The organism is Arthrobacter sp. NPDC097144 (assembly GCF_044762205.1).
In the GTDB taxonomy this organism is placed as follows: domain Bacteria; phylum Actinomycetota; class Actinomycetes; order Actinomycetales; family Micrococcaceae; genus Arthrobacter_B.
The window spans coordinates 236,970-280,448 of record NZ_JBIWDW010000006.1 but is presented as its reverse complement, the minus strand read 5'-3'; the positions used below and the strand labels follow the sequence as shown (position 1 = coordinate 280,448).

42 protein-coding genes, 1 tRNA gene and 1 rRNA gene (1 of these 44 cut by a window edge) are annotated in these 43,479 nt (G+C 65.4%); 30 read left to right on the top strand and 14 right to left on the bottom strand.

Features of this window, described 5'->3' with window-relative positions:
- The 11 genes from rrf to ACIQXM_RS15265 all read left to right on the top strand — a co-directional run.
- Positions 1 to 87, top strand: a 5S ribosomal RNA gene (gene rrf, locus ACIQXM_RS15315); the annotation flags it as partial.
- Between the two features lie 405 nt (positions 88 to 492).
- On the top strand, positions 493 to 2,364 hold the full coding sequence (locus tag ACIQXM_RS15310) for a hypothetical protein (RefSeq protein WP_400932981.1): 1,872 nt from the start codon (positions 493 to 495) through the stop codon (positions 2,362 to 2,364).
- 4 nt (positions 2,365 to 2,368) lie between these two features.
- A complete protein-coding gene (locus ACIQXM_RS15305) occupies positions 2,369 to 3,367 on the top strand; it encodes an HAD-IIA family hydrolase (protein WP_400932979.1) in 999 nt (332 codons plus the stop codon).
- 42 nt (positions 3,368 to 3,409) lie between these two features.
- Positions 3,410 to 3,616 (top strand): hypothetical protein, encoded by a 207-nt coding sequence (locus tag ACIQXM_RS15300; protein ID WP_400932978.1) that lies wholly within the window; start codon positions 3,410 to 3,412, stop codon positions 3,614 to 3,616.
- 3 nt (positions 3,617 to 3,619) lie between these two features.
- Positions 3,620 to 4,498, top strand: a complete 879-nt coding sequence (locus tag ACIQXM_RS15295) for a TlyA family RNA methyltransferase (protein ID WP_400932976.1) — start codon at positions 3,620 to 3,622, stop codon at positions 4,496 to 4,498.
- A 47-nt stretch (positions 4,499 to 4,545) separates the two neighbouring features.
- The gene (locus ACIQXM_RS15290) at positions 4,546 to 5,520 is read left to right on the top strand and encodes an NAD kinase (protein ID WP_400932974.1); all 975 of its coding nucleotides are present in this window, start codon (positions 4,546 to 4,548) and stop codon (positions 5,518 to 5,520) included.
- Positions 5,513 to 7,258, top strand: a complete 1,746-nt coding sequence (recN, locus tag ACIQXM_RS15285; protein ID WP_400932973.1) for a DNA repair protein RecN — start codon at positions 5,513 to 5,515, stop codon at positions 7,256 to 7,258. The genes ACIQXM_RS15290 and recN overlap by 8 nt, the downstream gene beginning before the upstream one ends.
- A gap of 30 nt (positions 7,259 to 7,288) precedes the next feature.
- Positions 7,289 to 8,983 (top strand): CTP synthase, encoded by a 1,695-nt coding sequence (locus ACIQXM_RS15280; RefSeq protein WP_400932998.1) that lies wholly within the window; start codon positions 7,289 to 7,291, stop codon positions 8,981 to 8,983.
- 6 nt (positions 8,984 to 8,989) lie between these two features.
- A complete protein-coding gene (locus tag ACIQXM_RS15275; RefSeq protein WP_400932971.1) occupies positions 8,990 to 9,658 on the top strand; it encodes an NUDIX domain-containing protein in 669 nt (222 codons plus the stop codon).
- 122 nt (positions 9,659 to 9,780) lie between these two features.
- Complete coding sequence (xerD, locus tag ACIQXM_RS15270) at positions 9,781 to 10,956, top strand: site-specific tyrosine recombinase XerD (protein ID WP_400932969.1); 1,176 nt, start codon at positions 9,781 to 9,783, stop codon at positions 10,954 to 10,956.
- 104 nt (positions 10,957 to 11,060) lie between these two features.
- Positions 11,061 to 11,471, top strand: coding sequence for an 8-oxo-dGTP diphosphatase (locus tag ACIQXM_RS15265; protein ID WP_400932967.1), 411 nt, complete (start codon positions 11,061 to 11,063; stop codon positions 11,469 to 11,471).
- A 51-nt stretch (positions 11,472 to 11,522) separates the two neighbouring features.
- Here ACIQXM_RS15265 and ACIQXM_RS15260 read toward each other — a convergent pair whose 3' ends face one another.
- From ACIQXM_RS15260 to ACIQXM_RS15240, 5 genes are all read right to left on the bottom strand, one after another.
- Entirely contained in the window at positions 11,523 to 11,984 is a 462-nt protein-coding gene (locus ACIQXM_RS15260; protein WP_400932966.1) for a hypothetical protein, read from the bottom strand.
- Between the two features lie 119 nt (positions 11,985 to 12,103).
- A complete protein-coding gene (locus ACIQXM_RS15255) occupies positions 12,104 to 13,237 on the bottom strand; it encodes a bifunctional 2-methylcitrate synthase/citrate synthase (protein WP_400932964.1) in 1,134 nt (377 codons plus the stop codon).
- A 56-nt stretch (positions 13,238 to 13,293) separates the two neighbouring features.
- Entirely contained in the window at positions 13,294 to 14,199 is a 906-nt protein-coding gene (gene prpB, locus ACIQXM_RS15250) for a methylisocitrate lyase (protein ID WP_400932962.1), read from the bottom strand.
- A gap of 1 nt (position 14,200) precedes the next feature.
- On the bottom strand, positions 14,201 to 15,718 hold the full coding sequence (locus ACIQXM_RS15245) for an MmgE/PrpD family protein (protein WP_400932960.1): 1,518 nt from the start codon (positions 15,716 to 15,718) through the stop codon (positions 14,201 to 14,203).
- The gene (locus tag ACIQXM_RS15240; RefSeq protein ID WP_400932959.1) at positions 15,715 to 16,428 is read right to left on the bottom strand and encodes a GntR family transcriptional regulator; all 714 of its coding nucleotides are present in this window, start codon (positions 16,426 to 16,428) and stop codon (positions 15,715 to 15,717) included. Before ACIQXM_RS15240 ends, ACIQXM_RS15245 begins: the two co-directional genes overlap by 4 nt.
- A gap of 203 nt (positions 16,429 to 16,631) precedes the next feature.
- Between ACIQXM_RS15240 and ACIQXM_RS15235 the strand changes: the two genes are divergently transcribed.
- The gene (locus tag ACIQXM_RS15235) at positions 16,632 to 18,611 is read left to right on the top strand and encodes an acetate--CoA ligase (protein ID WP_400932958.1); all 1,980 of its coding nucleotides are present in this window, start codon (positions 16,632 to 16,634) and stop codon (positions 18,609 to 18,611) included.
- Positions 18,612 to 18,634: 23 nt separating this feature from the next.
- On the opposite strand, the gene ACIQXM_RS15230 is transcribed toward ACIQXM_RS15235, so the two are convergent.
- The 3 genes from ACIQXM_RS15230 to ACIQXM_RS15220 are packed head-to-tail and all read right to left on the bottom strand — an operon-like array spanning position 18,635 to position 21,711.
- Entirely contained in the window at positions 18,635 to 19,210 is a 576-nt protein-coding gene (locus ACIQXM_RS15230; protein WP_400932956.1) for a GNAT family N-acetyltransferase, read from the bottom strand.
- Between the two features lie 49 nt (positions 19,211 to 19,259).
- Complete coding sequence (locus ACIQXM_RS15225; RefSeq protein ID WP_400932954.1) at positions 19,260 to 20,018, bottom strand: response regulator; 759 nt, start codon at positions 20,016 to 20,018, stop codon at positions 19,260 to 19,262.
- Entirely contained in the window at positions 20,008 to 21,711 is a 1,704-nt protein-coding gene (locus ACIQXM_RS15220; RefSeq protein WP_400932952.1) for an ATP-binding protein, read from the bottom strand. Before ACIQXM_RS15220 ends, ACIQXM_RS15225 begins: the two co-directional genes overlap by 11 nt.
- A gap of 225 nt (positions 21,712 to 21,936) precedes the next feature.
- Here ACIQXM_RS15220 and ACIQXM_RS15215 point away from each other — a divergent pair, with 225 nt between their 5' ends.
- The 10 genes from ACIQXM_RS15215 (at position 21,937) to ACIQXM_RS15170 (ending at position 31,550) form a co-directional block, all read left to right on the top strand.
- The gene (locus tag ACIQXM_RS15215) at positions 21,937 to 23,313 is read left to right on the top strand and encodes a cation:dicarboxylate symporter family transporter (RefSeq protein ID WP_400932950.1); all 1,377 of its coding nucleotides are present in this window, start codon (positions 21,937 to 21,939) and stop codon (positions 23,311 to 23,313) included.
- 189 nt (positions 23,314 to 23,502) lie between these two features.
- Positions 23,503 to 23,958, top strand: a complete 456-nt coding sequence (locus ACIQXM_RS15210) for a hypothetical protein (RefSeq protein WP_400932949.1) — start codon at positions 23,503 to 23,505, stop codon at positions 23,956 to 23,958.
- Positions 23,959 to 24,077: 119 nt separating this feature from the next.
- Positions 24,078 to 24,977, top strand: coding sequence for a ParA family protein (locus ACIQXM_RS15205; RefSeq protein WP_400932947.1), 900 nt, complete (start codon positions 24,078 to 24,080; stop codon positions 24,975 to 24,977).
- A 17-nt stretch (positions 24,978 to 24,994) separates the two neighbouring features.
- Complete coding sequence (locus ACIQXM_RS15200) at positions 24,995 to 25,864, top strand: segregation and condensation protein A (RefSeq protein ID WP_400932996.1); 870 nt, start codon at positions 24,995 to 24,997, stop codon at positions 25,862 to 25,864.
- Entirely contained in the window at positions 25,842 to 26,513 is a 672-nt protein-coding gene (scpB, locus tag ACIQXM_RS15195; RefSeq protein ID WP_400932945.1) for an SMC-Scp complex subunit ScpB, read from the top strand. Before ACIQXM_RS15200 ends, scpB begins: the two co-directional genes overlap by 23 nt.
- 23 nt (positions 26,514 to 26,536) lie before the next feature.
- A complete protein-coding gene (locus tag ACIQXM_RS15190) occupies positions 26,537 to 27,808 on the top strand; it encodes a pseudouridine synthase (protein ID WP_400932943.1) in 1,272 nt (423 codons plus the stop codon).
- A gap of 3 nt (positions 27,809 to 27,811) precedes the next feature.
- Positions 27,812 to 28,921: a prephenate dehydrogenase gene (locus ACIQXM_RS15185; RefSeq protein ID WP_400932942.1), complete on the top strand. Its 1,110-nt coding sequence runs from the start codon at positions 27,812 to 27,814 to the stop codon at positions 28,919 to 28,921.
- On the top strand, positions 28,918 to 29,619 hold the full coding sequence (gene cmk / locus ACIQXM_RS15180) for a (d)CMP kinase (protein ID WP_400932940.1): 702 nt from the start codon (positions 28,918 to 28,920) through the stop codon (positions 29,617 to 29,619). The genes ACIQXM_RS15185 and cmk overlap by 4 nt, the downstream gene beginning before the upstream one ends.
- Positions 29,620 to 29,807: 188 nt before the next feature.
- Positions 29,808 to 31,361: a ribosome biogenesis GTPase Der gene (gene der, locus ACIQXM_RS15175; protein ID WP_400932939.1), complete on the top strand. Its 1,554-nt coding sequence runs from the start codon at positions 29,808 to 29,810 to the stop codon at positions 31,359 to 31,361.
- A gap of 115 nt (positions 31,362 to 31,476) precedes the next feature.
- Positions 31,477 to 31,550, top strand: a tRNA-Pro gene (locus tag ACIQXM_RS15170).
- 79 nt (positions 31,551 to 31,629) lie between these two features.
- On the opposite strand, the gene ACIQXM_RS15165 is transcribed toward ACIQXM_RS15170, so the two are convergent.
- From ACIQXM_RS15165 to ACIQXM_RS15155, 3 genes are all read right to left on the bottom strand, one after another.
- On the bottom strand, positions 31,630 to 32,169 hold the full coding sequence (locus ACIQXM_RS15165; RefSeq protein ID WP_400932937.1) for an alpha/beta fold hydrolase: 540 nt from the start codon (positions 32,167 to 32,169) through the stop codon (positions 31,630 to 31,632).
- A gap of 288 nt (positions 32,170 to 32,457) precedes the next feature.
- Complete coding sequence (locus ACIQXM_RS15160; RefSeq protein WP_400932935.1) at positions 32,458 to 32,871, bottom strand: VOC family protein; 414 nt, start codon at positions 32,869 to 32,871, stop codon at positions 32,458 to 32,460.
- A gap of 10 nt (positions 32,872 to 32,881) precedes the next feature.
- A complete protein-coding gene (locus ACIQXM_RS15155) occupies positions 32,882 to 33,325 on the bottom strand; it encodes a helix-turn-helix transcriptional regulator (protein ID WP_400932933.1) in 444 nt (147 codons plus the stop codon).
- A 570-nt stretch (positions 33,326 to 33,895) separates the two neighbouring features.
- On the opposite strand from ACIQXM_RS15155, the gene rox reads away from it, so the two are divergent.
- Complete coding sequence (rox, locus tag ACIQXM_RS15150) at positions 33,896 to 35,320, top strand: rifampin monooxygenase (protein ID WP_400932931.1); 1,425 nt, start codon at positions 33,896 to 33,898, stop codon at positions 35,318 to 35,320.
- A 3-nt stretch (positions 35,321 to 35,323) separates the two neighbouring features.
- Here the strand turns inward: rox and ACIQXM_RS15145 are convergent, their stop codons facing one another.
- Together ACIQXM_RS15145 and ACIQXM_RS15140 are read right to left on the bottom strand one after the other, a co-directional pair.
- Positions 35,324 to 36,496, bottom strand: a complete 1,173-nt coding sequence (locus ACIQXM_RS15145) for a 12-oxophytodienoate reductase (protein WP_400932930.1) — start codon at positions 36,494 to 36,496, stop codon at positions 35,324 to 35,326.
- A complete protein-coding gene (locus ACIQXM_RS15140; RefSeq protein WP_400932928.1) occupies positions 36,493 to 36,999 on the bottom strand; it encodes a nuclear transport factor 2 family protein in 507 nt (168 codons plus the stop codon). Before ACIQXM_RS15140 ends, ACIQXM_RS15145 begins: the two co-directional genes overlap by 4 nt.
- Before the next feature lie 94 nt (positions 37,000 to 37,093).
- On the opposite strand from ACIQXM_RS15140, the gene ACIQXM_RS15135 reads away from it, so the two are divergent.
- From ACIQXM_RS15135 to ACIQXM_RS15110, 6 genes are all read left to right on the top strand, one after another.
- A complete protein-coding gene (locus ACIQXM_RS15135; RefSeq protein ID WP_400932927.1) occupies positions 37,094 to 37,888 on the top strand; it encodes an SDR family NAD(P)-dependent oxidoreductase in 795 nt (264 codons plus the stop codon).
- Positions 37,889 to 38,057: 169 nt separating this feature from the next.
- A complete protein-coding gene (locus tag ACIQXM_RS15130; RefSeq protein ID WP_400932925.1) occupies positions 38,058 to 38,438 on the top strand; it encodes a VOC family protein in 381 nt (126 codons plus the stop codon).
- A 186-nt stretch (positions 38,439 to 38,624) separates the two neighbouring features.
- Positions 38,625 to 39,089: an FHA domain-containing protein gene (locus ACIQXM_RS15125; RefSeq protein WP_400932923.1), complete on the top strand. Its 465-nt coding sequence runs from the start codon at positions 38,625 to 38,627 to the stop codon at positions 39,087 to 39,089.
- A 69-nt stretch (positions 39,090 to 39,158) separates the two neighbouring features.
- Positions 39,159 to 39,929 carry a MerR family transcriptional regulator gene (locus tag ACIQXM_RS15120; RefSeq protein WP_400932921.1) on the top strand — a complete coding sequence of 257 codons (771 nt, stop codon included), beginning with the start codon at positions 39,159 to 39,161 and terminating at the stop codon, positions 39,927 to 39,929.
- Positions 39,930 to 39,934: 5 nt separating this feature from the next.
- The gene (locus ACIQXM_RS15115; RefSeq protein ID WP_400932919.1) at positions 39,935 to 40,435 is read left to right on the top strand and encodes a bifunctional nuclease family protein; all 501 of its coding nucleotides are present in this window, start codon (positions 39,935 to 39,937) and stop codon (positions 40,433 to 40,435) included.
- Between the two features lie 215 nt (positions 40,436 to 40,650).
- On the top strand, positions 40,651 to 41,238 hold the full coding sequence (locus tag ACIQXM_RS15110) for a MerR family transcriptional regulator (RefSeq protein WP_400932917.1): 588 nt from the start codon (positions 40,651 to 40,653) through the stop codon (positions 41,236 to 41,238).
- A 147-nt stretch (positions 41,239 to 41,385) separates the two neighbouring features.
- On the opposite strand, the gene ACIQXM_RS15105 is transcribed toward ACIQXM_RS15110, so the two are convergent.
- Positions 41,386 to 42,216 (bottom strand): ParA family protein, encoded by an 831-nt coding sequence (locus ACIQXM_RS15105; RefSeq protein WP_400932915.1) that lies wholly within the window; start codon positions 42,214 to 42,216, stop codon positions 41,386 to 41,388.
- Between the two features lie 249 nt (positions 42,217 to 42,465).
- Between ACIQXM_RS15105 and ACIQXM_RS15100 the strand changes: the two genes are divergently transcribed.
- Positions 42,466 to 43,479 carry the 5' end (the start) of a pyruvate carboxylase gene (locus ACIQXM_RS15100; RefSeq protein ID WP_400932913.1) on the top strand. 2,391 nt of this gene lie beyond the right edge of the window, so only the first 1,014 of its 3,405 coding nucleotides appear in the window; its start codon is at positions 42,466 to 42,468; its stop codon lies beyond the right edge, outside the window.

The window sequence follows — 43,479 nt, the reverse complement described above, 5'->3', positions numbered from 1 at the left end:
GGTCCCATTCCGAACCCGGAAGCTAAGACCCACAGCGCCGATGGTACTGCATCCGGGAGGGTGTGGGAGAGTAGGTCACCGCCGGACAATATTTGAGGGAAGAGCCTGTGCCAGTGTTGGTACAGGCTCTTCCTGTTTAACCGGCCCCGCCCTAAAACACCGGCTTTTTCGCCGGAATACTGTGTCCGGGCGCGTGGGGAATCTCTCTCACAGCCGCCGGAAACCGTAAGGTTCCGCCTCCTGGGGAACGGGCAACCGCGACTTGTGATCAACCGGACAGCCGCGGCCGGCAGATAACTGCAGGTGGGCAGTCTCACCTATTCCCGGCCGCCCTTCACGGCACGGGACAACGATCTTCGAAGCCAACTGCACTAGAATCAGACTGTGCCCGTTTTGGGCCCCATAAACTTTGAACCAACTTTATATATCCATAGTGACGAGCGACTGCAGTAAATTCCGTTGGTCGGCTCACGACGAGAGGAACTCACCAGCATGTCAGAGCAAAATAACAGGGATCAGCGCAGCGAAGGAACCAACTCCGCCCGCAACAGCAGCTCGTCGGATAGGCGCGATGACCGCGGTCGTCCTGCAACCAATGACCGGAACGCGCCCAAGCGTTTCGAAGACCGGAAGCCGTCCTTCGGCGGGCGTCCGGCCCGTGATGGTGAGCGTAAGTCCTTCGGCGACCGCGGAGCTTCCTCTGATCGCAAGCCCTATTCCAAGGAGGGCAAGCCGTCGTTCGGTGACCGTCCGGCCCGTGGCGGGGATGACCGTCGTCCGGCACGTGATGGTGAGCGTAAGTCCTTCGGCGACCGTGACCGTAAGCCGTCCTTCGGTGACCGCAAGCCTTCGTTTGGTGGAGACGATCGTCGTCCGCCGCGTGACGGTGAGCGTAAGTCCTTCGGTGACCGTCCGGCCCGTGGCGGGGATGATCGCCGTCCGGCACGCGACAACGACCGTAAGCCGTCTTTCGGTGACCGCAAGCCGTCGTTTGGTGGAGACGATCGTCGTCCGGCACGTGATGGTGAGCGTAAGTCCTTCGGTGACCGTGACCGTAAGCCGTCCTTCGGTGACCGTGACCGTAAGCCGTCCTTCGGTGACCGTGACCGTAAGCCGTCCTTCGGTGACCGCAAGCCTTCGTTTGGTGGAGACGATCGTCGTCCGGCACGCGACGGTGAGCGTAAGTCCTTCGGCGATCGTGACCGTAAGCCGTCCTTCGGTGACCGTCCGGCCCGTGGCGGGGATGACCGTCGTCCGGCACGTGACAATGACCGCAAGCCGTCCTTCGGCAAGGACAACAATCGCCGTCCGGAGCGGAGCGAGGATGCTCCCGTCACTGAGCGCAAGCACAATGCCCGCGACCTGCGCAGCGCCAACCGCCCGGACCGTGAGCGTTCCCCGGAAATCGACGACGACGTCACGGGACAGGAACTGGACAAGGTCACCCGCGCCCAGCTTCGCGTCCTTGAGGAAGTCAACGGAGAGTGGGTCTCCAAGCACCTGGTTATGGCAGGACGCCTGATCGACATTGATCCCGAGCTTGCCTTCCAGCATGCGCTGGCGGCCAGCCGCCGCGGCGGACGCATGGCTGCAGTTCGCGAAGCAGTTGCACTGACTGCCTATGCCTCGGAGAACTTTGCCGAGGCGCTGCGTGAATTCCGCACCTACCGCCGCATCAGCGGCTCCAACGCCTACCTGGCGATGATGGCCGACTGCGAACGCGGTCTCGGCCGTCCGGACCGCGCCCTGGACATCTCGCGCTCGGACGAGGCGAAGGAACTGGATACCGCCGGCCAGGTGGACATGGCGATCGTAGCGTCCGGTGCCCGCATGGACATGGAGCAGTACGACGCCGCCGTGACCGCACTGGAAATCCCGCAGCTGGATAAGAACCGTGCGTTCTCCTTCAGCCCCCGTCTGTTCCGTGCCTACGCCGATGCCCTGGAGCTCGCAGACCGCAACGAAGAAGCCGAGCAGTGGCGCAACCGTGCACTCCTGGCGGAAAAGGCACTGGGTATTGGCGAGTTCGCTGAACCGGACATCTACGACCTCGACGACGAAGAGGAAAAGCCGGAGAAGCCGCGCCGTGCCCGTGAAGACCGTGAGGAGCGAAACGGTGCAGAGCGCTCCGACACCCCGTTCGCGGCTCCGGCCGAAACCGAGCCTGCAGATGCGCTCGGCGACCTGGACCTGACGGACGACGTCGACACGTTGCCTTCCGATGACCAGGAAGGCGTGATCGGCGTCCTCGAAGCAGAGGAAGAGGACGACGACAACACTGTCGAACAGCACGACGATGGCAATGACCACGACGAATTCTCCGCCGACGCGCCCTCGGGTGACGTCGACGAGGACCGCGCGTAGCATCATGCAGTCCACTGCGCTGATTGCCGGATACGATGCCGTCCTCTCGGACTTGGACGGCGTCGTCTACGCGGGTCCGCACGCCATTGAGGGTGCCGTCGAGGCGCTGCAGCGTCTCGACGGCGTGGGTGCGCAGCTCGCCTACGTCACCAACAATGCCTCGCGTTCCTCCGAAACCGTGGCCGCGCATCTGCGTGAGCTCGGGGCACCGGCAACAGCGGAGACCGTGTTTGGTTCAGCGCAGGCCGGGGCGGAGCTGCTGGCAGCTTCCGTTCCGGCCGGTGCAACGGTCCTGGTCACCGGAAGCGCCTGGCTTACCGAGCAGGTGCGCGAACAGGGGCTGGTCCCGGTGCTTTCCGCTGATGACCGCCCCGACGCCGTCATTCAGGGCTTTGATCCCGCACTCGGCTGGAAGGACCTCGCGGAGGCGGCCTTCGCCGTCGGCCGCGGAGCCGTATGGGTCGCAACGAATACAGACATGTCCATTCCGCAGGCCCGGGGGATCGCCCCCGGCAACGGAACCCTCGTGGCCGCCGTCGCTGCAGCCACGGGCAGGACGCCCCTGGTGGCAGGAAAGCCCGAGGCTCCGCTGTTCCGGACGGCGGCACGCCACCTGGACGCGAAGACGCCGCTGGTTGTTGGTGACCGCCTGGACACCGATATCCTTGGCGGCAATAACGCCGGGTTTGCCACCGCAATGGTGCTCACCGGCGTGGACACCCCGCAGACCGCGCTGGCAGCCCGCACGGCGGAGCGGCCCACCTATCTGCTCGAAAACCTCGATGCCCTCTACCAGCCCTATCCGGCGGTGGAGGTACTCGACGGCGTGGCGCGCTGCGGATCCGCAACCGCCCGGGTCACCGGCGGCGTGTTGGAGATTTCCGGGAACCGCGGCGACTTGGACAGCTGGCGTGCCGCCTGTGCCGCGTGGTGGAGCGCCCGCCCGGCCGAGGAAAACGCCACCGCACCCGAGCTCAGCTGGAGTGTCAGCAGCGACGGATAAGCTGGGATCCAAACGTCGGCTCAAGGGATGGATAGACGCCGCATGCAGAACATTAGCGAAGATCTCCGGGTTGCCGCCGGCCCCTGGCCCGACGCCGGGGCGCAGACGGAGGATCCGGCGGTCAACGCTGCCCTGGCGGTACTTGGACAGCTCGGGGACCTGCCTTCAACCGGCCACCACGCCGTCTACTCCGCGCTCCATGACAGCCTGATGGCCGAACTGACCGCCGAACCGCCAGAGGAGCGATAGCACGTGCCAAGACTCGACCAGGAACTGGTTGCCAGGGGACTGGCCCGCTCCCGGACCCATGCGGCCAAGCTGATTGCCGCAGGCCGTGTGTCCCGCGGGGGCTCCGTCCTGGGCAAAGCCTCGGTATCGGTGACCGGTGAGGACGCGCTCTCAGTGCTCGACGACGGCGTGCCGGACTACGTCAGCCGCGCCGGACACAAACTTGCCGGCGCCCTGGATGCTTTTCCGCAGGTGCAGCCGGCCGGACAGCGCTGCCTGGATGCCGGAGCCTCCACCGGAGGTTTCACCGACGTCCTGCTGCGGCGCGGGGCCGCACATGTGGTGGCGGTGGACGTAGGCCACGATCAACTGGTGGATGTCCTGCGCCGGGACCCCCGGGTTGAGGTCCATGAAGGCCTGAACGTCCGCTACCTGGATCCGGAGGCAATCGGAGGACAGGTGGACCTCACCGTTGCTGATCTGTCCTTCATCTCCCTAACCATGGTGGTGGCTGCGCTGGCCAAGGCGACGCGCCCCGGCGGCAGCATGCTGCTCATGGTCAAGCCGCAGTTTGAAGTTGGCCGTGAGAAGCTGGAGAAAGCCGGCGTGGTCCTCGATCCGCAAAAGCACCGGCTGGCTGTGGCCCGCGTGGTTGTATCCGCCCTGGCGGAAAACCTGAACATCGCCGGACTGGCGCCCAGCCCGCTGCCGGGGCAAAACGGAAACGTGGAGTTTTTCCTGTGGCTGCAGGTTCCAAAGCAGGGAGAGCCTGCGCCGGAAAAGCCCGCCGATGCACAGGAAGCCGCACGGCGTTTGGTGGATGAGGCCTTTGACGGGTTTGATGGAGCCGGACGTCATCCGGCGGATCGGGTTGCAGGCGGGGAACGGACCGCAGAAGACTGACGGATTTCCAACCAGCTCCCTCGGGGGCGGAACAGGACACAACGGACATGAGCAGACGGATACTCGTGCTGGCCCACACCGGCCGGCAGGCTGCCATGACTGCGGCCCAGGAAGCCTGCACGCAGCTTCACGCCTCCGGGCTGATCCCGGTCATGCGGCGCAAGGATCTGGAGGACATCCAGGCGGTCTACGGCGTCTTGACAGCCCCAACCGAGATCCTGGATGAAGACGTCTCCCTGGACGGAGTGGACCTGGGCATGGTCCTGGGCGGAGACGGCACCATCCTGCGTGCAGCCGAGCTGGTGCGCGACACCAACGTTCCGCTGCTCGGGGTGAACCTGGGACACGTGGGATTCCTGGCCGAAAGCGAACGCGCCGATCTGGAACAGACGGTCCACTGGGTGGTGGAGCGTGCCTACACCGTGGAAGAACGGATGACCATTGACGTCAAGGTCTGGTTCGAAGACCGGCTCATCGTTCACACCTGGGCGCTGAATGAAGCGGCCGTGGAAAAGGCAGACCGGCAGCGGATGCTCGAAGTGGTTGTGGAGGTGGACGGCCGGCCCATCAGCTCCTTCGGCTGCGACGGTGTTGTCCTGGCTACGCCCACAGGCTCCACGGCCTACTCGTTTTCCGCCGGCGGTCCCGTGGTCTGGCCCGAAGTGGAAGCCCTCCTCATTGCACCGATAAGCGCCCATGCGCTGTTTTCCCGGCCGCTCGTCGTCGCGCCGGATTCACTCCTGGCCGTGGAAATCCTGACCCGGACCAATGCTTCCGGAGTGCTCTGGTGCGACGGGCGCCGCAGCGCCGAGCTCCCGGCAGGTGCGCGGGTGGAAGTGACCCGCTCCAACATCCCCGTGCGGCTGGCCCGCACCCATGCCACGCCGTTCTCCGAGCGGCTGGTCCGCAAGTTCCAGCTGCCCACCCAAGGCTGGCGCGGGCCTGTCGGCAGCCCGGGAGACCTCTCGGACAGCGTGGAACTGACGCGCATGGCCGAGCGCGGAGGGCCGGCACATGATTGAGGAAATCCGGATCCGCGACCTCGGTGTCATCACGGATGCCACCCTGGAGCTTGGCCCTGGATTCACCGTGGTCACCGGTGAGACAGGTGCCGGTAAAACCATGGTCATCACTGCCCTTGGCATGCTCCTGGGCGCCCGGACCGACGCCGGTGCCGTGCGCACGGGCGCCAAGGCTGCACTGGCAGAAGCCGTGGTCCGGCTTCCTCCGGACAACGCCGCAGTGTCCCGTGCTGAAGACGCCGGTGCCGAGCTGGAAACGTACAACGGCATCACCGAGCTGATGCTTGCCCGGACCGTGAACGCAGCGGGGAGAAGCCGTGCCCACGTGGGCGGGCGGTCCGCTCCGGTGGGCGTGCTCGCTGAAGTGGGCCAGCATCTGGTCGCAGTCCACGGCCAGTCGGACCAGCTTCGGCTCAAGAGCACTGCCGCGCAGCGTGAGGCGCTGGACAAATATGCCGGCCCTGCGCTTGCATCCCTGCTCTCCTCCTACCAAACGGATTATTCCCGCTGGCGTGCAGCGGTGACCGAGTTGGCGGGCCTGCGGGACCAGGCGCGTGAACGGCTGCGGGAAGCCGAATACCTCTCGGCATCGCTGGAGGAAATCGATGCGCTGGAACTGCTGCCGGGCGAAGACGAAACACTGAAGACCGAAGCGGTCCGCCTGAACAACTTCGAGGAACTGAGAACCGCTGCGGAAGGCGCCCATCAGGCCCTGATCGCAGGGGACTTTGCAGACGGCACCGATGCCACCTCTCTGGTGGACGGTGCCAAACGCCAGCTTGAGATGGCCGGTGAACATGACCCTGCCCTGGCCGACTCCGCAAAGCGGTTGGCGGAGGTCGGGTATGTCCTGGCCGACATTGCCACCGAGCTGGCCAGCTACAGTGCCTCCCTGGACGGGGAAGGTCCCGAACGGCTGGCTGAAGTCGAATCCCGGCGTGCGGAAATCTCCGCTCTCACCCGGAAGTTCGCCCCGTCCGTGGGTGAAGTCCTGGAATGGGCGGAAACCAGCCGGATCCGGCTGGCCGAGCTGGGGGATGACAGCACCAGAATCGAGGCGCTGGAAGCGGAAATCACCGGCCTCCAGGCGACCCTCACCGACGCCGCGGCGGACCTGACCAAACTGCGGACCGAAGCTGCCGCTGACCTGGCCCAGCGGGTCAGCGACGAGCTCTCGGCCCTGGCCATGGCCAACGCCAACCTGGTCATCGAAGTGACGCCGGTTGAGGAGCTGAGCGTGCACGGTGCGGACAGCATCTCCTTCCTGCTCCAGCCGCATCCCGGTGCCCCGGCGAGGCCGCTGGGCAAGGGAGCATCGGGCGGTGAACTTTCCCGGGTCATGCTCGCGATCGAGGTGGTGCTGGCCGCCGTCGACCCCGTGCCGACCTTCATCTTCGATGAAGTCGACTCCGGCGTGGGCGGCAAGGCCGCGGTGGAAATCGGCCGCCGGCTGGCCATGCTGGCCAAGCATGTGCAGGTGATTGTGGTCACCCACCTTCCCCAGGTGGCGGCGTTTGCCGATCATCACATCCGGGTCATCAAAATGTCCGCGACGGGGGAAGATGGAACAGGGGTCACCGCCAGCGACGTCACCGTTCTCGATGATGCCGAGCGGATCAAGGAACTTGCCAGGATGCTTGCGGGCCAGGAGGACTCAGAGTCCGCCCGGGCACATGCCGTCGAGCTCCTGGCGGCGGCGGGACATCCGCCGCAGAAGCAGTCCAGTGCAGACAAATAACCAGTGCAGACAAACTCAGATCTACAAAAGGTGATAGGCTCGAACTCCGTGGTGCAGCGATCAAATTCCAGGTTTCCCAAGTCGTCTTCTACGACCAAACACATCTTCGTCACCGGTGGCGTGGCGTCCTCACTTGGCAAGGGACTGACAGCGTCAAGTCTCGGCCATCTGTTGAGGTCGCGCGGCATAGCGGTGACCATGCAGAAGCTCGATCCCTACCTCAATGTGGATCCGGGCACAATGAACCCCTTCCAGCACGGCGAAGTCTTCGTGACCGACGACGGCGCCGAGACTGACCTCGACATTGGCCATTACGAGCGGTTCCTGGACGAGAGCCTCGACGGCTCCGCCAACGTAACCACCGGCCAGGTCTACTCCACGGTCATCGCCAAGGAACGCCGCGGCGAATACCTGGGCGACACCGTGCAGGTCATTCCGCACATCACCGACGAGATCAAGCGCCGGATGCGCCTGCCCTCCGAGGCGAAGAAAACCCCCGACGTCATCATTACCGAAATCGGCGGCACGGTTGGCGACATCGAGTCCCAGCCCTTCCTGGAAGCCGCACGCCAGGTGCGCCAGGACATCGGCCGCAACAACGTTTTCTTCCTGCATGTTTCCCTCGTGCCGTACATCGGTCCGTCCCAGGAACTGAAGACCAAGCCGACGCAGCATTCCGTGGCTGCCCTGCGTTCCATCGGCATCCAGCCTGACGCGATCGTCATCCGTTCGGACCGCCCGGTTCCCGACGCCATGCGCGCCAAGATCGGCCGCATGTGCGACGTCGACATTGACGCCGTTGTTGGCTGCCCGGATGCGCCGAGCATCTACGACATCCCCAAGACCCTTCACTCCCAGGGACTGGACGCGTACATCGTCCAGCACCTGGACCTGAAGTTCAAGGACGTCAACTGGACCAAGTGGGACAAGCTCCTCGAGGTTGTCCACAATCCCAAGCACCACGTGAACATTGCCCTCGTGGGCAAGTACGTGGACCTGCCGGATGCCTATCTTTCCGTCACCGAAGCACTGCGTGCCGGCGGTTTCGCGAACAAGACCAAGGTCAACATCCGCTGGGTTCCCTCTGACGAGTGCGCAACACCCGAAGGCGCCGCAGCTGCGCTGGGTGACGTTGACGCCATCTGTGTTCCCGGCGGCTTCGGCATCCGCGGCCTGGAGGGCAAGCTCGGCGCGTTGACGTACGCCCGGGAGAACAAGCTCCCGACCCTGGGCCTGTGCCTCGGCCTGCAGTGCATGGTCATCGAGTACGCCCGGAACGTGGTTGGCATGGAAGGTGCGTCCTCCTCGGAGTTCGAACCCGACACCAAGTTCCCGGTCATCGCCACCATGGCGGAGCAGAAGCATATTGTCTCCGGCGAGGGTGACATGGGCGGAACGATGCGCCTGGGCCTGTGGGACGCCAAGCTTGAAGAGGGCTCGGTTGTTGCCAAGACGTACGGCAAAACAGCAGTGGCCGAACGCCACCGCCACCGCTACGAGGTCAACAACGAGTACCGCGACCAGATTGCCGAGGCAGGCCTGTCCTTCTCCGGCACCACGGTTGACGGCGGACTCGTGGAGTTCGTTGAACTTCCGGCAGACGTGCACCCGTACTACGTCTCCACGCAGGCGCACCCGGAGCTCAGCTCCCGTCCGACGCGCCCGCACCCGCTCTTCGCCGGTTTGGTGAAGGCCGCCCTGGCTCGCCAGAACGGAAAGGGCTAGCACCTGATGAGTGAGACCAGAGGGTTCGCCGACGAACGCAGTCCCCGGCGCCTGTTGGATTCCCATGTGGAATACACCGGGCGGGTTTGGGACGTGGTCAGCGAGACATTCAAGCTGACCGACGACGGCGAACCCCTGGTCCGCGATTACATCCGCCATCCCGGCGCAGTCGCCATCCTGGCGCTGAACGATGCCGGACAGGTGCTGATGATCAATCAGTACCGCCATCCGGTGCGGATGACCCTCTGGGAAATCCCTGCCGGCCTGCTGGACATCGACGGCGAGGACTTCCAGACGGGCGCAGCCCGTGAGCTGGCCGAAGAAGCGGACATCCAGGCCGCTGAATGGAATGTCCTCACCGATCTGTTCCTTTCCCCGGGATCCTCCCGCGAAGCTCTGCGGATTTATTTGGCCCGCGGGATTACCGAGGTTCCGGAAGAGGACCGCCATACGCGGACCGATGAGGAAGCGGAAATCCATTCCATGTGGGTGGATCTGGACGATGCCGTGCAGGCAGCACTGGACGGCCGGCTGCATAGCCCCTCCGCGGTTGCCGGAGTCCTGGCTGCAGCGGCAGCGCGTCCCTCCGGTTTCGCGAACCTGCGCCCGGGCGACGCTCCCTGGCCTGAACACCACACCCAGCATTCCACGTGGCCGCAGGGCCCTGTTCTTTAGGATTTCAGACCGTTATGGCCGCCTCCGATCTACCTGCTGGCGGACATCATGCTGCGCCGGCACCGGCGAGCACTCCTTCCCCGCTCCAGCCGCCGCCCGCTGCCGTGCACAATGACACGGAAGTGTTTGGGTTCCCTCCGCTGAATGCCACCATGCGCCTGGACTCGCCCGCGGAACTCCTCCGGGCTGCCCTGGCACAGGACGCGGCCCAGGCGTCCGCCTCGACCGAGGGTGCAGCAGCCGCGCCCGGCACCGCATCGGCTCCTACGCGGCCAGCGGCGGATAAACCGGCCTCGGCGAAATCATCGAAAACCCCCAAGGCTGTCACCCCCAAAGGCCCCTCAGCTGCGGAAGAACTCCGCAGCACCGCCGTCGGCCGCGAAATCAGCGGCTACCTGCAGCACATGGCCGTGGAACGCGGCCTGGCCGTCAACACTCTGGATGCCTACCGCCGCGACCTGCTGCGGTACGCGCGATTCCTTGCAGCGCGCGGCGTGGAGGACATCGCGCGCATTTCCCGCCATGACGTCACCGCCTTTGGACAATCCATCGCGGATGGGTCCGACGGCGCCTCCGCCCTCAGTGTCCGCTCCGCGGCCCGCACCATTGTCGCCGTCCGCGGCCTGCACAAATTCTGGGCGCTGGAAGGGCTGGCCACCACGGATCCGGCCGCCGACGTGCATCCGCCGCTTCCGGGCAAGCGGCTGCCCAAGGCCATCAGCGTCAACGAAGTCACGCGGATCCTCGAAGCCGTGTCCACCGAAACACCCACCGGGCTCCGTGACCGGGCACTGCTGGAATTCCTGTACTCGACCGGAGCCCGCATCAGCGAAGCCGTGGGCCTGGACATTGACGACCTGTCCCTGGAACGCATTCCGGCCAACGGCCCTGACGTAGTGCGGCTCTTTGGAAAGGGCTCCAAGGAACGGCTGGTGCCGCTGGGCTCCTACGCGGCACGTGCCCTGGACGAGTACCTGGTGCGCGGCCGCCCCGCTGCAGCAGTGAAGGGCAAAGGCACCCCGGCTCTGTTCCTGAACGCCAGGGGCGGACGCCTGAGCCGGCAGAGCGCCTGGACCATCCTGAAGAACGCCGCGGAAAAGGCCGACATCGGACGGGACGTTTCCCCGCACACCCTGCGCCACTCCTTCGCCACCCATCTGCTGGAGGGCGGCGCCGACGTCCGCGTGGTCCAGGAACTGCTCGGCCACGCCTCCGTGACCACCACGCAGGTCTACACCTTGGTCACCGCCGAAACCCTGCGTGAGGTCTACGCCGCCGCACACCCGAGGGCGCTGTGAGCGGCGCTGAGCCGGACCGAATGTCACAGGTGCCGCCTCCCCGAGCCGTGCCCGTAGTTCTGTGTTTCCTGATGCGGGGCATCTCGGATCAGGCCGAGGTTCTGATGGGCCTGAAACAGACCGGCTTCGGCGTCGGACGTATCGTCACCCTCGGCGGGCATGTGGAACCGGGGGAGAGCGCCGCGCAGGCCGCCGTGCGGGAAGTCTTTGAGGAATCCGGGGTGACCTTGGCCGAAGCGGACCTTGAGCACGCAGGCACCATTGAGTTCGTTTTCCCGGCCCGCCCGGAATGGGACATGTCCACGGTCGTTTACCGAGCTCGAAAGTGGACGGGCGAGCCCGTGCCGTCGTCGGAAATCATCCCTGCCTGGTATCGGGTGGGGGAGGTTCCCTATGCCCGGATGTGGCCGGACTCGGCCCACTGGATGCCGGAGGTGCTCGCCGGGCGGTACTTCGACGCCGTCGTCACCCTGGGCCCTGACAACGAAAGCGTTGCCGGCATCGTCTTTTCCTGATGCCTTTCCCGGCTCCTGAGCCGCCGGCTGTTCCTGCCCAGAAACGCTCTGCTAGGTCGGTCCCGCACCAACTGAGCTGAACTCCACGGCCCAACGGGTGTCCGCCTCGGAGGCCACGGTAATCATGAGACCGGTGCCGAGCTCATAGGGTTCAACGCTGCTGAAGATCTTCACCTGCCCGCAATCAACGTCGGCAGGCGCTCCTCCGGCCACCGAGACGGAGACGGTGCCGGTGTCACACAGGAAGCTCGCTGCTATCGGCCCCGAAACAATGGGATCGAATCTCAGGCTGCTCTCGTCACCGGCAGCGACAGATCCTCCGCCCACGCGGGTCTCTGCCAATTCGCCGCCCCCGCGGTGGGACGCGATGTCCTGCTGGAGCTGATAAACCTGGTCAGCCCAAGCGGCTGCGGAATCCGGTGCCGCTGGCCGCTCCTCGGCGCCGGTACTGCAGGAGGCCGTGAAAACCGTTGCAGCAGCAAGGATCATGACACGTGCCGGGATGTGTTTCATGGTTCTTCCTTCCGGGTTGCCACGAAAGATATACGGCCGGACGGGAAAGCGCGAATACACAAGCGGCCGCCGCAGGAATCCCTGCGGCGGGCGCTTGCGGAGTGCGAAGCTGTGGCTGGTTAGCCCACGTGCCGTTCCTCAGGGCCGTCATAGGCGCTGAGCGGACGGATCAGTGAGTTTGCTTCAAGCTGCTCCATGATGTGCGCCGTCCAGCCGGTAATCCGCGCGGCCACGAACAGCGGCGTGAAGGTGGGTGTGTCAAAACCCATCATGTGGTAAACCGGTCCCGCCGGGTAGTCCAGGTTCGGCAGGATGTTCTTGCGCTCACCCATGGCGGATTCCAGTGCGGTGTACAGCTCGCCCAGATCCTCCCGGTTGTAGTGCTTGACCATCTTGTCCATGGACGCCTTCATGGTGGGCACCCGCGAGTCGCCGTTCTTGTACACGCGGTGGCCGAAGCCCATGATCTTCTTTTTGTCCGCCAGCGCGGCGTCCAGCCAGCCCGCCGCGTGGGCGGCAACATCGCCGTCGCCCGCACTGGCGGTGATCTCTTCGAACGTGTGCATAACGGCCTCGTTTGCGCCGCCGTGCAGCGGGCCCTTGAGGGCGCCGATGGCACCGGTGACCGCCGAATGCAGATCCGAGAGGGTGGAGGTAATGACGCGGCCCGTGAACGTGGACGCATTGAAGGAGTGCTCCGCGTACAGGATCATCGACACGTTGAACGCTTCCACCACTTCGGGGGCAGCTTCCTCACCGAAGGTCATCCAGAGGAAGTTCGCCGAGTAGTCCAGGTCGTCACGGGGTTCCACCACGTCCTGGCCGCGGCGGCGGCGCTGGTCATAGGCCACCACTGCAGGCATCGCCGCGAAGAGGCTTACCGACTTCTCCATGTTGGCCTGCACCGAGGAATCCTCGGCCAGCTCATGGGATGCCCCCAGGACGGAGGCGGCCGTGCGGCAGACATCCATCGGATGGCAGGTCACCGGCAGCGCGTCGATAACGGCCTTCAGCTCGGGGGAGAGGGCCCGCTGGGCACGCTCGCCCGACGTGAACTCGGCCAGCTCATCAGCGGTGGGCAGCTCGCCGTTCCACAGCAGGTAAGCCACTTCCTCGAAGCTGCAGTGCGCAGCCAGTTCCTGGACCGGGTAGCCGCGGTACAGCAGCGAGTTGGTTTCCGGGTTGACCTTGGAGATCTTGGTGGTGTCGACAAGGACACCGGCCAGTCCCTTGTGGATTTGCTCATCTGTCATAACGAAAGACTCCTTTGTCGCGGTGGGGGTACTGCTGGCGGATTCCGGTGCCCGTATTAGTGCTTGCCCGGAACCTGGAAGTTGAAGACCGAGGTGTCGAAGCGGTTATAGGCTTCATAATCCACCAGATCGTACAAACGTGCACGCGTGAGCATGTTCGGGACGTCATCCTGCTGGGTGCCCTTGGCCTTGATGGTCTCCAGTGTCCGCTCGGCTGCACCCATGGCGCTGCGCAGCAGGGTCACCGGATAGATCACCATGTTCACGCCCACCGAGGCCAGCTCGTCGTAGCTGAACAGATCGCTCTTGCCGAACTCGGTCATGTTGGCCAGGATCGGCACGTCCACGGCGTCGCGCATGGCAGCGAACTCTTCCAGCGTCTTCATGGCTTCGGGGAAGATGGCGTCCGCTCCGGCATCAACGAGGGCACGGGCACGGTCCTGCGCCGCTTCCAGGCCGTCCACGGCACGGATGTCGGTGCGGGCCATGATCAGGAAGTTTGGATCCCGGCGGGCATCGGCGGCGGCGCGGATCCGTTTGGTGGCGGTGTCCAGGTCCACCACGTTCTTGCCGTCCAGGTGCCCGCAGCGCTTGGGGTTGAACTGGTCCTCGATGTGGCAGCCGGCCAGACCGGCGTTCTCGAGTTCCTGAATGGAACGGGCTACGTTCATCGGCTCACCGAAGCCGGTGTCGGCGTCCACGATGGCCGGCAGGTCCGTCATCCGGGCGATCTGCCCGGCGCGGGTGGCCACCTCGGTCAGGGTGGTTAGGCCGATGTCCGGCAGGCCGAGGTCATTGGCGAGGACCGCGCCGGAGATGTAGACGCCGTCGAAGCCTTTTTCTTCAATCAGGCGGGCCGAGAGCGGGTTGAACGCTCCCGGGAACTGCTGGAGCGTGCCGGAGGCAAGGCCTTCGCGGAAGGCGATGCGCTTGGCTTCGGGGGTTACTGAGGAGTACAGCATGTTAGAAGAGTCCCTTCGGGGCGTTGGCCGGGTCAATGACGCCGTCAGCTGCGGTGATGTTCAGGGCATCCAGTTCGCCGGCGGCCAGTTCGGGCAGGCGCTGGACGGTGGTGAGGAAGCGTTCGATCTCTTCCTCGGAGACCAGGCCGGCGGCCAGGGTGCGGAACTTGTTGATGTACTGCTCGCGGGCAAACGGCTTGGCGCCCAGCGGATGCGCGTCGGCGACGGCGATTTCATCTGTGATCTCGGTGCCGTCGGTCAGGACGATGGTGACCTTGCCGCCGAAGGCCTTTTCGTTGATGTCCAGCGAGTGGTAGCGGCGGGTCCATTCCGGATCCTCCACTGTGGTGACCTTGTTCCACAGCTCCACGGTGTCCGCGCGGCCGGCACGTTCGGGCGCATAGGAATCCACGTGGTGCCAGGAGCCGTCCTGCAGGGCAACGGTAAAGATGTACGGGATGGAATGGTCCAGGGTCTCGCGGGAGGCCGTGGGATCGTACTTCTGCGGATCATTGGCGCCGGAGCCAATGACGTAGTGGGTGTGGTGCGAGGTGGCGATCAGCACGCTGGCCACCTTGGAGGCGTCGGCCGCCTCCGGATGTTCGCGGTGGATCTTGCGGGCCAGGTCAATCCACGCCTGTGCCTGATACTCCGCGGAGTGTTCCTTGGTGTAGGTGTCCAGGATGGCGCGCTTGGCTTCGCCGGCCTCGGGCAGCGGAACCTCGTAGGCGGCGTCGGGACCGTCCAGCATCCAGGCGATGACGCCGTCTTCACCCTCGTAGATGGGGGTGGGGGAGGTCTGTCCGCGCATGGCGCGGTCCACGGCCTCCACGGCCATCTTTCCGGCGAAGGCCGGAGCGTGTGCCTTCCAGGTGGAGATTTCGCCTTTTCGGGACTGGCGGGTGGCGGTGGTGGTGTGCAGCGCCTGGCCCACGGCCTGGAAGATGGTGTTGACGTCCAGGCCCAGCAGGGTTCCGATGCCGGCAGCTGCGGACGGGCCGAGGTGGGCCACGTGGTCGATCTTGTGCTTGTGCAGGCAGATCGCCTTGACCAGGTCAACCTGGATTTCATATCCGGTGGCGATGCCGCGGATCAGGTCCGCGCCGGAGGCTCCGGTGTGCTGCGCGACGGCGAGCAGCGGGGGAATGTTGTCGCCCGGGTGGGAGTACTCGGCGGCCAGGAACGTGTCGTGGTAGTCCAGTTCGCGAACGGCAACGCCGTTGGCCCAGGCAGCCCATTCCGGAGAGGTCTTCTGCTCCACGCCGAACACAGCGGAACCGTTGCCGTGCGCGGAGGGGGAGAATGACAGTGCCTGGGCGCGGGCAGCGACGATGGGCGCGCGGTTCAGGGAGGCAATAGCAACCGAGGCGTTGTCGATGATGCGGTTGATGACCATGTCCGTGACCTCGTCAGTCACGGCAACGGGGTCAGCGGCGACCTCCGCGATCTTATAGGCCAGCTGGTCTTCGCGGGCCAGGTTCTCATCGCTGCGGTGGACCCGCACCTTATGGAGATTCATGGGATGTCCTTTCGGGGACGCGTTGTTTGCTTTGCTGTGGAACGTTCAGTGATGCCGGCCGGCTGCGGATCAGCGGCGGCGAGGAAGTGTTCAAGGCTCTTGTGCAGGTGAACGGACGTGGCAGCCGATGCCAGGGCAGGATCACCGGCAGCGATGGCGTCGGCAATGGTGGCGTGTTCGCCGGCCGTGGCGAGCAGTCTGCGGGGGTTGTCCTTGGCCAGCCGGCGGACGCGGGCCAGGTGCAGGCGCACGTTGGCCAGCGCCTGGGTGAGGTAGGCGTTCGCTGCGGCGGAGTCGATGGCCTCATCCAGGCGGGCCACAAGGGCGTAGTACCCGGAGCGGGACGGATCCGCCTCCGAGTCCTGAACGATGAGGTCGGCCGCATTCTCGAATTCCCGCCGCAGACCGGCGAAGACTTCCGGGACCCCGCGGGTGGCGGCCAGCGCCGCAGCTTTGCACTCCAGCGCCTGGCGCAGCTCAAAAAGGTCGGTCACGGTTTCCGGGGAGATGGAGGTGACGACGACGCCGCGCCCGTTGTGCGCGGCGGCCAGCCCGTCCGCAGTCAGCCGGCTGAGGGCTTCACGCAGCGGGGTGCGGGAGATTCCCAGACGCTGGGACTGTTCCACCTCGCCCAAGACGGTTCCCGGAACAAGCCTGCCGGCCACGATGTCTTCGCGGAGCGCCCGGTAGGCGCGGTCACTGGCCCTCACAGGTGCTCCTTTCCGGCGGCGGACAACCTGCTGGCAGGCGCCCGGTGTGATGTTGCTCATCAGTGTATACACAAACAGGCCTACTGGGCACCAAAAGCCCCCAGGGCGCGTCGTTGCATGACGTCATGTATACAGCGGGTGGTTGTGAGCCGCATGTGCACTGCCCTAGGGTGATGGCTATCACATCGAATCGAGGAGGATTCATGAGCTCTGGCCTGGATGCAGGAAATGAAGCACCCGTGACCGCTGCCGCCCGCCCCCAAGGCACTGCCGGGGCAGCGGACGCCGGATATGCGCAGGCCTATGCCCGCAGCCTCGAAGATCCCGAAGCCTTCTGGCTGGAGGCTGCCTCGTTGGTGGACTGGGACAGCGCCCCGCAGCGTGCCCTCGATGATTCCACCGCTCCGCTCTACCGCTGGTTCCCGGACGCCTCCCTGAACACCAGTTACAACGCCCTGGACCGGCATGTGGCGGCCGGCAGGGGAGAGAGCGCGGCTCTCATTTATGACTCCGCGATGCTGGGGAGCTCCCGCACCTACAGCTACAACCAGCTTTTGGCCGAAGTGGCAACCTTTGCCGGAGTGCTCCGCGGGCTCGGAGTGGAGTCCGGGGACCGGGTCATCATCTACCTGCCCATGATTCCGCAGGCCGTCATTGCCATGCTCGCAGCAGCCCGGCTGGGTGCCGTCCACTCCGTTGTGTTCGGCGGCTTTGCCCCCAAGGAACTGGCTGCGCGAATCGACGACGCCAAGCCCGCCGTCGTCGTCACCGCCAGCGGAGGCATGGAGCCCAAGCGCACCGTGGAGTACCTGCCCAACGTTGCTGCCGCGCTCGCCGCAGCAACACACCGTGTAAACCATGTGGTGGTTGCCGAACGCGGGGGATTCACCCACGGCATCTCCGAGTACGACGGCGCGGACGGCGCCGCCTGGCACGACTGGGATGCGCTCGCCGCAAACGCGCAGCCCGCCGGGCCGGTCTCCGTAGCCGCCACGGATCCGCTGTACATCCTGTACACCTCCGGAACCACCGGCGCGCCCAAGGGGGTGGTGCGCGACAACGGCTCCCACGCCGTCGCGCTGGCCTGGTCCATGCGGAACATTTACGACGTCGGCCCGGGCCAGGTGATGTGGACCGCCTCGGACGTGGGCTGGGTGGTGGGCCACTCCTACATTGTGTATGCGCCGCTGATCGCCGGAGCCACCACCGTCCTGTACGAAGGAAAACCTGTGGGGACGCCGGATGCCGGTGCCTTCTGGCGGGTGGCCGACGAGCACCGGGTGGATGTCCTGTTCACTGCGCCCACGGCGCTGCGGGCGATCCGGAAGGCCGATCCTGACGCGGCCCTGATGGAGAACTATGACCTGTCCGTGCTGCGGACCCTGTTTGTTGCGGGGGAGCGGCTGGACCCGGAGACCTTCGCCTGGGCAGGCCGGGCGCTGGGTGTGCCCGTGGTGGACCACTGGTGGCAGACCGAAACCGGCTGGGCGATCTGTGCCAATCCGATGGGGCTGGAGCAGCTGCCCGTCAAAGCCGGATCCGCCACCGTGCCCGTCCCGGGATTCTCGCTCGCAATTGTGGACGGCTCCGGTGCGGAGGTTCCCGCCGGGCAGGAGGGCAACATTGTCCTGCGGCTGCCGCTGCCGCCGGGCACCCTCACTACACTGTGGGGCAGCGATGACCGCTTCCGGTCCTCGTACCTGGAAATCTTCGAGGGCTGCTACACCACCGGAGACTCCGGTTATGTGGATGAGGACGGCTACGTATTTGTGATGGGCCGCACCGACGACGTCATTAATGTCTCCGGGCACCGCCTCTCCACCGGGGCAATGGAGCAGATTGTGGCATCGCACCCCGCCGTGGCCGAGTGCGCCGTGATCGGAGTGGCGGATTCACTCAAGGGCCAGCGGCCGTGCGGGTATGTGGTGCTCAAGTCAGGCTCCCTGGTGGGTGTTCAGGAGCTGCGCGCGGATCTGGTGAAGCTGGTGCGCGAATCCATCGGTCCGGTGGCCGATTTCAAGGACGTGCAGGTGGTGGAGGCGCTGCCCAAGACGCGCTCCGGCAAGATCCTGCGCAAGACCATGCGCCAGATTGCCGACGGCGATGCCTACACGGTTCCCTCCACCATCGAGGATCCGGGGGTTATTGATGCGCTGCTGCCGCTGCTGCGTCCGGACAGGTGAGGGCCCCGGCGGATGGTGTGCGTCTAGGCGGTCGCGATCCAGTAGCGGCGCTTGCCGTGGCGGATGTCCTCCAGGATGCCGCCGTTCTTCTCGATGGTTGCCCGGGACCCGGCATTGTCTTCATCGCAGGTGACCAGGACCGGGGAGATTCCCAGCTCGCGGGCGACGGGCAGGGCATTCTTCAGTGCCTGGCCGGCATGTCCGCGGCGCCGCGCCGACGGCCGCACGCTGTAGCCGATGTGACCGCCTTCGTTCAGCAGAAAGTCGTTCAGCTCATGCCGGATGCCCAGGAACCCGATGACGGTTTCATCCTCGACGATCCACAGGTGGGTGCAGGAGACATAGCCGGGCTTAAGGGCAGTGCCCGGCAAGGCCTGGGCCTTGAGTTCCGCCACGAGCCGCCGGAATGCCCCCGGATCCCGAAGGTCTTCCAGCAGCCATTCTTCGCCGCCTGCCCCGTCCCGGCGGGCGCCGTCGAACTCGGCGGCACACTCCAGCCAGGAGACGTGGAACTTTTCATCCGGATGCGCAAGGGAAGCCATCCGGCGATCGTAGCGGCCCGTGCCGCGCGGTTCCTGCGCCGCGCCGTCGGAAGTCATCCGCCGTCGCCGGCGTGGTCCAAACAGCAGCACAGGGGAGCAGCAGCGGCTACCGCCGCCAGTGATACTCCAGCTCGGGCCGGCCGCGGGTGCCGTAGCGGGGATTCCGAGCCACTGCCCGCTGCTCGTCCAGATGCTCCAGATAGCGCCGGACAGTAATCCGGGACATCGTCAGCGCGGCGGAGACCTCACTGGCGGACATGGGTGCGGCAGCATTCTTCAGCGTCTCTGACACTGCCTCGAGCGTCTCGGGTGACAGGCCTTTGGGCAGCGCTGCAGCCACACTGGGACGAAGGGCGGCCAGGGCGCGGTCCACCTCCGACTGGGTGGCGGACAGGCCCTGCCCGGCAAGGTTTACATGGTATTCACGGTAGGAGGCCAACTTGGCGCTGAAGGCCGAAAACGTGAACGGCTTGATCAGGTACTGGGCGATGCCCGCGGACATGGCGCTGCGGACGACGGCGAGGTCCCGGACTGCGGTAACGGCAATAACATCAGCGGGAACCCCTGCGCCGCGGATCCGCCGCAGGACATCCAGCCCATGGAGGTCCGGCAGGTTCATGTCCAGCAGGATCAAATCCACCGCCGGCTCGGAGGTTCCACCGCCGTACACGGGCAGCCCGCCGTCCGAGTCCGTGCCGCTTCGCCCGGTGGCGGAGGCATTGAGGAACGTGATGGCCTCCGTGCCGGTGTGCACGACGCCGGCCAGCGCAAATCCCGGGCTGCGGCGCACATACTCCGCGTGCGCCTGCGCCGCTATGCCCTCGTCTTCCACCACGAGGACGCTGATGTCCCGGTCAGCGTTCATGGCCGGCCGCCACTGCGAGGGGGAGCAGGACGGTAAAGCAGGCGCCGCGGCCCGGCTGTCCGCCGGGGTCAAGCCGCAGCGTGCCGTTCAACCGCAGCACTGCTTGGCGGACCAGCGGCAGTCCGATGCCCCGTCCGGTGCCCGAAGCACCACCGGCACCGGAGGGGAGCAGCACCTTGGGGTCCTTGGTGCTGAAGCCCTGGTGGAACACCTGTTCCGTGGAGAGCTCCGGAATGCCCGGGCCGTTGTCCTGCACCGTGATCTCGAAGCCGGCGGTGCCGCCGTCGTCCTCCACGAGGGCAAACCGTGTGCTCACCGTGGGCGCCTCGGCCCCGGACACGGCGTCGAACGCGTTGTCGATCAGGTTTCCCGCTATGGTGACCAGCTCTGACGGATCCAGTCCCAGCGGAGTGCCGGTTTCAGATCCGGCCGCAGAAAGATCGATAAGCAGGCTGATCCCGCGCTCGCGTGCCTGGACCGCTTTGCCGGTCAGCAGGGCGGCGAGTGCCGGTTCGCCCACGGCGGCGACGACGTTGTCCGCCAACTGCTGGGACTGCTCCAGATCGCGGGTGGCGAACGCCAGCGCATCTTCGGGGCGGTTCAGCTCGATGAGGGAGACCAGCGTATGCAGCCGGTTCGCATGTTCATGTGTCTGTGCCTGGAGCGCTTCGGTCAGGGTGTGCATGGACTGCAGTTCTCCGGTCAGTGCTTCTATGTCTGTGTGGTCCCGCAGCGTGGTGACCGTACCGATGCGTTTTGCCGGTGCCGTCCGCCCCGAGCCGCGCAAGATCCCTTTGGACGTGGGCGCGAGGACCGGAGACTGGTTCACCACCAGGATCCGTTCACTGGCAAAGTGGAATTCGTCTTCCGCCGTGCGGCCGCCGCTCAGCAGCTCGGCAAGGGGGAGCGGCAGGCCCAGCTCCCGGGGATTCCGGGGCCGGTCACCGCGCTCGGCCGGGAGTCCCAGCAGCGCGGCTGCCCTGTCGTTGTACAGCACCAGGTCGCCGTCCCGGTTCAGCAGCAGCACTCCTTCACGCAGTGAATGCAGGGCCGAGTCATAGAACGCAAACATTCTCAGCAGCTCGTCCGGCCTCCGGTCCAGGGTGGTGCGCCGGAGGTAGCGGCTGAGCACATAGGCAGCGAGCGTCCCGGAAGCAAGGGCGGCCACGGAAATCAGGAATACGGTTGGCAGTTCGGCATTGCGGGCGACGGCGACGCGGTCAACGGTGATGCCCGCTGCGACCAGGGCCTTCACCTCGCCGTCGGTGCCGAGGACGGGCACGACGGCGCGCACGGACGGACCCAGGGTGCCGGCGTAGGTTTCGGTAAAGGACTCTCCGGAAAGTGCCCGCTCCACCGATCCCAGGTAGGGCTTGCCGATCTGGTCCTCGTTGCGGTGGGTGAACCGGGTGCGGTCCGGTGCCATGACCGTAAGGAAATCGATGCCGGACGCACCCATCACATCCTCGGCGTAGGGCTGCAGGTTGGCACCCGGCGGATTCGCGGTCACGGATTCCAGCACCAGCGGATCCGCTGCTGCGGTTCCGGCCACGGCAAGCATCATGTCTGCGGTTTCTTCAAAGCTGTGGCGCTCGGCCTGCTGGTAGAGCGTCCAGGACAGCCCTGCCGAAAAGCACACAATAAACACCAGCTGCCCCACAAGCAGCCGGCTGGCCAAACTCCATTTCTGCAATGATCTTCTTTCCTGCTTGGTGTTTCCACGGCCGGTATGCCCGGATAAAGTTCCCGGGCCGGGAACAGTATGACCACAATCGTGACAGTGGTCACAGGGACGGGACACGATGGCTGCTGAAGACTTATTGTTCCCGGCGATTTCCGCACGGCTCCGCACCCGGAGAACCGCAGTCCCGGTGCCGCTCAGGAACAGATCAGCAACCAAGCCTAGGAGCAGCACACCATGGCATCTGCCACCATTTCCGGACGCGCGGGCTCACCGAAGAGCCCGCGCAAGAAGGACAAGACACACTTTCTGTACATTGCGGTTATTCTCGCGGTGGTCCTCGGTGCTGCACTGGGACTCATGGCGCCTGAGTTTGCCAAGGGCCTGAAACCGATCGGGACCGCATTCATCTCGCTCATCAAGATGATGATCGCGCCGATCATCTTCTGCACAATTGTCCTCGGCATCGGCTCGATCGCCAAAGCAGCCACGGTGGGCAAGGTGGGCGGCCTGGCCCTGGGCTACTTCATTGTCATGTCCACCTTCGCCCTGGCCATCGGCCTGGTGGTGGGAAACCTGATCCATCCGGGCGAGGGCCTGGACCTGGCTGCCGGCGCTGAGAGCGCCCCGAAGGCAGCCGAAGACGCCGAAGGCCTTTCCGGCTTTGTCCTGAGCATCATTCCCACCACGCTGCTGGCCTCGCTCACCGGCGAGAGCATCCTCCAGACCCTCTTCGTTGCACTTCTGGTCGGGTTTGCCCTGCAGAAGATGGGTTCGGCGGGAACTCCCATCCTCACGTTCATCGGCCACCTGCAGAAGCTGGTCTTCCGCATCCTGGTCATGGTGATGTGGCTGGCGCCCGTCGGTGCCTTCGGCGCCATTGCCGCCGTCGTCGGCGAAACCGGAATTGACGCCATCAAGAGCATGGCCGTGCTGATGATTGCCTTCTACATCACCTGTGCACTGTTCATCGCCGTGGTTCTCGGCAGCGTCCTGAAGGTCTGCACCGGGGTGAACATCTTCAAGCTCATGCGCTACCTGGGCCGTGAGTACCTGCTGATCTTCTCCACGTCTTCCTCCGAGGTGGCCCTGCCGCGCCTGATCGCGAAGATGGAGCACCTGGGTGTTTCCAAGCCCGTGGTGGGCGTGACCGTACCCACCGGGTATTCCTTCAATCTGGACGGCACCGCCATCTACCTGACGATGTCCGCCCTGTTTGTGGCCTCCGCCATGAACATGCCGCTGGAACTGGGTGAGCAGATTTCCCTGCTGGTCTTCATGATCATCGCGTCCAAGGGTGCCGCCGGCGTCACCGGCGCCGGTCTGGCCACCCTTGCCGGCGGACTGCAGTCGCACCGCCCGGATCTGGTGGAGGGTGTTGGCCTGATTGTCGGCATCGACCGCTTCATGTCCGAAGCCCGCGCGCTGACCAACTTCACCGGCAACGCCGTCGCCACCGTCCTGATCGGTACCTGGACCAAGGAAATCGACAAGGAACAGGTCACTGCCGTGCTGAACCGTGAACGGCCGTTCGACGAGGCGACCATGGAAACCGAAGGCCATGGTGAGCCGCAGGCTCCCGACGCCGAACTGGAACCCGCCGCGGTCCGCTAACCGCACGGTCTCAATGACCTGATTCGGCCCAGGACTGAGGGCGCTTCCGCTGCGTGCGGAGGCGCCCTCAGCCGTATCCACCGCGCCGCAGCGGTTGCTGTACCCGGCATCGAAGGGCGGCTAGGGTGGCGTCCAAGGAGCTGTCCGGCGTTTCCGCCATTTCAGCTGGCCCCGCCGGAAGGTTGGATCATGAAGTCCGTCCCGATGCAGGAGATTTACCGCGGTGCATTCGCGCCGGTGCTGGCCGGAATGGTTCTGCTGGGCCTGGCCTCGATCTCCATCCTGCTTCTGTCCGATCCGCCATACGTGGACCGGGTGGATCCCCGGACCATGCTCCTGATTGAGGTTGCCCTGCTCGCCCTGGCCGGCGTCATCATCCCGGCCGTTCTCCTGATGAGCAAAAGGATCCGCCGCGAGCCCCGCACGGCGGTGGGTGTTGCCTGCGTGGCTGCGCTCATGGTGCACGCCTTCGTCCTTGGCGAGCCGGTCCGGAGGGGAGCCCAGGGCGTTACTTCCGCCGTTGCCTCGGTCCTCGCCGCGGCCTTCTTTTTCGTCTCGCTGTTAGCTGTGATGGAACGCCTCGATGCGCAGCGGCAGGACAAACGAGGTCCCGGCGGCGCCGCAAACCCAACATTCGACCTCTAGTTGAGAGTAAAGGCTCGCGGGCCCTCCGCGGCGCCGATTCGCGGTATAGGTGTTGCACGGCTGTAATCTTGACAGGGACAGCCGGCAGGACAGCTAGAGACGGAAGCGTGGATTAATACGTGAGCAGCGATCAGAGTTCAACAACTCTGCAGGACGCAACACTGGACGGGGCCGATTCCGTGATGGGACCGACAGGACGCCCGCTGACGGAATTCCCCGAACCTCCGGTGCTCAGCTCGCACGGTCCCGCACGGATCATCGCCATGGTGAACCAGAAGGGCGGCGTGGGCAAGACCACGTCCACCATCAACCTCGGCGCTGCGCTGGCTGAGGCCGGCCGCAAGGTCCTCCTCGTGGACTTCGATCCGCAGGGCGCGCTCTCCGCAGGCCTGGGCACCAACCCGCACGAGCTGGACCTCACCGTCTACAACGTGCTGATGGACCGCAAGGTGGACATCCGCGAGGCCATCCACCGGACGGGCATCGAAAACATCGACCTGCTGCCCGCCAACATTGACCTCTCCGCCGCCGAAGTGCAGCTGGTCAACGAGGTGGCCCGCGAGCAGGTCCTGGAGCGCGCACTGCGCAAGGTTTCAGATGAATACGATGTCATCCTCATTGACTGCCAGCCGTCCCTGGGGCTGCTGACAGTGAATGCCCTGACTGCAGCACACGGCGTGATCATCCCGCTGATCTGTGAGTTCTTTGCCCTGCGCGCCGTAGCACTGCTCGTGGAGACCATCGAGAAGGTCCAGGACCGGCTCAACCCCGGACTGCAGATCGACGGCGTCCTCGCCACCATGTACGACGCACGCACACTGCACAGCCGCGAAGTCATCTCCCGCCTGGTGGAAGCCTTCGGCGACAAGGTCTTCGAGACCGTTATCAAGCGGACCATCAAGTTTGCCGACGCCACCGTGGCCGCAGAGCCCATCACCACCTACGCCGGCAACCATCCCGGCGCCGACTCCTACCGCCGCCTGGCGAAGGAACTGATTTCACGCGGCGGTGCCCCCTAACCGCTGTGGCAGCAGGCATTGTGGATTTTGCGGCAGGGGAGCCGGCTGCGCCGGCCGTGCGTGGCTTCCGGGTCCGGCTGGAGAACTTCAGCGGACCGTTCGACGTCCTCCTGGGGCTGATCTCCAAGCATGAACTGGATATCACCGAAATAGCCCTCGCCGCCGTCACGGACGACTTCATCGGCTACATCCGTGCCCTCGGCACTGAAGAGCAGGCCTGGGCGCTGGATGAAGCCAGTGAGTTCCTGGTGATCGCCGCCACCCTGCTGGACCTGAAGGCAGCCCGGCTGCTGCCGGCCGGGGACGTGGAGGACGCTGAGGACGTAGCGGTGCTGGAAGCCCGCGACCTTCTCTTTGCCCGGCTCCTGCAGTACCGCGCGTTCAAGGAGATTGCCGGCCTCCTGGACAGCAGGCTCCGCGATGAAGCGGACCGTTTTCCGCGGCAGGTGAGCCTCGAACCGCACTTTGCAGCCATGCTCCCGGACTTGATCTGGCGCACCGGCCCGCAGGATTTCGCGACTCTGGCCACCAAGGCGCTCACTCCGCGGGAGCCGGCCCCCGTCACGGTGGGCCTGACACATCTGCATTCGCCGAAGGTCAGCGTGCGGGAGCAGGCGGACATTGTTGCCCGCCGCCTCATGGCAGCGGGACAGCTGACCTTCACCGCACTGGTGGACGACGCCGGCAGCTCGGTTGCCGTGGCCCGGTTCCTGGCGCTGCTGGAATTGTTCCGCGACGCTGCCGTGTCTTTTGACCAGCCCGATCCGCTGGGCGAACTGATGATTCTGTGGTCCGCGGCGCCCGGAACCTGGCCTGCCGTCAGCCGGTCAGGCAACCTTGCGAACAGTGACCCCTTGGAGAGAAATGCAGCAGAACCCGTTGACTGAACCGGATCTTCCCGGCGCACCCGGCTCGGATTCCGAACCAGCAGCCGAAGCCGAAGCGGCAGCTGACCTCCGAGCCGCTGTGGAAGCGGTGCTCATGGTGGTTGACGAACCGGTCACGCCCGAGGAGCTTGCAGGCGTCCTTGAGGTTGCGGTGCCGCTGGTGCAGGAGGTCCTCACGGAACTGCAGCGTGAGTATGACGGTTATACTGGGGGAGGACCCGGTGGCACAGTACGTAGTTTTCCTTCAATGCGAGGTTTTGAACTGCGGGATGTGGCCGGCGGCTGGCGGATCTACTCCCGCGCCGAGTTTGCACCCGTGGTCTCGAAGTTCGTCCTGGGCGGCCAGAGTGCTCGTCTGACTCAGGCAGCACTGGAAACCCTGGCCGTGATTGCCTACCGGCAACCTGTCTCCAGGGCGCGGGTATCTGCCATCCGGGGTGTCAATGTTGACTCCGTTGTACGAACCCTGGTTCAGCGCGGACTCATTGACGACGCCGGTGTGGAAGCCGAGACCGGATCAATGATGTACCGGACCACGCCGTATTTCCTGGAACGGCTGGGGCTGGGCAACCTGAACGAACTTCCGCGGCTCGCACCGCACCTGCCCGGGCTGGAAAACCTGGCTGAATTTGAAGACACTACTTACTAACCGCTACACCCGAAGGACTTTTGATGACACAGGCACCCCGCTCCGGATCAGGCCGTAACAACCCGCGCAGCGGCGGGGGAGCAGCCGGCGGCAAGTCCTTCGGCAAGGGCTCCAAGCCCGCTGGCTCCCGCACCGGCGCACCCCGCGGCGGCCGTTCGGCCCAGCGCGATCCCGGCATGAGCGCCGGAGAATTCCGCGCCAACGGCTACCGTCCCCGCGAGGAATCAGCCGAAACCCGTCCCGAGAAGTTCCGCTCAGCGGCTTCCCGGGCCTTTGACGGCAAGGGATCCGGCGCGCCCAAGGGAGCGTCCAGGGGCTCCGGCGAGTCCAGGCCTGCCGGCTCCGGCCAGTTCAAGCCCGAGGGCTACAAGGCCGGCGCGCCCAAGTCCGCCAAGCCGTACGGCACCAAGGGCGGCGGTTCACGCACCGGAGGTCCGCAGTCCGGCCAGCGCAAGAGCGGCGACCGCGCGTTCCGCAACGAGCGCTTCGGGCAGAACCTGGGCACCGTCAAGCGCACCACCACTCGCCGTCCCGCCAAGCCCGTCATCTCGGATCACCACGATCCCGAGGGCGTCCGCCTGCAGAAGGTCATGGCCCAGGCGGGCGTGGCTTCGCGCCGGGTCTGCGAAGACATGATCCGCGAGGGCCGTGTGGAGGTCGACGGCGAAGTCGTCACCGAGGTCGGTGTCCGCGTTGACCCCTCGCAGGTTGCCATCCATGTGGACGGCATGCGCCTGCAGCTGGACGAACACCTGAAGTACTACGTCTTCAACAAGCCCAGCGGCGTGGTCTGCACCATGGATGACCCTGAGGGCCGCCCGTGCATCAGCGACTTCCTCAAGAGCACCAACAAGCATGAGCGCTTGTTCCATGTGGGCCGCCTGGACACCAACACCGAGGGCCTGCTCCTGCTGACGAATGACGGCGAGCTGGCCAACCGCCTGACGCACCCGTCCTACGAAGTGCCCAAGACGTATCTCGTGCAGGTCCGCGGGCCGATGGCCCACGGCGTCGGCGCCCAGATGCGTGAAGGCCTGGACCTCGAGGACGGCTTTGCGCAGGTTGACTCCTTCAAGCTGGTGGATTCCACTCCGGGCCACCTGCTGGTAGAGGTTGTGCTGCACTCCGGCCGCAACCGCATTGTCCGCCGCATGTTCGAGGCCGTCGGCCACCCGGTGGAGCGCCTGGTCCGCACCCAGGTTGGCCCCATCCGCGTGGGCGACCAGCGCCAGGGCAGCATCCGCGTGCTCGGCCGCACGGAAGTTGGCCACCTGCTGGCCTCCGTAGGCCTCTAGGCAGTGGGCGCGGCACAGGGCTCCGCCACGCATCTGTCCGGTCCCGTTCTCGTGATCGGCACCGGACTGCTCGGCACCAGCATTGGGCTGGGACTCAGTGCGCGCGGGGTGGACGTTGCATTGTCGGACATCTCGCCGTCCACGGCGGCCGTGGCCCGGGACATCGGTGCCGGCCGCCTGCTGGAGACGGTGGAGGAAGGCTTTGCCCCGGAACTGGTGGTTGTTGCTGCGCCCCCGGACGTCACCGCGGCTCTTGCCGAACAGGCGCTGAAGGACTGGCCCCACGCAGTCGTCGTCGACATTGCCAGCGTCAAGGGCGCGGTGCTGTCCGACCTGCGTGCCTCCGGCGCGGACCTGAGCCGCTACGTGGGCACCCATCCCATGGCGGGCCGGGAGAAGTCCGGGCCCGTTGCCGCGCTGGGTGAGCTGTTCACTTCCATGCCGTGGGTCATTTGTGCTGCGGCCGAGAGTTCCCCGGCGGCGGTCAAAAGCGCCGAGGCGCTGGCGATCGACCTGGGCGCCGTGGTCTCGCGGATGAGCGCCGAGGACCACGACCAGTCCGTGGCGCTGGTCTCGCACCTGCCGCAGGTCATGTCCTCGCTGGTGGCCAGCCGCCTGCAGGACACCCCCGGCCAGGCCATGGCCCTGGCCGGAAACGGGCTGCGGGACGTGACCCGGATTGCAGCCAGCGACCCCAAACTGTGGGTGCAGATCCTCTCCGGCAATGCGCCGCGGCTGGTGGAAATCCTCTACGGCGTCCGTGATGACCTGAACCGTCTTATTGCCACGCTGGAGAACCCGGTGGCCGACGGCGCCCGGCTGGACATGGCACAGCTGATTTCCGAAGGCAACACCGGCCAGGCCCGCATTCCGGGCAAGCACGGAGCGCCGCCGCAGTCCTTCGTGTCCTTCACCGTCCTGGTGGATGACACGCCGGGGCAGATTGCCCGGCTGTTGACGGAGATTGGCGAGATCGGCGTGAACCTGGAAGACCTGCGGCTGGAGCATTCCTCCGGCCAGCAGGTGGGCCGGGCGGAAATTTCCGTCCTGCCCAGCCGGGTGCACAACTTGGTACATGAATTAAGCGCCCGCGGGTGGAAGGTAGTGCAGTGAGTGTAGAACGCAATCCGGCCGAGTTCCGGCTGGGAAAGCCCCTGGTCGTGGCCATTGACGGCCCGTCCGGATCCGGCAAATCCAGCATCAGCAGGGAAGCCGCACGCCGGCTCCGTGCGGCGTACCTGGACACCGGCGCCATGTACCGCGCAGTAACGCTGTACTGCATGGAAGCCGGCATCGACCTGGCGGACGCCGCTGCGGTTGAGGCCGCCGCCCGCGCCGCGGACATTGACCTGAGCACCTCTCCCGACGCCGAATGGGTGCGCGTCAGCGGCCGCGACGTCACGGATGCCATCCGCGAACCGATCGTGTCCTCCTCCGTCAGCGCCGTTGCCACCGCGCTGGGGGCCCGGGCCGAACTGGTCCGCCGCCAGCAGCAGATGATTGCCGATTCGGGACTGCGGATCGTGGCTGAGGGCCGTGACATCACCACCGTCGTCGCGCCCCGGGCCGAAGTGCGTATCCTGCTCACCGCCTCCGAAGAAGCCCGCCTGCGCCGGCGCGGCGTCCAGCTGGGCGGCACGCAAAGCGCGGCGCAGCTTAAGGAACAGGTCCTCACGCGCGATGCCAAGGACTCCACGGTGGTTAATTTCCAGCAGGCCGCCGACGGCGTGGTCACCATCGATTCCTCCGATCTGGACTTTGAACAGACCGTCCAGGCGGTGCTCGACGTCGTGTACACCAGCACGCACTAGGACCAACACCACAGACCAAGCAGCCGTGCACCGGCAGGGCCCAAATGCCCTGCCGGTGCCGCGCGTGTTTCAATGGACTGGTGGAACTGCGGTGTTAACACCCGCGGAACCCACACACACTTACCGGGCTGAACGTCCGGAGACGGCCTGCTTGCAGTGCTGCAGACCTCAACGGAAAGAAAGCAAAAATGACTAACTCCTCATACTCCGGCGCTGCCGGCGACGAGACTGGCCAGGAAGAATACGTTCCGGCCGGAGAGGACCAGGTAAACGAACGCCTGGCCAACATGGACGACGCCGAGACCGAGCTGCGCGCCGAAACCCTGCGCGCCGGCCTATCCGACTATGAACTTGACGAAGAAGACGCCGCGCTGCTTGAGGGCGGCTTCGAGGAATACGACGACGACGCACCCCTGCGCCAGGATCCCGTCGTTGCCATCGTGGGACGCCCTAACGTGGGCAAGTCCACGCTGGTGAACCGTATCCTGGGCCGCCGCGAAGCCGTGGTGGAAGATACCCCGGGCGTGACCCGTGACCGCGTGTCCTACCCTGCCACCTGGAACGGCGTGAACTTCACGCTGGTGGACACCGGCGGCTGGGAGCACGATGCCCGCGGCATCCACGCCCGTGTGGCCGGACAGGCCGAAGTGGCCGTCGACGTCGCCGACGCGGTCCTGCTGGTAGTGGACGCCACCGTTGGCATCACCGCCACCGACGAAGCCGTGGTGCGGATGCTCCGCGGCAAGGGCAAGCCCGTCATCGTCGTCGCCAACAAGGTGGACGACATCCAGAACGAAGCCGACGCCGCCCAGCTCTGGGGTCTCGGCTTCGGCGAGCCGTACCCCGTTTCCGCCCTGCACGGCCGCGGCACCGGTGACATGCTGGATGCCATGATGGAGGTCCTTCCGGAGTACTCCGCCTACGGTGGACTGGACAAGACCGGCGGCCCGCGCCGCATCGCGCTGATTGGCCGCCCGAACGTGGGCAAGTCCTCGCTGCTGAACAAGCTGGCCGGTACCGATCGCGTGGTTGTTGACGACACCGCCGGAACCACCCGTGACCCGGTTGATGAGCTCATCGAGCTCGGCGGCCGCACCTGGCGCTTCGTGGATACCGCAGGTATCCGCCGCCGCCAGCACATGGCCCAGGGTGCTGACTTCTACGCTTCGCTACGTACCCAGTCGGCCCTGGAAAAGGCCGAGGTTGCCGTGGTGCTCCTGGCCGTGGACGAAGTTCTTTCCGAGCAGGATGTGCGCATCCTGCAGCTCGCGATCGAGTCCGGCCGTGCCCTTGTCCTGGCCTTCAATAAGTGGGACCTGCTGGACGATGAGCGACGCCGCTACCTGCAGATCGAGATTGAGCGCGACCTGGCCCATGTGGAATGGGCCCCGCACGTGAACATCTCGGCCATGACCGGCTGGCACAAGGACAAGCTTGTTCCGGCATTGGACAAGGCCCTGGAGAGCTGGGACAAGCGAATCCCCACCGGCAAGCTCAATGCCTTCCTGGGTGAGCTCGTGGCAGCCCACCCGCATCCGGTGCGCGGCGGCAAGCAGCCCCGTATCCTCTTCGGCACGCAGGCATCCTCGCGCCCGCCGAAGTTTGTCCTCTTTACCACCGGATTCCTGGATCCGGGCTACCGCCGCTTCATCACGCGCCGCCTGCGTGAGACGTTCGGCTTCGAGGGAACCCCCATTGAAGTCAACATGCGCGTGCGCGAAAAGCGCGGCAAGAACCGCTAGCAATTGGGGCCCCGGATGCCTGTGCGGCGTCCGGGGCTTTCCCGATTCGGGAAATTCACCAATCATGGGGTAGAGTATTCGAGTTGCTTCGGCCGAAAATAAACCGGCAGAACAGCGGGTTGTGGCGCAGCTTGGTAGCGCACCTGACTGGGGGTCAGGGGGTCGCAGGTTCAAATCCTGTCAACCCGACAAATAGCCCGGCAGAACGAAAGTTCTGCCGGGCTTTTGTTGTTTAACGCGGCGTTGTCCTTCCGGGCAGCTCACTCCTCTAGGCGATCAGCGCGGCAACGTCGTCAGACACCGCGGACATTCTGTCCTGGAACTGGTGGCCGCCCGTCTCATGCCGGCGGAAGACCGCGTGAGGCATCCGGGGTGCAAAGCGGGCAAGATGATCAAACGGCACCGTGGAATCATCGCGGCAATGGTGGAGAAACAGCGGGAGATCATCGGGAGGGGTGAAGCCGGCCGGCAGTGCGTACTCCGCCTGCCATCCCTCAGATCCCCAGAACGGAGCCGCCAGGAGGACCAGTCCGCTGAGCCTCGGGCCGGACCAGCCATCCGCGAGACGGAGGAGGGCCATCGATGCCCCAAACGAATGCGCCACGGCTACCACATCCGGGCCCATGAAATTCAGCTGCCTGTCCAACTGCTTGAGCCAGGCAGCAGCCGACATGTCCTCATCCGGAAAGTGCGGCATCTGGACGGCGGCATTAACCAGCGGATTGGAATCCAGGAGCGCGCGCAGTTCTGTAGCCATGGGCTGGTCGTCCGTCCAGCCGCCGGCGCCATGCATAAAGAGGACGTCCATCGAGGGCTCCGTTCAAGTGCCGCTGGTCAGGTCATGGGCGTCTCACCAGTGTAGGGAGCAGCTGGGTATGGCGGGTGATCCGGCGCGACGGCGTTAAGCGCACCCCTGTCAGCGCGGTGGCGCGTCAGCGCTCTGCTTCCCTCCGGCGGTGACGCTCAGCTTGAACTGGAGACCGAGCGTCTGTTGCTGTTCTCGACGGGCTGGCCCTTCACGCAGCTATGCGTCCTGCAAGCGCGGCCGCCGGCCGTTTGTCCGCTGTTATGAATCATCATTTGGAACAACTTGCGGTTATGCCGACTGATTGATGCGGATGAGGTTGCCGGCCGGATCGCGGAAGGCGCAGTCCCGGACCCCGTAATCCTGATCGATCGGTTCCTGGACGACGTCCGCCCCGGCGGCTTCCATCCGTGCGAAGAGCCCGTCCAGATCCTCGGAGGCCAGCGTCACCGAGGCGTAAACCCCTTTGGCGATCAGTTCCAGGATGGTGCGGCGCTCGTCGTCGGTAATCCCCGGATCAGCGGCCGGCGGCTGCAGGACAATCGAGGTTTCCGGATGCCCTGCAGGCCCGACGGTAATCCACCGCATGTCCTCGTAGCCCACGTCATTGCGAACCTCAAAGCCGAGGATGTCGCGGTAAAAGCCCAGCGCGGCCTCTGCATTGGTGTGGGGAAGGAAAGCGTAGTGAATGCTGAGATCTGTCATGTGCACCACGCTACGGCGATGTTCGGCGGCGCGCTTCTTGATTCCTGACCGGCCTGGTGACCTGCTTGGCCAGGCAGGGTGGAATGCCTGCCGCAGAGGAAGAATAAGTACGGCGGTAAACGCTCGGCGGCACTCCGGCCAGTTCAGTGAACCGTGTGCTGAAAGTGCCCAGGGACGAATAACCCACTGCAAAGCAAATTTCCGTCACGCTGAGGTCTCCCCGGCGCAGCAGCGTCATGGCCCGCTCGATCCGCCGGGTCATTAGGTAGGAGTAGGGGGACTCTCCGTAAATCCGGGAAAACTCCCGGCTCAAATGTCCGGCGGATATGTGGGCGCCGCGGGCCAGCTCTTCCACATTCAGCGCCTCGGCGTAGTCGCGGTCAATTCGGTCCCGGACCCGGCGGATCGAGGCAATGTCGCGCAGCTTCCCGGCGGAACCACTCTCGCTGTCCATGCAGGCCATTGTGGCACCGTCCGGACGCCGCCGGACAGCCCGCCGGATGCCGGCGTTCGCCCGGACGTCAGTCGGGACTCATCCCGCAGGTCAGGTTTACTGCGGATCCGTTCATCGTCTCGGCACCGCCGTCGGCCAGGAAGACCGCGGTGCGGGCAACCTGCCCCAGGGTGGGCAGGGTCCGGCGTGGTCAGCGACTCCTGGAAGGAACGGAACTCAGCCACCGGCATCGGCAGGGCCCAGGAGGCTACCAGGGTGTCGGAGATCCGCTGCGGACGCAGGCACACCGTGCGCACGCCTGTGGGGCCAAGCTCCGCAGCGAACGTTCGGGTCAAAGCCTCGACGGCGGAACATGCCGCCCGAAAATCCGCCCATGCCGCCGATTGCCAGCCGGGCAGGTGACGCGGACGGCATCAAATAGTGCTTTGGCTCGAGCACACACCTTCCGGGGACGTGCAGCCACCCCGCCACTGTCAGTTTGGGATCCGGCAGGGGCTTGCGGCAAGCCCCCTGCCGGCGGAGACAATGAATCGCCTGAGCTGGGAATACGGGGATGAATCGAGGTGAGTCATGATCGATGTTCTTATTGCCGGCGGCGGCCCGACGGGCATTATGCTGGCCTGCGAGCTGCGGCTGCACGGGGTCGGCGTCGTCGTCCTGGAGAAAGACCCGGAGCCAAGCCCAGTGGCCCGCGCGCAGGGGCTGCATGCGCGCAGCATTGAAATACTGGACCAGCGCGGCCTGCTGGAGCGGTTTTTGCCGCTGGGAACGCAGTATCCGGTGGGCGGCTTCTTTGCCGGCATCACCAGGCTGGCGCCGGAAGATATGGGCACCACACATCCCTACGTGCTGGCCATTCCGCAAACCACCACCGAACGGCTGCTGACCGAACGTGCCCTCGAGCTTGGTGCCGTTATCCGGCGCGGCAGCGCACTGGCGGGGCTGAGCCAGGACCCGGGGAGTGTGACTGCGCGGCTCGAGGACGGCACCACGCTTGACTCGCAATACCTCGTGGGCTGCGACGGCGGGCGCAGCACTGTCCGAAAGCTGCTGGGAATCGATTTCCCCGGTGAGCCGGCCGGAAAGGAGTGGCTGCTGGCCGAGGTGTTCCTGAGTGAAGATCCGGAAACCGTGGCTGCCGCTGTCGCTGACGTTCGCGCGGTGCATAAAGATTTCGGCGCGGTTCCGCTGGGGGAGGGCCTCTACCGAGTCGTCGTGCCGGCAGCCGGGGTGGCGGAGGACAGGGACCGGCCGCCGGCCCTGACAGACCTGAGGAGGCAGCTTCACTCCTTTGCCAATACTGACTTTGGAGCACACTCTCCCCGCTGGCTTTCCCGGTTTGGCGACGCCACCCGGCTGGCGCAGACCTACCGCTCCGGGCGGGTCCTGCTGGCCGGGGATGCCGCACATGTCCATCCGCCACTTGGCGGGCAGGGGCTGAACCTGGGCTTGCAGGACGCCTTCAACCTGGGCTGGAAACTGGCAGCCGAGGTGTGCGGATGGGCGCCGGAGGGGCTGCTGGACAGCTACGAGGCGGAACGGCACCCCGTAGCTGCCGATGTCCTGGACAACACCCGCGCCCAGTCCGCACTGCTGTCCACCGAACCGGGCGCACAGGCCCTCCGGAGGCTCTTGACGGAACTGATGGAGTTCGACGACGTCAACCGGCATGTGCTTGAAAAAGTCACCGCCACAGCTATCCGCTACGACTTCGGCGGGGAGCACCCGCTGCAGGGCCGGCGGATGCGGGACATGGACCTGTCCGCCGGCAGGCTGTACGAACAGATGCACACCGCACGCGGAATCCTGCTGGATTCCACCGGCGTTCTCTCGGTGGCGGGGTGGGCGGACCGGATCGACCACATTGTGGACAGCCGCGCTGAGCTGGAGGCACCCGCGGTACTGCTGCGGCCGGACGGCCACGCGGCGTGGGCAGGCGGGGACCAGCAGGATCTGCTGGCCCACCTGCCGCGGTGGTTCGGTTCCGGGTCCTAACGTTTACAGCAGTGCCGACTCGTGTTTGTTGTAGTCGTACTGGGGCAGCGGCTCACCGGCCCTCAGGGTGCGGACCACTGCGGGGTCGGCGAGGTGCAGGCGGCCGATGCCAATGAGGTCAAACTCGTCAGCCGCCAGGCGGCGCAGCAGGTCTTCGCGGTTGTCGAGGATGGGGTTGCCGCTGCTGCGCCGGTCCTTGAGGGCCGAACCGATGCCAACGCTGCCCACCGCCATCGCAGCTGCACCAGTGAGCTGCTTGGCCCACCCGGCGAGCCCCAGGCTGCTGCCCTCGAACGCAGGATCCTGGAACCGCCGTGCGCTGGCGTCCAGCACGTCCACGCCGGCCGTCACGAGCGGGCGCAGCAGGGCGCCCAGCTCTTCCGGGGTGTCTGCCAGCCGTGCGCTGAAGTCCTGCTGCTTGTGCTGGGAAAAGCGGAAAAAGATGGGCAGATCCTCGCCAATTTCCGCGCGGATGGCCCGGACCACTGCCGCCGGGAACGCGGCGCGGCGTTCGGCGTCCCCGCCCCATTCGTCATCTCGGCGGTTGGTATCGGCCCACAGAAAGGAATCCAAGAGGTAACCGTGTCCGCCGTGCAGGGCGACGCCGTCGAACCCTGCCTCAATGGCGCCGCGGGCGGCAGTCCGATATGCCTCAATGACGGCGTCGATGTCCGCCGTTGTCATGGCCCGCGTCGCCGGTTGGGAGGCGCGTACCAGGTCTGATGAGTAGCTGGTGATGCCCGGGGTGCCCCACAAGCCGGAGGGGCGCATGGGGGTGACATCAGTGCCCCCGCCCATGGCCCCCCACAGGGGGCCCACATGCCAGAGCTGCGGAATGATGCGGCCGCCAGCTTCGTGCACACCGTCCACGACGGCGCGCCAGCCGGCCAGGGCCTTGGCACCGAACATGCGGGGCACCGACGCGTGGTCAACGGAAGCGGGATGGTCGATGGCCACGCCCTCGGTGACGATGAGGCTGGTACCGCCCTCCGCGCGGCGGCGGTAATACTGAGCTACGTCCGGGCCGGGAACGCCGCCGGGGGAATACGCGCGGGTCATCGGCGACATGACAATCCGGTTGCGCAGCTGAAGCGACCTGACGGAGAAGCCGCGGAAAAGCGGATCTGCCGCCTCGCTGGGGCCGTTCTTCCCGACGGAGTCCGGCGCCGCGGTCACAGCGCCACGCTCCGGGCACCGGCCAGCAGGGCGCGGGATGCAGCGCGGCCGTCCAGCAGCGAGTTGGTCCGGGCCGTAACCTTCCAGCCGGTGTTGGTGCGTGCCAGCTCCCAGCGGTTGGCAGCGAGGCGGTTGACGTAATACCCGGGTTCCTGCCCGTCACGGTGCCGGACCAGCATCGAGTAGCCGGTGGCGACGGCGGTGTCTGCGTCCACCCGGATGTCCGGGATGCCCATGAAATGGCTTGAGCCTCCCGTGATGATTTCCTGGTGGGAGGGGCCTTCGACCATGGTGCGGAAGTCGTCGGCTCCGGTCAGCGTGCGCTCGCCGTCGCCGTAGCTGAACGTGTAGCTTCCGTCCTCGGTCCACAGCCCGGCCACCTCTTCAGCACTGCCGGAATCCACGGCGGGACCGTAGGCGGCGAGCACAGCCAGGATCTCTCGGTGGTCTTCAAGCCTTTGGATGCGGTCGCGCAGCTCGGCGATCTCGGTCAGTGGACTCATCAGTTGCTCCCCTTCGGTTCCCTTTAGCGTATTCAATATCACTGATGGCTCAAGATGCAAACAAGCGCTTGATCGGCATGAAGGGAACTGTGGAATGAGCGGATTCGAGAAGTACGGGCCTTGGGCACTGATCGCCGGCGGATCGGAGGGCGTGGGTGCGGCCCTGGCCCACCGTCTGGCCGAGCAGGGACTGAACGTGGCGATCGTTGCCCGCAAGCCCGGGCCGCTCGCGGAGGTGGCGGAATCAGTCCGCTCCGCCTACGGCGTGGAAGTCCTGGCCATCGAACAGGACCTGCTGGCCCCCGGCGCCGTCGCCTCGATTGCCGAGCAGCTGGGAGACCGCGAAGTAGGCCTGCTGGTGTCCAATGCCGGTGCCAACACTTACGGCGGCGAGATCGTCACGTCCGACGCCGACCGCGCACAGATGGTCATCGACCTGAACATCACCGTGACCCTGGAACTCATCCGGCGTTTCGGGGCCCCCATGCAGGAGCGGCAGCGCGGCGGCATCCTGCTCACCGGATCCCTCAGCGGTTTCGCAGGCACCGCCGGGATCGGCTTCTACTCCGCAGCCAAGGCTTTTGTCCACAATCTTGCGGAGGCGCTGTGGGTGGAGATGCGCCCGTACGGCGTCGACGTCCTGGAACTCTGCCTGGGGCTGACCCGCACACCCGCGATGGAACGCCTGGGCTTCTCCTTCGATGCGCCCGGCGTGCGTGCCTCTGATCCGGACACCGTGGCGCGTGAGGGGCTGGAGCACCTCACGGACGGACCCAGCTGGATCGTGGATGGCTTTGCCGGGGATGCCGAAACCCGCTCCGCCTTTCCCCGCCGTCCCGTAGTCGAGGCAGCCAACACGCATTACCGGTCACCGGCGCCGGTTGCCTGATTCCCGCCGGGGTGCCGCTCCGGTTGGGGCCCGGCGGCGTCCCGTGCAGGGCAGCCGGAGACCGCACGCCGGGCATTCATTTGAGCCGAAGGGGGTCCCCGGCGGTTGCAGGCCGCGACTCAGGCCCGGCGGTCCGCTAGGATCGATCAACATCGAGAAAGGGCCCGAAATGTCCGATGTCGTTGACTTCGCCATTGTCCTGAATGTTCCGGACCCACCGGCCTCCGTTGATTTCCTCTCCCGGTACTTCGGCTATCGGCCGGTGATGGGCACCTCGGGATATGCCTCCCTGAAGCATCCCGACGGCGGACCGAGCATCATTTTCCTCCGTACCGGCCTGCCGGTGTTCAAGCCCGCGGAAGTTGCGGGCAGCGCGGGCCAGGGACTGCTGCTGGTGCTGGCTGTAAGGGACCTTGACCAGGAGCACGAGCGCCTGGCGGCAGCCGGCGTCGAAGTCGTGACCGCTCCCGAGCCGGAGGGCTGGGGGCAGCGGTTTGCACAGTACCGCGACCCGAACGGTCTCATTGTGCACATGGTCCAGTGGGTGTGAACCCGGCGCGCGTCCTCTCCATATCGCCGCAGGTCGCTCCATAAACTGTGCGTAAAGTCCTCAGTGCCGTGAAAGCGCTCCAGCAGGTAGGCTAGGACAGCCGGTACGGCGAGATTTGTCAGCAGGAACTGTGCGGCCAGCCAGTATGTGAGTGGTTGGCCGCATCTTTTGGGGAGGATGAAGGAAATGGCGCGCGAGGACTACAACGCCGGACAGACCGAAGATCGGCGTGAATTGGGTGCCGAGGACACTACGTCCATCAGTCTGCCGCCTCAGACCGATACGACGTCGGTTGAGCCCAAGCTCAGCATGGATGAGCGCGCGGCGGTAGCTGCCCTGCCCGCCGGGTCAGCGCTGCTGATCGCCCATTCAGGCCCCAACAGCGGTGCGCGGTTCCTTTTGGACCAGGATGTCACCACTGCGGGTCGTCATCCCAATGCTGATGTTTTCCTCGACGACGTGACGGTGTCCCGCAAGCATGTGGAGTTCCGCCGGTCCCCTGAAGGGTTCCGCGTAGTGGATTCCATGAGCCTGAACGGCACCTACGTCAATAATGACCGTGTGGACACGCTGTTGCTGCGGACGGGCAATGAGGTCCAGATTGGAAAGTTTCGGCTCACCTTTTACGCAGCCCGGCCCACGGCCAGCTGAGCATCAAAGAAACACGGCGGATAAAATCCCGCTGCATGTCCAGGGAACACTGAGGGAATAGGTACAAGCATGTCAGCATCACAGCCCATCAGGCGGACCCTGGGCACGGGGAACGAGCGTCTGCGCGGCCGTGTGCTCAATATCGGGGAAGTCCTGAGCGATCTCAGCACGGACTTCCCTGGAATCAGCGCCTCCAAGATCAGGTTTCTGGAGGAAAAAGGCCTGGTCACGCCGCAGCGGACGGCAGCGGGGTACCGCAAATACACCACCGCCGACGTCGAGCGGCTGCGCTTCGTCCTGGCACTTCAGCGGGACCAGTACCTCCCGCTGAAGGTCATCAAGGATTATCTGGACGCCATTGACCGGGGCGAGCGCCCGGAATCCCTGCCCGGGGGGCTCTCGCTGACCCCGCGGGCCGTCTCCGAACAGCTGGCCGGAGAATTGTCCGCCCGGACGTTTGCCCGGGGGCTGACCTTCAACGAGCTGGTCCGTGAATCAGGCGCTTCGGCGGACCTGGTGCGAAACCTCGCCGAGTACGGCCTGATCACGGCACCCGAGAGCGGTGCTGACCCGGCCGTCTATGACGAACATGCGCTGAAAGTGGCCAAGGCCTGCGCAAAGCTCCAGGCTCACGGCATCGAGCCCCGCCATCTGCGTCCCTTCCGGGCGGCAGCGGACCGCGAACTCGGCCTGGTGGAAAGCGTGGTGGCACCGCTGGCCTCGCGCCGCGACGTTGCATCCAAGGCACGGGCTGCGGAAACAGCCCGGGAAATCAGCGATCTCTGCCTGAACCTGCACAGCGCGCTGGTGAACGGACATATTGCACGAATGGAAGGTTGAGGAATATGCGCGAAGTCGAAGTTGTCGGCGTCCGGATCGAACTGCCCTCCAACCAGCCGCTTGTGCTGCTCAAGGAAACCAACGGCGAGCGGCACCTGCCCATCTGGATTGGCGCACCTGAGGCCAGCGCCATCGCCTTCGTCCAGCAGGGAATCGTTCCCCCGCGGCCAATGACCCATGACCTTTTGGCTTCGGTGGTCCTTGCCCTGGGCCGGACCGTGCAGGAGGTCCGGCTGGTGAGTGTCGAGGATACGGTCTTCTATGCGGAACTCGTGTTCGACAACGGCGTTACCGTGAGTTCCCGGGCTTCCGACGCCATTGCAGTAGCCCTGCGGGCTGCCTGCCCCATCTTCTGCGCCGACGCTGTGCTCGATGAAGCAGGCGTGCGGATCGCGGAGGCTGAGGACGGTGAAGACGATGAAGCGGACACGGAAAACGCCGAACAGGAAATGCGGCAGTTCCGCGAGTTCCTCGCCGATGTCGAACCCGAAGACTTCGAGCGCTGAGCCCGACACGCCTTCAGAAAAAGCGCCTGCATCTTTGACCTTGGACGTGGTCAGATCTAACGTCGAAGCATAGAGAGTTCCCACTCCACGGAGCTCCGCCATTCCTCTCCACGGGTTCTTCCCCTCAGAGGTCCCGCGGGGCACACTGAAGGTAGTCGTTCCCGACACCCAGGTCCCGTGCCCACCCCCCCGGGAACCGCTACAAGGAGGCACAAGTGAGTCCGAAAGGCGATGCCGGCGAGCATGTCCACGCCGCTGCGCCGGGTAAGGTTCCCGGAGCCCAGGGCTTGCTGTTCACTGAGGATCTGCCCGTTCTCGACGAGGACGCCGGCTACCGAGGTCCAACAGCCTGCAAAGCAGCGGGAATCACCTACCGCCAGCTGGACTACTGGGCACGGACCGGACTGGTGGAACCCGCCGTCCGCGGCGCCTCCGGTTCCGGAACCCAGCGTCTGTACGGCTTCCGCGACATCCTGGTGCTGAAGGTCGTCAAACGCCTTCTGGACACGGGCGTGTCGCTGCAGCAGATCCGCACCGCTGTTGAACACCTGCGGGAGCGCGGCGTGGAGGATCTCGCCCAGATCACACTCATGAGTGACGGTGCCAGCGTCTACGAATGCACGTCCGCAGATGAAGTCATTGACCTTGTTCAGGGCGGTCAGGGAGTGTTCGGCATCGCCGTCGGACGGGTGTGGCGGGAAGTTGAGGGGAGCCTGGCTCAGCTGCCCAGCGAACACGTCAGTGAGCACGGGTTTCCCGGTGATGAACTAAGCCAGCGGCGGAACGCGCGCAAGATCAGCTAGGCCCGCTCCGCTTTTACCTCCGCAAGGGCAGCCAACCGATATCATTGCCCGTTTGTGCTGCCCGGCCCCGGCCGCTGCCTGCTTGCACTGCCCGTTGTTCAGGGCATTCGCAGGACGAGAAGCAGTCGAGGCGAATCGGTTGGCCGATCAGCCGGCCCGGCGTACATGGTTGCTGCCGGTGTCCACGACATTCTTCAGCAGAGCATCAAACGTGCCTGCCGCCTGCCGGGCAGACTCGCCGGGCCAGTGATGCACCGAGTGGGCTGCTCCCTGAATCTGCTGCCAGTTGGCCTGATCCGCAACGATCGGGCTCAGGAGCAGGCTGCCGAACATCTGCTTCATTTCCGCCAGCCTGAACGTGTGCTCACCGGATGTCGAACGCACGCGGTTGGCAATAACCCCCGCCGTGGCAAGATTCGGGGCAAACTCTTTGCGGAACAGCTCCAGGGCTCGCATGGTCCGTTCGGTCCCGGCCACTGAGAACAGTGCAGGTTCAGCAACCAGCAGGACCTGGTTGCTTGCGGTCCAGGCCATGCGGGTGAGGCCGTTGAGGGACGGAGGGCAGTCGATGAGGACCAGCCCGTAGCCGCTGACCCCGGACAAGAGGGTGGCAAGGCGCCTCAGATCGCGCCGTCCGAGGTCCGGGCGGTCATAGATGCCCGAATAGGCCGATCCCATGGCAACGTCCAGAACAGGTCGGCGCCCGGGATTCGGATCCGCCGATCGCCGGTCATTGGCTACCCAGCCGCTGGGAACAACGTTGTCAGCCAGCCGGGTTCGGCGTGCCGCTTTGAGCATTTCGCCGATGCCGGGCTTGTTGGCAGCGCTCACGCCCAGACCGGTGGTGGCGTCTGCATGGGGATCCAGATCCACGACGAGGGTACGAATTCCTGCCGCCATTGCCGCCGAGGCCAGTCCGAGCGTCACCGAAGTCTTGCCCACCCCGCCCTTCAGGCTGCTGATGCTCACTACTTGCACTTCTTGAACCAAAACCTAACGTGTCTAGTGGATCACGAGCGGGGCCCCTGTGAGGCTGCCGTTTCATTCTATGTGACGTCCGGCCCCTGCTTCGGCATGCATTGGTTTTGCTCGACTGCGCGGAATAGGCACAATGATGGCAAGTGAGACAGGACTCCCAAGGTGCCTGCAACGAATATAGTCTGAACTAGAATCCGACGAGGGCGGCAAGATGCTGCTGCCCCCGCCCCGCAACGATGCAGGAGAGCAATGTTCTCGAAGATACTGGTAGCCAACCGCGGAGAAATCGCCATCCGTGCCTTCCGTGCCGCCTATGAGCTGGGTGCAAAAACGGTTGCAGTGTTCCCGCACGAGGACCGCAACTCCATTCACCGCCAGAAGGCTGACGAGGCGTATCTGATCGGCGAGGAAGGCCACCCTGTCCGCGCCTACCTGGACGTCGATGAGATCATCCGTGTCGCGAAGGAATCAGGCTGCGACGCGATCTACCCGGGTTACGGCTTCCTTTCGGAGAATCCGCAGCTGGCGCGGGCAGCCAAAGAAGCGGGTATCACCTTTGTGGGCCCCGCAGCGGACATCCTCGAACTGGCGGGCCACAAGGTGCATGCCATCAACGCTGCCAGGGAGGCCGGCATTCCGGTGCTGCGCTCCACCCAGCCGAGTTCGGACGCGGAGCAGCTGCTCCGCGAGGCAGAGGAGATTGGTTTCCCCATTTTCGTCAAGGCTGTAGCCGGCGGCGGCGGCCGCGGCATGCGCCGGGTAGACACGGCCAGGGAACTTCCCGAGGCACTAAACGCCGCCATGCGTGAAGCTGACACCGCCTTCGGTGATCCCACTGTCTTCCTGGAACAGGCAGTTCTCCGGCCCCGTCATATTGAGGTGCAGATCCTGGCTGACGGCCAGGGTAATGTCATCCACCTGTTTGAGCGTGACTGCTCGCTGCAGCGCCGCCACCAGAAGGTCATTGAAATTGCTCCGGCCCCCAATCTGGACGAGAGCATCCGGCAGGCCCTGTACCGGGACGCCGTCAAATTCGCCAAGGCCCTGAAGTACGAGAACGCCGGCACAGTGGAGTTCCTCGTGGACACCGTGGGGGAGCGCGCCGGACAGCACGTCTTTATTGAGATGAACCCGCGCATCCAGGTGGAGCACACGGTCACCGAGGAAATCACCGACGTGGACCTGGTGCAGTCGCAGCTACGCATCGCGGCCGGTGAAAGCCTCGATGACCTGGGCCTGAAGCAGGATGAGCTGCGGGTGCGC

Bases quoted from the DNA above. Each gene is read 5' to 3' on its own strand.
- ACIQXM_RS15120 (WP_400932921.1), top strand. From the start codon at position 39,159: ATGTCAGCATCACAGCCCATCAGGCGGACCCTGGGCACGGGGAACGAG.
- ACIQXM_RS15260 (WP_400932966.1), bottom strand. From the start codon at position 11,984: ATGAAACACATCCCGGCACGTGTCATGATCCTTGCTGCTGCAACGGTT.
- ACIQXM_RS15290 (WP_400932974.1), top strand. From the start codon at position 4,546: ATGAGCAGACGGATACTCGTGCTGGCCCACACCGGCCGGCAGGCTGCC.
- ACIQXM_RS15210 (WP_400932949.1), top strand. From the start codon at position 23,503: ATGAAGTCCGTCCCGATGCAGGAGATTTACCGCGGTGCATTCGCGCCG.
- ACIQXM_RS15125 (WP_400932923.1), top strand. From the start codon at position 38,625: ATGGCGCGCGAGGACTACAACGCCGGACAGACCGAAGATCGGCGTGAA.
- der (WP_400932939.1), top strand. From the start codon at position 29,808: ATGACTAACTCCTCATACTCCGGCGCTGCCGGCGACGAGACTGGCCAG.
- ACIQXM_RS15135 (WP_400932927.1), top strand. From the start codon at position 37,094: ATGAGCGGATTCGAGAAGTACGGGCCTTGGGCACTGATCGCCGGCGGA.
- ACIQXM_RS15225 (WP_400932954.1), bottom strand. From the start codon at position 20,018: ATGAACGCTGACCGGGACATCAGCGTCCTCGTGGTGGAAGACGAGGGC.
- scpB (WP_400932945.1), top strand. From the start codon at position 25,842: ATGCAGCAGAACCCGTTGACTGAACCGGATCTTCCCGGCGCACCCGGC.
- ACIQXM_RS15230 (WP_400932956.1), bottom strand. From the start codon at position 19,210: ATGACTTCCGACGGCGCGGCGCAGGAACCGCGCGGCACGGGCCGCTAC.
- ACIQXM_RS15265 (WP_400932967.1), top strand. From the start codon at position 11,061: ATGGGCCTGAAACAGACCGGCTTCGGCGTCGGACGTATCGTCACCCTC.
- ACIQXM_RS15235 (WP_400932958.1), top strand. From the start codon at position 16,632: ATGAGCTCTGGCCTGGATGCAGGAAATGAAGCACCCGTGACCGCTGCC.
- ACIQXM_RS15275 (WP_400932971.1), top strand. From the start codon at position 8,990: ATGAGTGAGACCAGAGGGTTCGCCGACGAACGCAGTCCCCGGCGCCTG.
- ACIQXM_RS15130 (WP_400932925.1), top strand. From the start codon at position 38,058: ATGTCCGATGTCGTTGACTTCGCCATTGTCCTGAATGTTCCGGACCCA.
- ACIQXM_RS15305 (WP_400932979.1), top strand. From the start codon at position 2,369: ATGCAGTCCACTGCGCTGATTGCCGGATACGATGCCGTCCTCTCGGAC.
- ACIQXM_RS15255 (WP_400932964.1), bottom strand. From the start codon at position 13,237: ATGACAGATGAGCAAATCCACAAGGGACTGGCCGGTGTCCTTGTCGAC.
- ACIQXM_RS15215 (WP_400932950.1), top strand. From the start codon at position 21,937: ATGGCATCTGCCACCATTTCCGGACGCGCGGGCTCACCGAAGAGCCCG.
- ACIQXM_RS15160 (WP_400932935.1), bottom strand. From the start codon at position 32,871: ATGACAGATCTCAGCATTCACTACGCTTTCCTTCCCCACACCAATGCA.
- ACIQXM_RS15190 (WP_400932943.1), top strand. From the start codon at position 26,537: ATGACACAGGCACCCCGCTCCGGATCAGGCCGTAACAACCCGCGCAGC.
- ACIQXM_RS15300 (WP_400932978.1), top strand. From the start codon at position 3,410: ATGCAGAACATTAGCGAAGATCTCCGGGTTGCCGCCGGCCCCTGGCCC.
- ACIQXM_RS15165 (WP_400932937.1), bottom strand. From the start codon at position 32,169: ATGGACGTCCTCTTTATGCATGGCGCCGGCGGCTGGACGGACGACCAG.
- ACIQXM_RS15115 (WP_400932919.1), top strand. From the start codon at position 39,935: ATGCGCGAAGTCGAAGTTGTCGGCGTCCGGATCGAACTGCCCTCCAAC.
- ACIQXM_RS15245 (WP_400932960.1), bottom strand. From the start codon at position 15,718: ATGAATCTCCATAAGGTGCGGGTCCACCGCAGCGATGAGAACCTGGCC.
- prpB (WP_400932962.1), bottom strand. From the start codon at position 14,199: ATGCTGTACTCCTCAGTAACCCCCGAAGCCAAGCGCATCGCCTTCCGC.
- rox (WP_400932931.1), top strand. From the start codon at position 33,896: ATGATCGATGTTCTTATTGCCGGCGGCGGCCCGACGGGCATTATGCTG.
- ACIQXM_RS15155 (WP_400932933.1), bottom strand. From the start codon at position 33,325: ATGGACAGCGAGAGTGGTTCCGCCGGGAAGCTGCGCGACATTGCCTCG.
- ACIQXM_RS15310 (WP_400932981.1), top strand. From the start codon at position 493: ATGTCAGAGCAAAATAACAGGGATCAGCGCAGCGAAGGAACCAACTCC.
- recN (WP_400932973.1), top strand. From the start codon at position 5,513: ATGATTGAGGAAATCCGGATCCGCGACCTCGGTGTCATCACGGATGCC.
- ACIQXM_RS15140 (WP_400932928.1), bottom strand. From the start codon at position 36,999: ATGAGTCCACTGACCGAGATCGCCGAGCTGCGCGACCGCATCCAAAGG.